Source organism: Shewanella sp. 125m-1 (assembly GCF_052977065.1).
On the sequence record NZ_JBRILT010000005.1, the window covers coordinates 57,672 to 115,342 of the forward strand.

Here is a 57,671-nt window from a genome sequence, read left to right on the forward strand (position 1 = left end):
TCTTTCGATAAATTTGTGATTTTAGAGGCTTTAATCCCAGGAGCGAGTTCAAGCTCAAAACGAGTTACAACCGGGCCAGGATAAACACCTACTACGTTTGCAGTAATATTGAAGTCGGCGAGTTTAACCTCAACTAGCTTACCAATTTGCTCTAGCTCTTCTTGACTAATTGGATTGGTCTTACGATTTGGGACATCCAATAAAGAGATACTAGGTAACGGCGCCATAGGCTGGCGCTCTTGCTCAATGGCTTGACCGGGTAATACAACTATCCCATCAACAATCTTAGCCTTGTCATCCTCAATACGCTTAACTGCATTAACCGCACCCGACGAGGCGTTATTATTGAAATCGATTGATTCAATTTCATCACAGCTTTCATTCACCCATGGGGCTGAAATCCTTGGTTCATCAGCTAAAGTAGCATGGTGGCTATCAGCCTCGGTTAATTGAGGTTCATTGGCCTTAGGTGTATTGAATTGAGGTTCAATAACTTTAGGCTTTACTCTTGGTTGAGGTGTTAACTCTCGTCCGACAATCTTACTGTTACTGTTTTGGGCTTTTTGCTGTGAATCAAATTCATCATGCTCAATGCCGTCTTCATCGACGTCTTCGTATTCATGCGAGTCATCATCTGTTTGTCTATTACGTCGCTCTTTAAAGCGTTCAACCACAGACATAAAACCGCGTGTATCTTCGGTATCACCCAATTCAGGCTTAAATTTATTAGGTAGATCGCGCAGATTTTTAAATAGCCAAATCGTGGCATAGCCTGTTAGCTCTATCACGGTTAACCAGCTAATACCGGTCAGTAGTGTAAAACCGGCACCGACAAAACACAGTAGTAATAGCGTCGTCCCCAACTTGTTAAAGTAAGGCAGCATTGCTTGACCAATAACATCACCCGCTACGCCGCCGGCTGAAAAACCATATAGTCCGTTTGCATTCATACTCGCTAGCGCAGCAAGACTAAATACAATTAACAAGAAGCCAATTAAACGTAGACCAACAGAAAAATAGTCAATCTCTAACAGCTTATGAGTTCGTTTAAACAGTAACCAACCCGTTAATGCGATAATGATAGGAATGATGTATGCGCAGTAACCAAAGAAATAAAATAAAACATCCGCTAACCACGCGCCTACAGCGCCCGTTAGGTTATTAATTTCACCACTGAAATTTGATTGACTCCACCCTGGATCGGAAGAATGGAAACTGCTCAAAGCGATAAGAACGTAAGTTGCCAACATGCAACAAACAATGAGACTACCTTCTAATAGCCGTTGTACGCCTGAGAGCGTTTTAACACTATTTCCCTTAGACAATGGAAAACCTACACTAAAAAACGTTAATTAGGGATAACATACCAGAATTTAAGACTTTATGCAGCGTTTGCGACTTTCTAGCAATATTGAATAAATATGCACCCAAACAGTTTGCATCAATTTGTATCAATTTGGATTTTGTATAAAAAAAGGAGCCTTTTAGGCCCCTTTTTGTATTTAGTATATTATTTATGAGTCTGAAACAGTATTGATAGCAACACGATTAGTTTGCTTAACTTCTTCCATCACGACATAAGTACGAGTGTCTGAAACTGCTGGTAATTTAAGAAGTGTTTCACCCAATAAGCGACGATATGCAGACATATCAGAAACTCGGGTCTTCAATAGGTAGTCAAAGTCTCCAGAGACTAAGTGACACTCTTGGATATCATCGAGTAACTGAACCGCTTTATTAAACTTATCAAACACTTCTGCAGTATCACGGTTTAGAGTGATCTCTACAAACACTAACAAAGAGGCACCTAAATAATGAGGGTTCACTAATGCTGTGTAACCCTTTATATACCCTTGCTTTTCAAGTCGTTTCACTCTCTCTAGGCAAGGTGTTGGGCTTAACCCTACGCGCTTAGATAACTCGACATTAGAAATTCGGCCATCAATCTGTAATTCATTAAGTATATTTCTATCGATGCGATCTAAGTCTTTTATAGGACTCTTTTTATTATTAACCATATATATAACCCTGGTTGACGTCAAAGACGATATTATTATCTGCTATTAAAAAAACTTCAGCAGCATAAACTGCGGAATGAATACTATACTAGATTTCCCTGAAACATTCACGTTCAGGCAATACAAAATAACAATTACACCCATAGAAAATGGGTTTTTATGCAAATTTGAGGCTCGAAGATGATTATAGGTGTTCCAAAAGAAATCAAAAACCACGAATATCGTGTTGGCATGGTTCCATCAAGTGTTCGTGAATTGACGTCACGTGGTCATAAGGTTTTTATTGAAACAAATGCTGGCTCAGGCATTGGTTTTACAGATCAAGATTATATCGAAGTCGGTGCAAAAATACTGGACACTGCTGCAGAGGTGTTTGCTCAATCAGAGATGATTGTTAAAGTAAAAGAGCCTCAAGCTGTTGAACGCGCAATGTTACGTGAAGACCAGTTGCTATTCACCTACCTTCATTTAGCGCCAGACCTTCCACAAACAGAAGACCTAGTGAAAAGCGGTTCTGTTTGTATTGCATATGAAACAGTCACTGATGATCGCGGTACCCTTCCACTGCTTGCCCCTATGTCTGAAGTTGCAGGCCGTATGTCTATTCAAGCCGGTGCCATGGCTCTAGAGAAATCTATGGGTGGACGCGGTATGTTACTCGGTGGCGTGCCAGGTGTTGAGCCTGCTAAAGTTGTGATTATTGGCGGCGGCATGGTGGGTACAAACGCAGCGCAAATGGCTGTGGGTTTAGGTGCCGACGTTGTTATTTTAGATAGAAGCATTGATGCTCTTCGTCGCCTTAACGCTCAATTTGACAATAAAGTTAAAGCAATTTACTCAACTGCTGATGCAATTGAGAAACATGTACTTGAAGCTGATCTTGTGATTGGTGGTGTTCTTGTTCCAGGCGCTGCGGCTCCGAAACTTGTGACTAAAGAACATATCAAACGCATGAAGCCTGGCTCTGCAATCGTAGATGTTGCAATTGACCAGGGCGGTTGTATTGAAACATCCCATGCGACGACTCACCAAGATCCTACTTACATCGTTGATGATGTTGTTCATTACTGCGTTGCTAACATGCCAGGTGCTGTCGCTCGCACCTCGACATTTGCATTGAACAACGCAACACTGCCATACATCATTAAGCTGGCTCAACTCGGTTACAGAGAAGCACTTCTACAAGATAAGCACTTACTGAACGGTCTTAATGTTATGCACGGTAAGATCACTTGTGCTGAAGTTGCTGAAGCGCTTAATTTAGAATTTGTTGATCCAATGATTCTACTTAAGTAACACCTCAGAACCAGTCATTAAAAAAGGGAGCAAATCGCTCCCTTTTTTATGAACATATAAAACCTATCAACTTGGCTACGCAAAGCTATACCCTTTACCTCTCACTGTATTGATCAATGTCTTCGGGAGTTGATTTTCTGACAGTTTACGGCGTGTATTACTGATATGCATATCAAGGTTACGATCAAACTGCCCTAGCTCTTTTTGTAAGACCCTAAGCTGCAATTCCTGCTTTGTTACGACCAAACCTTTCCTTTCAAATAAATACTTAAACAGTTTAAACTCTGTTTGAGTGAACGATACTGATTGCTCAGAGGTTGAAATCATAAACTGGTTATCATCAAAGCTAATATCTTCAGAGAATTTAAGCTGACAATCAGCATTATTTTTAATGCAGTCTATTCGGCGCATCAATGCGTTAATCCGCACCACTAGCTCACGGTGACTAAATGGCTTACTCAGAAAGTCATCGGCACCTAACTCATATATTTTAATTCTGTCCTCTTCTGTATCTAAAGTTGAGATAACGATAGCCGGTGTTTTATCGAGTCGCAGTGTTAGCAACTCAAAGCCGCTTAACTCTAGCAAATTGATATCTAACAATATCAAATCCGGCCTAATGGACTTTAGTTTATCCAGTGCATCGGCGCCGCTATTTACAACGGTGACAATAAAGCCTTCTTGTTCCAAAACAGGTAATAAAGCTTTTAGGAATACAATATCATCATCTACCAATAGAAGGTGTTTCATCTCAAACAATCTTAATACGAATAATTTTCATTAAGATTACATTGAAAGGTAAGAATTTACCAGCATCTTTGATTAACTTGGATTGATTTAACGGGATTTATCGCGATTTTTCTGATAAGGATCTGGTATTGAAAGAAGCTGAGCCGCAAGTTTTTACTGGCGGCTCTGCACTTTGACTATGTAAGCAGGTTTAATGTTGACGTATTGACCGTAAACAACTTATTTATTCAGCATAAGCTCACGAATATATTTTACCGGTGCGCTGCCGTAACTTAAAAATTCTTCGTGGAATGCCTTTAAGTCAAAGTCATCACCTTTAAGCGTTTTATACTCTTCTCTTAAATCGTATATCTCACGGTAACCCGAATAGTAACTGGTTAACTGTACCTGACTCAGTGTTGCACGGCGCCATTTCCCTTCAGCTTCAGCTTGCTGCTGAAATGCCTCGTTAATCATAAGATCTAAAGCTTGCTCTTCAGTCATGCCGTTAACTTGAATACTGTAATCTAGGATAGTATTCGCGATGACTCGTAAGTTCCATTTGTAGTACATCAGCCACATTTCAGGCTCAAAATTGCCATAGCCCTCTTCAAGCATCATACGTTCGGTATACACAGCCCAGCCTTCTACCATCGCACCGTTGCCAAATAAACTTTTAATTAGGCTCGGCGATTCATTTGAATAAACCAATTGAGTGTAATGTCCAGGAATGGCCTCATGGATATTAAGTACCTGTAGTATCCAATGATTGTACTCTCTGAGGTAACTTTCAGCAGAGGGATCACTCATTCCATCAAGTGGTGTCACGTTATAATAGGTGTTACCTGACTTTTCATAGGGGCCAGGGGCACTAATTGAAGCGCCGGCATATCCACGCATGTATGCGGGGGTCTCACGAACCACCAAGGGCTTATTTGGATCTAGGGTGACTAGGTTCTTCTCGTTAACAAAATCAATCAGCTCTGGGATCTGCGCTCGAACTTCATCAACAAAATCTTCGCGTTTAACATGCTTGGCAGAAAGATTATTAATCAGTTGTTTAATTGCAACTTTGTCATCTGTTGGCATGGGAGTATCGAAGTATTTACTCCAAATTTTCTTGGTGATTTTGGCCATTTCGGCCTGAACTCGATTTTTGTCTTTGACAGCTTTTTCATAAAGCGCCTTACCTGACATACCCGCTTGTATATCGTAGGTAAACTTTTGTTCGTACAGTTTCTCACCAATACGGAAGCTTTTCGCGCCCTCGACCTCAAGTTTAGCCTCTAATGCAGTTAACCAATCAATGTGTTCATTAATTGCCATGGTCACTTTATTAAAACGATTAGCAAATAACGCCTTTTCAGCGTTGGATAAACTCGACGCTAAAACTTGATTCAGTAGATCATTAGAAAAAACAGAGAATGCGCCTTGGTTTTGCATTATCGCGAGTTGCGTGTGTTCAATCGTTGGGTTTTGAATGTTTTCTCTTGCTGCAGCGTAATAAGCTGGCACATTTTCCATTCTTGCTAACACTGAACGCAAACGCTCACTAAGCGGGGCAAAGTCTTCATTAATAATCTGGGCAAATCCACCAGAGACGTTATAACTGGCAGGGTTCCATTGCCATGACTTGAAGGTGTCAATGTTCCACTTCATTTCGGCAAGTAAGTTTTCGATAAGACGGTAATCGGTCAGTGTCGCTGGTGACATGAGTTTAGGGTCAAACTTAGCTAACGCTGCTTGTTGTGTTTGAATAAACGCTAAACTCGCTGCACGGGTTTCAGCATTAGGAACCTTTAACACACCATCATATTTATGAAAACCACTATAAAGTGCCCAAGTTGGAGACTCTATCCATAACGCATCAATAAAATTTTGACTGAACTGGGCAAATGCTAAGTTTTGATCGGTGATCTCAACCGCCACTTGCTCAGTTGTAGGCTGACTTTGACAGGCTGTTAAGCCCACAAGAGATAACGCAATGGCCAAAGGCAGTGCGGCTTTTTTCATGGTGTGGTCCCTTAATTTGTTAGAGCGTGGTCTACTGCCACTTTAAAATCCGCTCCAGTAAATCATGTTCTGTGCATATTTTCAGTAACTAAACTCAGTTTGACAACCTTTGTTACACAACAAAGGCTGTCAAAGCTCAGCACTAAAATTTGTCTTTTAGCGTTACATTCTCGCTAAGGGTTCACATCTTTATTCTGATTGCATTCGACCAGCTTCTAGGTTGGCTTCAACCCAGGCCAATACTTCTGCAAAACGGTAATGCTCAAACTGAGCAAAACCTTTAGCCTGCCGTAGCTTTATCTTGGTAAATATCGGCGTCGTCAAACCACATAAAAACCTGCTTAATAATACTGGAGATAGGTGTTTAGCCAACTTTTCAATTGCTTCACGGCAAATATCATTAAAATAGAAGTCGGTTAAAGGCTTAAGGGGTTGCGGTGCAGGTAAGCGCGCAAGATTACCTAGGCATACACTACAGTGACCACAAGGGGCTGTTAAGTGAGGATCGGCGAAATATTGTGCCAGCTGTAAACTTAAACAAACTTCGCTGTCGAAAAAGTCGACTAACTGATTAATTCGGCTTATTTCACTCTGCTCTTTAGTGCTAAATCGGTCGAATAAACGCGCCGCGAGCGAATCGTTGATATTAGCGCTATAGATGTCATAAACCTGAGTTAATTGCTTACTTTGTAATTCTATAAGTTGCTTTTGATGTAGGTAATCGAGTGCTTTAATGGCACGATCTCGGCTATTTGGGAGTGTTTGCTCCAGTGCACTGAAGTTGGCGCTGTACCAAAGTTTGGCTTTATCAGAACTGTCGATAACAGCATTGATAAACACTTGACGCTGCGGATCAAACTTTGACAAGAGCTCATCGATAGGACATAAAAGTTTAAAACGATAATCGGCAAAATAACTGTACTTAGGCTTAATCACCCGCAGCATTTCAAGGTACACCAGTAAGGTTTTTAAGCTTAATGTACGGATGTTTGAGGCCGTTGATAGTTGGTTAAGCATCAGCTCCCACTGCGTGCTTACGGTTGACGCTTGACGGATTTCATCTAGGACAAATTCAATGGCACTAGGCTCTGGCGTATCACCATACACAAAGTTTTCTAGCACGTTAAGATTGTCACGATTAGCCAGCACTAGGCAGTCAGAGCTTAAGCCGTCTCGTCCAGCTCGACCAATCTCCTGGGCATAATTTTCAATCGATTTGGGCAGGTCGTAATGCGCCACAAAACGGATATCACTTTTATCAATCCCCATGCCAAACGCGATCGTTGCGACAATAATGGGTACCTCACCCGCCATAAACTGATTTTGTATGGTTTTACGTTTATCGCTATCCATTCCTGCATGATAAGCAACAGCTGAAAAACCTCTATTAACTAACGCTTTAGCTACAGTCTCAGCTGTTTGCTGTAGGGTGACGTAGACAATGCCACTTTGATTCTGATCCTGTTTTTGAACCAACCAATCACTTAAGTAACGTATTTTATCCTGTGCGCTTATTCCTACCGCATATAAATTAAGGTTAGCGCGATAAAAACCCGTTAGGGTAATACATTGCGGCTCTATGCCAAACTTACTGCCCATATCCTCGATAACTTTCGGGGTTGCAGTGGCTGTTAACAGCAGGACTTGAGGGATATTAAGTTGTCTTTGATACGCTGGCAGTTTGAGATAATCAGGTCTAAAGTTATGGCCCCACTCAGAAATACAGTGCGCCTCGTCGATCACTAACAACGAGATGGGAACCGATGAAATAAAACGTCTAAAACGCTCATTGTTTAGACGCTCAACCGAGATCATTAAAATTTTAATCTGCCCGTCAGTCACACCTTGGATCACGGCACTGGACTGTTCATTTGTTTGTGTTGAATCGATTGATGCCGCGGGGATCCCTTTGCGATTAAGAAACTGTAATTGATCATCCATCAGCGCAAGTAACGGTGAAACCACTAAAGTAAGGTGAGGTAATGCAAGTGCTGGCAATTGATAGCATAAGGATTTACCCGAGCCTGTAGGGAAAATCGCCGCCGCGCTTTTTCCGCTCAACACGTTGTTAATAACATCGCCCTGCCCCAATCTGAACTCGCTAAAACCGAAATAGCGATTAAGTAACGCCAGTGCGTTATCCATATAAAATCCTGTATGATTTTTTGTAAATGTGATGATTATTTAGTTGTCGCGATGCCTTTAACGGGGCGTTTTTTCACTAGTCTAAAATAGGCTTTAACCGGGTTATGATCAGAACTTGAGGTGATGATTGATTCAGCTTTTACTAACTCTAGTCCTCGATAAAATATATGATCAAGCTGGTGACCAAGAATGGTTGTTCTAGAGTCAACCTCAGGAATAACTTCAGTTAAACCTGTGCGCTTTGCCAATTGTTTAACCGTATCCAATCGAGTATCGCTCCAGGTATTCATGTCACCAGCAAAAATGACAGGTCCTTGATGATCTTGCATCGCTTCTTCCACTACCCGTAACTGAGATAGGTACTCTTCTAGACCGATGGTGAAGTTAATACTATGGATATTGATCACTAACAGCTGGCTTTGATCTGACAGTAAATAATACGACACCAACATTGATTTTGGGAAATTTATATAAGGTTCAGCCTTCCTAAACACGCAACTACTCATTGCGGGTTCTCTCGTCAAATTCATCACTCCAACGGGTTCGCCATCAAAACTAAATGCCTGCGCCAGAATCATAGAAAGCTTTTGTGACTCCACAAAGCTCTTGAGCTCTTTGGTTAACTGCGCCTCTTGAAGTAACAACAGATCAGAACGTTCTACGAGTTGCTTTAAGGTATCATCCCAACCGTCGCTGTTTTGCTTATAAAGATTCCAAGTAGTGATATCGAGCTTGCCGAACCTATCGAGCGACGCTTTGGTTGGTTTTGTCATACACTGGGCCTGCACACCTGCAGGATTATCGTTACTAACGAGAATATCGTCAGAGGGAATAACCGATGCGTCGTAGACATAAATAACCACGGCTACAGCTGCGATAAGTGCTAATAAAATGAGTTTACGGATAATTTTCGCCATAATTGACTTATTCAGCTCTGTTTTTAGATTTAAAGTAATCTTTTCATTATAATAGCTTATTACGCTTAATCACATAATCATTCTAGACAGGGATTATTCGCTCAAGCCCCCTCCAACGCTCGCCCGCACTTGGCTTTGAGTGACTAAGGATAAATTTATCAAACACAATATGTATGAGTTTTATCAGCTACTAACCATAGCAGGCGTCTTTGTGTACTGGTTGATAATTGCTGGTATTAGTATTCGTGTCGTTGCCAAACGGCGAACGATTGGCGTATCACTCGCTTGGTTAATGATTATCTATATTGTCCCGTTAGGCGGTGCTTTTGCTTACTTACTTTTTGGTGAGCTCAATTTAGGCAAAAAAAGAGCGCTTCGAGCAGAGCTGATGTTCAAACCTTATGGAGAGTGGTTTAAAAAGCTCTATGAGTACCGAAAGTATCGCCCTCATGTTGCCAGCCTATATGGCCAATCAATCAGTGCCATTTGTGAAAAGCAAGTCGGGATCCCTGCATTGGCCGATAATAATTTAACCCTGTGCAGCGAAACCTATGAGATTTTAGATAATCTTATTGAAGACATAAACCAAGCGACTGAAACAATATTATTAGAGTTTTACATCTGGCACCCCGGCGGCAGAGCCGATGATGTTGCCCAGGCGCTCATACAAAGTGCGGCGCGAGGCGTGAAAGTACGCTTACTACTCGATGCGGCGGGAAGTCGACACTTCTTCAAAAGCCAATGGCCAAAACTCATGAAACAAAAGGGTGTTGAAGTCGTTAGCGCGCTAGAGGTATCACCTTTTCGTATGTTCTTTAGACGCTTAGATCTCAGATTACATCGAAAAATTGTTGTCGTAGATAATCAAATCGCCTATACAGGCTCAATGAATTTGGTCGACCCTAAGTTTTTTAATCAAGACGCGGGCGTCGGACAATGGATTGATGTCATGGTTAGGATCACTGGCACGTCTGTCCCCGTACTCAATAGTATTCACGCCTGGGACTGGGAAGTTGAAACCAACGAACGTTTTCTTCCAGAGCAACCCAAGTGCTTGTCTCATGAAGACAGTGAAATTACCGATTTAGTGCAAGTTATTCCTTCAGGGCCTGGCATGCGCGAAGAAGTGATCCACCGTGTGCTACTCCAAAGTATATATCAGGCTCAAAAAAGTATTGTTATAACAACGCCCTACTTCGTTCCCAGCGATAACTTACACATGGCATTGATTATTGCCGCACAGCGTAATGTTCAAGTTGATATTATTGTCCCAGATAAAAATGACTCATTGATGGTTGAATGGGCAAGTCGCGCATTTTTCAGCGAGCTCTTAGAGGCTGGGGTCAACATACATAGATTTAAAGGTGGCTTACTGCATACCAAGTCAGTTGTTATCGACAGTAATCACTGCTTAATCGGCACAGTTAACTGGGATATGCGCAGTTTATGGCTTAACTTCGAGGTGACACTCGCTGTCGATAACCTTGTTTTCACTCAAAAGCTTGAACAGGTTCAACAGGATTACCTTAAAGATTCAAATAAGATTTCACCTCAGGAATGGGCAAAGCGCTCTATTGCTAGCCGCACCGCTGAGCGAATATTTTATCTTTTTAGTCCGTTACTCTAACCATCAGGGTAGTTTTCGCTGAACTTTTGAACAAAACTTTAGCCAGTACTCTTACTCAGAGCCCTTGCTCATTACCCTCACCCTGAGGCCTAGCCTAGAAAGCTAGGCCTGATAGTAGTTATCGCTTGAATGCGATATTTGGCAACATTATGAATAAAGTTTTTATTATTGGCCTTCCGCGAACTGGCACTACAAGTATCAGTGTTGCTATGCTCGATTATGGTTTTAAAGTCGCCCATACCGCATATACTAAACAGGCATTTCATTTAGCCGACATCATTTCAGACTCTCCCTGTTTTTGTGATTATCAACAACTGGATGGGCTCTTTCCCAACTCCAAATTTGTTTACCTTGAGCGTGATTTGTCGCAATGGGTTCCCTCTATGCAGATGCTTATCAATAAAATGAAGGCACAGCTGGATCTGAAAACGGGTACGTTTAACCCGATCCTTAAACGGACCTTTAACAATACGTTCGATCTTGCTATTGCAGAAGAACCTGATGATGCAGAGCACCTAAAAGCCTGTTACTTACGTCATCAACAACAAGTCATTCATTATTTCGATGGCCGTGATGATTTCATTCGTATTAATGTTAGCCATCAAGATAGCTTAACCCGCATGCTGAGTTTTCTCGGTATCGGATTCGAAGGCACGCCAAAGTTCCCCCACTTAAATATCGGAAAAAAAGTGGCTTGCTGGGCGGAGCATAAGCATCCGAATAAAGTGAATTCAAATAGTGCGGGGATCGAAAATAGAAAGTTTTTTGATTATGCAGCTAAACGATAAGCCCTTAACTAAACTGATTAAAAGCCCTGTTATCAAACTATTAGTAACAGAGTGAAAGTAACAGATAATTCGTAGCACAAAGAGTTACCGGTAGGTATATAGATAGACAGCTAAGTAACAGACAGCAAAAAGCCCGTTATCTTGCGATAACGGGCTTTTCTAATATGGCGGTGAGCGAGAGATTCGAACTCTCGTTAGGGATTAACCTAAACACACTTTCCAGGCGTGCGCCTTCAGCCACTCAGCCAGCTCACCGATGCATTATCTTTTACGTGTTTAAGCACCACGATTGCTACCAAAAATCTTTTACAATAATTGCTTAGCTACGGAGCGCTACTTTACTGAAAAGGCCTTATTGCGTCAAGCCAAATAGCGCTATTACTCTTCGTTTGCACAATTGATGGTCAATTAAAAGATTTACTCGACGAATAAAAATAAAATAGCCTGCTTTGCAGGCTATTTTATTTAAAATCAATTGCTAAAGTTTAAGCATTACCTTTAACTTTCATATTTAAAGAAGCCGCAAAATCCAGCATTCTATCCAGTGGTTTGAGTGCATCGAGGCGCAATTCATCGTCGACAAAGATCTCATGCGCACTCGCGTCTTTATTCTCTAACGCACTTTCAATTGCTTTGAGGCCATTCATCGCCATCCAAGGGCAATGTGCACAGCTCTTACAAGTCGCGCCATTTCCACCTGTCGGTGCAGCAATTAGCTCCTTGTTAGGGGCTGCCTGCTGCATCTTATAGAAGATCCCTTTATCGGTAGCCACGATAAACATATCGTTATCCATGGTTTGGGCTGCTTTAATCAACTGACTAGTTGAGCCAACTGCATCAGCGAGTTCTACTACGCTAGCGGGAGATTCTGGATGCACTAAAACAGCGGCATTGGGATGTAACTTCTTCAGTTCACGCAATGCTTTGGCTTGAAACTCATCGTGGACAATGCACTCGCCCTGCCACATCAACATTTCAGCACCGGTTTGTTTTGCAATATAACTACCTAAGTGGCGATCTGGGCCCCAGATAATCTTCTTACCTTCGCTATCGAGATGCTCAACAATTTCAAGTGCAATGCTCGATGTCACAACCCAGTCTGCACGAGCTTTTACTGCTGCGGAGGTATTAGCATAAACCACTACAGTATGATCTGGGTGAGCATCACAAAACTCGCTAAAGGTCTCAATTGGGCAACCAAGATCGAGCGAGCAAGTGGCTTCCAGTGTTGGCATTAACACCGTTTTGTCTGGACTTAGGATCTTAGAGGTTTCACCCATAAACTTAACGCCAGCAACAATTAATGTTTTAGCGGGATGATCACGGCCAAAACGGGCCATCTCTAATGAGTCAGAAACACAACCGCCGGTCTCTTCCGCTAAAGCTTGAATTTCTGGGTCGGTATAATAGTGCGCAACCAAAACCGCATCTTTTTCTTTTAAAAGCTGCTTAATTCTGGCTGTTGATTCAGCTTTCTCACGATCGGATAAAGGAGCAGGCTTGGGTGGAAAAGGATAGTCAATATTTTCGATAATTGGGGCGAATGCGCTCATAGTAAAACCAATGGGCAATAACAGATTAGCGGAATTATACGGAATAGTTAACAAATTTAAAACTACTACAGGGCTAATAGAGATAAAAAAGGCGCTATCACTAGCGCCATTTTATCACGTTGTTGATAGCTATCGCATAGCTAGCAACATTTCTTGTGGCTGTTCTAAATAGTGTTTCCACAAGTTACAAAAACGAGCAATGGTACCACCATCAATTACCCGGTGATCGCCAGACCAACTCACCTGCATGATCTTACGCGCTTCAACTTCGCCTTTCTCATTAAAGCGCGGTAGCATTTGCAGTTTACCTAAGGCGACTATCGCTACTTCAGGCTTATTAATGATTGGTGTTGCCACCGTACCACCCAATGCACCGATGTTTGAAATTGAAATACTGCCACCTTTAAGATCCGCTGGAGATACCCTGCCACTTCGTGCAGCATGAGTTAAACGCGTGATCTCAGTAGCGATTTCAAGAATCGTTTTATCTTGTACATCTTTTACATTAGGCACAAGTAGACCCACTTTAGAATCAACTGCCATGCCTATGTTATGGCTTGCAAGATAAGTCTGCTCAGTGCAGTCAGCATTAACTCGGCTGTTCATATCTGGAAATTGAGCCAGTGCCAGTGACATAGACTTCATAAAGAAAGGCATCATGGTGAGCTTGAGCTCGTCTGATGAATACTTTTTCTTCATGCTTTCACGTAGTGCAACTAAATCGGTTAAATCAAACTCTTCGCAATAGGTAAAATGTGGGATCGTTGATACAGAGTCCATCATCATTTTCGCCATCACGGCGCGTACACCTTTTATCGGCTCAACTCTATCGGCGTGGTTTTTAACCTGCAAGTTTTCAACCTGTGCGTGTTGAGCAACTGCCACAGTTTGCGCCGTTGCCTTAGCCGTGCTGACTGCGTCAGTGATACCTGACTGCATTGCCGCGCCGCCAAGGTGGTGACGCTCAATATCTTCCTTGTACACCCGGCCATTTTTACCAGAGCCACTCACCGTTGAGATATCAATATCTAGACTGCGAGCCAAACGTCGCACCGCAGGGCTTGCTAGCGCTTTGCCTTGTGGCACTATTTCATTTGTTGTTACTGATGCATTAGCAAGTGTATCGACGGTGCTAGTCTTGCTTGCATCAGTGACATTTACACTGTTTGCATCTGATACAACTTCAATGGCAAATAGCGGCTCATGCACACGTGCCAGCTGGCCTTTACGGTAATGTAATTTACTAATTTTACCGTTTTTTATGGCGGGTATTTGCACTAAGGCTTTATCGGTCATCACATCGGCAATAGGCTGATCTTCAACGACCATATCACCTTCGTTAACGAGCCATTCGACAAGTTCACACTCAACAATACCTTCACCGATATCGGGCAGTAAAAACTCTTCAATAGTCACACCTGCAGTGATCGCTACGGAAGGACTTGTTTGTACGGAGGCAGTTTCGACAAAGTTTGTGTCACTTATCGAGCTCTCGCCTGAAGCAGCGCTTGGCGTCACTTGCAGCTCTTCTGTTACATCGACAGAATAAAGCGGTGCGTGTACCAAAGCGATTTCACCTTTGGCGTAATGAAGCTTAGTAATAACACCGGCATTGGGCGCAGGAATTTGCACTAATGCTTTATCGGTCATCACATCGGCAATAGGTTGATCTTCAACAACACTATCACCCTCTGCTACCAACCATTCAACCAGCTCACATTCGACAACGCCTTCGCCGATATCCGGAAGGATAAAATCTTTAATCATGGCGGGCTCCTAAAATTTAACCGAAGCTTTGATTGCTTCAAACGTCTTTAACGCATCTGGCATATATTCTTTTTCATGGATCAAAGGATACGGTGTATCTAGACCACAAACACGGGCAATTGGCGACTCAAGGTACAAGAAACACTCTTCTTGAATTGTTGCTGCGATTTCACCTGCGAACCCACCCGTTAATGGTGCTTCGTGGTTAATCAGTAAGCGACCAGTCTTTTTTACTGATGCCGCGACAGTATCGACATCCCAAGGAGACAAGGTTCTTAAATCGATTATTTCACAAGAAATACCTTTTTTAGCCGCCATTTCAGCCGATTTTTCAAGGATCTCCATCTGAGCTCCCCAGCCTAGAAGCGTGATATCAGTCCCCACTTTCACGACTTCCGCTTTACCGAGTTCGATAACGTAGTCACCTTCGGGTACATCACCAACTGAGGCGCGATATAAGCGTTTAGGCTCGAAGAATATCACCGGGTTTTTATCACGAATAGAGGCGATTAATAAGCCCTTCGCTTGCTCTGGATTACGCGGCACAACCACTTTAAGCCCTGGTGTTTGAGTAAAATAAGCTTCTGGTGATTGCGAGTGATAGTGACCGCCTGCAATTCCGCCACCATATGGAGTTCTAAAGGTCAGCCCGCCCACATCAAACTCGTTACCACTGCGGTATCTAAATTTGGCACTTTCATTAACGATTTGATCAATTGCAGGAAAAATATAATCGGCAAATTGGATCTCAGCGACAGCCGTCATGCCATTTGATGCTAAACCATTGGCAAAGCCTGCTATGCCTTGTTCAGTTAACGGCGTATTAAAACAACGGTCGCGTCCAAACTTTTCTTGTAGGCCAGAGGTTGCTCTAAAGACCCCTCCAAAGTGACCGACATCTTCGCCAAACACTGTCATTGTTTCATCTGATTCCATTTCCGAGCTCAGCGCTTGGTTAATGGCTTGCAACATATTCATTTGAGCCACAGCTTATACTCTCCCTGCGCTTTTTGGATAGGATTCTGGATATTTTTTAACGTGTTCTTTCAGCTGTGCTAACTGTTTTTTAAGTAAAGGAGTTGGCGTATCGTAAACATCTTCGATGATGCTATCGAGATGAGGCGTGGGTATTTTTTCTGCCACTTTGAGTTCAGATAATACCTCTTCACGGTATTTCACATACAGATCGGCATCTTCTTGCTCATTCATCCAGCCTTTATTGATCATCCAAAGTTTGAAGCGTTTTACTGGATCGTGTTGTTGCCACTTTGCTTCTTCATCTTTAGAGCGGTAACCCGATGGATCATCTGAAGAAGAGTGTGCTCCCAAGCGATAGGTCATAGCTTCAATAAGTACTGGCGCGTTATGCTCTAATGCATAGGCACGAGCTTGTTGCGTTGCCGCAAGTACGGCCAACATATCGTTACCATCAACACGGATAGTATGCATACCGTAACCCACGCCACGACTGGCGATACCGTTACCTTTGAACTGCTCTTCTGTAGGTGTAGAAATTGCGTAACCATTGTTACGGCAAAAGAAAATAACCGGAGAATTTAACACTGCAGCCATGTTGAGGCCCGCATGGAAATCACCTTCAGAAGCCGCACCTTCACCAAAGTAACAGATAGCAATATTACGCTTACCTTGTCTTTTAAGGCTATAAGCCACACCTGTTGCCTGGGGGATTTGAGTTGCTAGCGGCGAAGAAATCGTTTGATAGTTAAGTGCTTGGCTGCCGTAATGGATTGGCATTTGACGGCCTTTACCAAAGTCTTTCTCATTACTGAACATTTGGTTCATAAATTGTTCAGTCGTAAAACCTCGGTAACGCAGCGCTGCATGTTCACGATATTGCGCTAAGATAACGTCGCCATCATCGAGGGCGGCTGTGCTACCAATAATAGAAGCCTCTTCACCAGTACAAGTCATATAGAAGCTAATTCTACCTTGACGTTGTGCGCCCAACATACGCTCGTCTAATACTCGGGTAAATACGCAAGTATCATGGATCTGTTTGGCTAGCTTTTCGTCTATTACAGGCAATACGGCGCCTTCATAGGCGGTACCATCTGCTTGTAACACTTTTAAAATCGGGATCGACAGTGAGTCTTTATCAAGAAAGCTCACGCGATGGACTGTTTCTGCATTCGTTGTTGCGTTGCTCATAATGTGCTCTTGTTATTGTTGGTGCCGCTAAACGACTAAATACGGCGCCTTGCTATTCTAATACGCGGGAAGAACATTACGTTAACGTAAACTAACTCTCAACACTTCCCATCATTGAAACCACAACTAAGCATGTCTGTGCATGTATATATTGGTTTACATGCACAGTTATTCAGTTTGAATTTAGTCCAATTGACTTTCATCGGCAGGCTTTAAACACAAAACCGTCCGCTGCCCTACAGGTACTTTTGCATTTGGAAAAACAATCGATTCAAACTCTTGTTCGATTTTGACTTCTTTGCCGCCCTCTTTCGCTAAGGTGTATCCTCGTGGAAAAGCAGTAAAGTTTTCAACATCGTTAGCGAAGCTAAATTCAAAATCATCAAAATGTTTATTTACCGAACGGCAAACTTGATACAGATTTAAGCGTTTCATATCAAAGTCGGGTAACTGTAGATCTTTGCCCGTCATTAATAGTGTTAGCATCTCTTTCATCGCAATAAAGCGCGTCATATCATTTTGCCCCATAGGAAACACCTTACCCAGTTCAATGGTAAATGCGTCGGCATGATAATTTTCAGAGGAGAAATAACTGAACGTTGTCGTTGGTTCGTGGTGTAATAAAATAGTATTTACACCGCAAGATTCGAGAAACATGATCTGTTGCTTACTGTATTTACGGTTGGCGCGATAAGGGTAAATAGCAAACTTTTCATGTTTAGAGGGGCGAATTGCAGTATGGAGGTCATAATGTATTCTGTGGCGTTCGCCTGATTGAGAAGCAAAAAACTTATCGATATAATGCTCAAGTTTTTGCGCTCTTACCCGCTCAGGATTACACAAGCCCTCACCACGAGAGTACGCGCCATTAAATAATCGATTGAGATTTTCATCGATAAAGCGCGTGCCGTTATGGATAGCCGGTGGATTACCAATAAGAAATAGTATTCGCTGTTTTAGCGCGATGTTCTCACCCAGTAGTTGTGTCATGAGATCATTACACAGTTCTATCGGAGCTGTTTCGTTGCCGTGAACCGCACAAGATAAGACAATATCTTTGGTGTGCTTAGCATTAATCGGCTCAAACATGATAACACCCGTGTCCCACACTTCTACTCGGATCTGATTATCAAGCTCAAACTCGAACGTTTCTGGTAAATATTGTGGATGTGCCAGGGTAAGCGCTAAAAAGTCCTTAGACTGTTTCAATTCGTGAAACACAAACTACTCCTTATTTGTTGGTACGTCAGCTTTATATTCCGAGAAATCATTAAGCAACAAGCATTTGTTTCTACGGCATTCTGAACTGATTCTGCCAAGGATAATAGCATATTTGCCCCTCTATTCGGGTACAGATTTTATCGAGATAGTATAACTAATAATCAACGAGTCTAATTTCTGCTTGCATAAGCCAAAAAAATAAAACAAGATAAAGACATCTAGCCATCCAAACGGCTACTAGGCAAAGTCATCAACATTCGAGAGCAGCACTAAGGGGTAAACTATGGCATTGGCAACATTCGGCGCAGGTTGTTTTTGGGGAGTTGAATATTTCTTTAGAGAAGTCGAAGGTGTCATTGATTGTACTTGCGGTTATATGGGCGGTAAGGATCAATACACTCGCTACCAGCAAGTAAAAACCGGCACAACCGGTCATGCAGAAGTCGTACAAGTTAAATACGATCCTGCCATTGTGTCGTTTGATGATTTGCTCAATGTTTTCTGGCAAAACCATAACCCAACTAGCCTTAATCAACAAGGTGGAGACATAGGAACGCAGTATCGAAGTACTGTTTTTTTCCACGATAAGCAGCAGAAACAACTGGCTGAGATCTCAAAACTGGCTTTGATTAAAAGCCAAAAATGGGGTGCGAGACACGTGGTAACTGAAATCGTCCCTTGCCAGCAGTTTCATCACGCCGAAGAGTACCATCAGAATTACCTCGCTAAGAACGAATTACCGAGCTGCCACATCAGCTACTAGTCATCGCCCCAACGCCAAATGAAGCAAAGGCGTTAACCCCAACATGCTCACTAATGCTTATAAACAGTAAAAGGCACCCGAAAGGTGCCTTTTTTAGTCATTACTGATGAGTATATTTTTTGCTGTATTTGTTACTTTAATGCTTGAGCGACAATCTGCTGCGCATCGTCTAACAGCTTAGCCAGATGGGCTTGGCTAACAAAACTTTCACCATAAAGCTTAAATAAGGCTTCGGTACCCGATGGGCGAGCGGCAAACCAGCCTTTTTCAGTGACAACTTTAATACCACCAATAGCAGCGCCGTTGCCCGGTGCATGGGTCAACTTTTGTAAGATAACGTCTCCGGCAAGGGTATTCGCCGCAATCGTATCTGCTGAAATCTTCGAAAACTTAGCTTTGTCTTCAAGGCTCACAGGGCTATCGATGCGTTGATAAAAACTCTTACCAAACTGCGCTTCTAGTTCATCGTATCGTTGTTGTGGTGTTTTACCGGTCACAGCCAAAATTTCAGCCGCTAACAAGCATAAAATAAAGCCATCTTTATCGGTACACCAGGTGTTGCCATCTGTTCTTAAAAACGCTGCGCCAGCACTTTCTTCACCGCCAAAAGCAAAATCACTATTGGCTAAGCCTTCAACGAACCACTTAAACCCTACTGGTACTTCAGACATCTGTTTATTGTGCATTTGACAAACTTTATCAATCATCGCACTAGATACTAAAGTCTTACCTATCACCATCTGTTCGGTCCAATGAGGTCGATGGGTCACTAGGTAATCAATCGCAACCGCAAGGAAATGATTGGGATTCATTAATCCACTGCCAGGGCAGACAATGCCATGACGGTCAAAGTCAGGGTCATTACCTAAACAAAGATCAAAATTATCTTTATGCTCTAAAAGACCGGCCATTGCATAAGGTGATGAGCAGTCCATGCGGATCTTGCCGTCTTTATCCAGAGGCATGAAGCTAAAACTTGGATCGACTTTGTCGTTAAGCACTGTGATGTCGATACCATAATACTTTGCTATCGGTGACCAATAGTGAACCCCAGAGCCACCGAGAGGGTCGACGCCCAAGCGGAGTTTCGCATCTGCAATCGCCTGCATATCAACGACCTGACTTAAGTCTTCAACATAAGGTGAAATAAGGTCGGCTTCTATTATATATCCACTATCAAGCGCGGCGCTGTATGGAGTACGCTTAACGCCCGCTAAATGCTTAGCAAGATATTCGTTGGCTCTGCCTTCAATCCAGGTGGTGATTTCGCCTTCAGCGGGTCCACCATGGGGAGGATTGTATTTAATACCACCATCTTGAGGCGGATTATGGGAAGGCGTTACAATGAGGCCATCGACTAAACCGTCTACTGGATTATTGTTGGCACAAATAATCGCATGAGACACCACTGGAGTCGGTGTGAAACCATCATTTTTATGAACCACAACGCTAACTTCGTTAGCCACTAACACTTCAACAACCGACATGGCTGCGGGTTGTGACAAGGCATGTGTATCAATACCTAATATCAACTTACCCGTGATATTGGCTTGCTTTCGATAATCAGCAACTGCTTGAGCAATGGCAACAATATGTGCTTCATTAAAGCTTTTTTGCATCGCACTTCCACGATGACCCGAGGTACCAAATGTCACTTTTTGAGTTACATCTCTCACATCGGGCGTTAAGCTATAATATAGGCTAACGAGTTTGGGGATATTGACCAAATCCTTTTGCTCAGCAATCAATCCTGCTCTCTTGTGTGTAGCCAATTACCCTCTCCTTTATTTACCGTGTTTTTAATGTCGTCACAGCAAGCTTATACATTTTACGTTAACGCTTTATGTCGTTAAATTTTTTCTATAATTTGAGCCACTTGCTCTTCATTCGTACCGAACTGCAGCAAAACTTCAGAAAGAATTGTGCGCTTTTTAGCGGTATTGTTGTTTGTCGTGACCCAGAAACCACTTTGGCCTATCTCTTTTGGATTTGCTGATTTACTGGCTTTTAACAGTGCATCTTTTGACGTCGCAAAGTATAAGCGGTCACGCCCTTGAATTTGTAACACCTGCTCAAATTGTGTCGTTGATGCTCTATAAACCGTATCTAGAATAAATAGAAAACGCCCTACCGCGCCCTTTTGGGCTGCCAACGCATCGACATCGATCAAACGGGTAAAATCAGAAACGGCCTTAGTTGCTACTTTAGCGACCTTTACTGGCTTAGGTGAAGAGTGCTCAAGACTCGGATGACTGATCTTTTCAGGTGCTTCTTGAACCACTGATTCAACTTGTAATCCCAATATACGGCGCAAAATATCCGAAGCGCTCTCGCCAATATGTTCAGTCTTGCTGGCGATGTGTCGATAAAGCTCTTCATCAACTTCGATATATTTCATAACGGTTATCTTCCTTAAGTAGAAAAGCGGATCGGTGTTCTAAAATGCAAAAAGATCGCATAACTGTCCCGAATTATCCGCCCAGTGTAGCGAGGTTTAGAGCCTTGATAAAGCGTCATTAAATGAAAACTGCGATCCAGAGGAGAAAGATCCTATTTACTAAACAAACAATGTTTACTTTTTAAGCGTTAATCACGGGTATGTGCGCTCTTTGTTGGATTTTAGCGTAAACCAAGGCACAATCTGCGCCATTCGATTCAAGTAAGTGGAAAGACAATGCATTATGTGACAAGCGGTCAAGGCCCCGTAGTTATCCTTATTCATGGTTTATTTGGTGATCTTGATAACCTTAAGGCTTTGGGCAAAGAGCTCGAGGCAAACTTTACCGTTGTTCGCATTGATGTACTCAATCACGGCAGTAGCCCCCAAGTAGCCAATATGAGTTATCAATCACTAGCCGATAGCATGGTTAACTTGATTGATGAGCTTAACTGCAAGGATGCGATTCTTATTGGACATTCTATGGGGGGGAAAATAGCCATGGCAACCGCACTCAGTTACCCAGAGCGTGTTAGCCAGCTAGTCGTTGCAGATATCGCGCCGGTAGCTTACCAAAGTCGCCATGACAAAGTCTTTACTGCATTAGCATCCATGCCATTATCAGAGATTAAAGATAGACGCCAAGCGCTCGCCTATATGCAATCTTGTGATATTGACGAGGGTACCGCGCAGTTTTTATTAAAATCTCTTGCTCGCACAGAGCAAGGTTTTATATGGAAAATGAACCTAGACGGCTTAAAAGCCAGTTACGCCGATATTATTGATTGGCCAACCTTTAATCACTCCTACCAAGGCCCTTGTCTATTTATACGTGGAGGGGATTCAGATTATGTGACGGCTGAACACAGACAAGCAATACTGTCACAATTTCCAACGGTTAAAGCCAAAACAATCGAAGGCACGGGTCATTGGTTACACGCTCAAAAAGCCAGCATTTTTAACCGTATAGTCAAAGATTTTATTACACAATGTTAAGCTGTTTTTCACCACAGAAAGCGGTAAAGCATATAGCCGCTTGAAAACTTATATGGTATATTCGCGCAACTTTTTTTAGCCTAGAAAGGAATGGCGAATGTTGATGCAGTATATGGAACAGATTGAAGCTCTCGGCTTAAACCTGTTTTTTGCAGCCATTTTCTTTTTTATTGGTATGGCCATTAGAGATGTACTCAAGCAAGGCAATGTGCCGACGTTTGGGCGAAACATTGTTTGGCTAGTTTTATTTCTCGGCTGCGCCGGGTTTATTGCAAAAGGGATTATACAGATGACCTGGGAAAGCTCAGGCATCGGGTAAATACGAACTCAATGGCAAAAGAAACATCAGATAGAACCACCATTGATCTGTTTGCAACAGAAAAGCGACGTGGTAGGCCTCGAAGCAATCCTTTGCCTCGGGACCAACAGCTTAAAATTAATAAAAGAAACCAAATTCAGCGTGATCGAGCAAACGGATTAAAACGAATAGAGTTAAAGGTGTCACAAGATTTGTACGACGCCTTGAATGAACAAGCTATGGCCAGTAATATCAGCCGTAGCCAACTAATCGAATCTATACTTCAAAAGCAGGTTAGTGACTAACCCACTTTTAAATGCACGCATACCATTAATAGTTAACTAGATATTAAAGGAACAACAATGGCAACTGTAGGTCTTTTTTTCGGGTCTGATACAGGCAACACCGAAGCCGTAGCCAAGATTATCCAAAAGAAACTGGGTAAAAAAATGGTTGAGGTAAAAGATATTGCCAAAAGTACCAAGGAACAAATTGCAGATTACGATCTGCTCATTTTCGGCATTCCAACTTGGTACTATGGTGAAGCACAATGTGACTGGGACGACTTTTTCCCTGAACTTGAGCAAATCAACTTCGAAGACAAATTAGTCGCAATCTTTGGTTGTGGCGATCAGGAAGATTACGCAGAGTACTTCCTTGATGCTATGGGCATGGTTAACGAAATCGTTGAAGCTCGTGGCGCGGTCGTTATTGGCCATTGGCCAACTGAAGGCTATGATTTCGAAGAATCAAAAGGTTTAGCAGACGACAAGCACTTTGTAGGTCTAGGTATCGACGAAGATCGTCAGCCTGAACTAACAGAAGAGCGCGTTGATGCATGGGTTAAGCAGATCTATGAAGAGATGTGTTTAGCTGAGCTTGAAGACTAAAGAATCACACCTTAAAGGTAATCATTTACTTTTAGCGTAATTCTATAAAAGCGGCATATTATTATGCCGCTTTTTTGTCTCATTAATAAGGCTCAATAGCCGATTTAACCGTCTCGCATTGAGCAGATAGAGTGAGTTTTGTAATATGACAAGTCAAAATAGCCCAGAACGTTGGGATATCTTTTGTGCGGTCGTTGATAATTATGGTGACATTGGCGTCACATGGCGACTTGCAAAACAATTGTCTGCAGAGCAACCTATTGCTATCACCTTATGGGTCGATGATTTAAAAAGCTTCTCACACATATTGCCCGCACTCGATCCTAACTTGATAAGCCAGGTTCATTTTGGTGTCACCATCAATCAGTGGTCTGAGCCATTAGCGATTTCTTATCAAGCCGGTACTGTGCTTATTGAGGCCTTTGCGTGTGAATTGCCTGAGTCTGTTAAAAACAACTTAATCGCCATCCATCAGGTATACAAACTCGATTCAAGTGCAGCAAAACCGCCTTTATGGCTTAATCTTGAATACCTGAGTGCAGAGTCTTGGGTAGAAGGCTGTCACGGACTTCCTTCGATGCAAGCCAGTGGATTGAAGAAATACTTTTATTTCCCCGGATTCACAGCTAAAACTGGTGGGCTCATTTGCGAAAATAAACTGTTTGAACAGCGCGATGCTTGGCAGCAAGACTCACAAAATCGGCACAATTTATTTGCAAGCCTCGGGCTTAGGGGCATAAGCCCTGAAGATAATGTCGTTAGCGTTTTTAGCTATGAGTCTGATGCGTTACTCGCTTTATGTGAAACATGGCAAGATAGCCAACAAACGATTCATGCTTTGTTTCCTAAGGGGCGGAGCCTTAATAGCTTACAAACAATACTCCCCTGCTCTATTGCAGAGCTCAGTGCAGGAATGCAGATAAAGCTTGGGAATTTAGTAATCCATATTTTGCCAATGACAGATCAAGAAGGTTACGATAAGTTACTTTGGAGCTGTGATTTTAATATTGTGCGCGGTGAAGATTCATTCTTAAGAGCCCAATGGGCCGCAAAACCCTTCATTTGGCACATATATGCACAAGAAGATGACTATCATCTAATAAAATTAGATGCCTTTATGCAGCTTTACTGTAATAATCTGCCGCCAGAATTAGCGATAAGCTGGAAAGCATTAAATCTTGCCTTTAATAAAGAACAGCAAGAACAAACAGCTAGCTACTGGCAAAAAATAAATTTAGTCGGTTTGCCACTGTTGCAGCACGCTAAACAATGGCCAATTGATGCAATAAATGATGTAGATCTTGTTTCTCGACTAGTTCAATTTGTCAAAAATAGCTAAGATACTACGTTTAAATAGAAAAACCTAAAATAGGAAATAGTGTAATGAAAACTGCTCATGAACTCCGTCCTGGTAACGTGATCATGTTAGATGGCAGCCCATGGGTTGTTCAAAAAACTGAAACAACTCGTTCTGGCCGTAACGCTGCAATCGTTAAATTAAAGCTTAAGCATGTTCTACAAGACTCTTCTACTGAAAGCACCTTCAAAGGTGAAGACAAGATGGAAGACATCATTCTAGAGCGTCTAGATTGTACATATTCATACTTTGCTGACCCTATGTTTGTATTCATGGATGCTGAATACAACCAGTACGACGTTGAAGCAGAAAACCTTGGCGATGCAGCAGCATACATCGTTGACGGTATGGAAGAAAATTGCCAAGTTACTTTCTACGAAGGCAAAGCAATTTCAGTTGAACTACCAACTTCAGTGGTACGTGAAGTGACTTACACTGAGCCATCTGCTCGTGGTGATACTTCAGGTAAAGTAATGAAGCCAGCGACCATCACTGGCGGCGGTACATTAAGTGTTGCTGATTTCGTGAAAACTGGTGACATGATTGAAATTGATACTCGTACTAACGAGTTCAAAAAGCGCGTTTAAGTTTTTAAACATTGCTTTAAAAAAGCCAGCGTATATACGCTGGCTTTTTTATTGGCTGTGTCTTGTCCTGAAATGAGTTTGCTCATACTGAAGTCCGATCAAGTTAACAAATTAATCAATTAGTTTTTATATGGTGTTAGTAGTAGAACAGACCAAACTTAGCACTGCCAGATTGGTACCGGAACAGTGTAAAAATCTAAATATGAATATCCGGCAGCTGATAATTGAGATCATATACTTTTTAACGCCGTCAAATTAGTGATTTAATCCTTTATTTGTCGATTGAAATTAGCTATTGTGCCTGCAACTAAGTCAAAGGTATGTTTGGCTAAAATTTTCAGCATTTTCGAGGTGTAGATGCGCCCTATTATCAAATCCAATAAATTAGATTCTGTTTGTTATGACATTCGCGGTCCGGTGCATAAAGAAGCCCGTCGACTAGAAGATGAAGGTCATCGAATTCTAAAGCTTAACATCGGCAACCCTGCCCCATTTGGATTTGAAGCGCCTGAAGAGATCGTTCGTGATGTTATTCTGAACCTACCAAGTGCGCAAGGATACTGCGAGTCCAAAGGACTATTCTCAGCACGTAAAGCGATTGTGCAGCATTATCAGTCTCAAGGTATTTTCGGTGTTGATATCGAAGACATCTATATCGGTAATGGCGTATCAGAACTGATCGTTATGGCGATGCAAGGCCTACTTAATAGTGGCGATGAAATACTGGTTCCGTCACCTGATTACCCTCTATGGACCGCTGCTGTACACCTTTCTGGTGGTAAAGCGCAGCATTATCGCTGTGATGAAGAGTCTGACTGGTTCCCTGATCTTGAAGATATCAAGAGTAAAATTACGCCTAGAACCCGTGGTATCGTTCTTATCAACCCGAACAACCCAACGGGCGCCGTTTATTCAAGAGAACTGATCCTTGAAGTGATTGAACTATGCCGCCAAAACGATATGATTTTGTTTGCTGACGAGATCTACGACAAAATTCTATATGATGAAGCTGAACATATTCCTGCAGCAAGTCTCTCTGACGACATCTTAACGGTCACTTTTAACGGTTTATCTAAAGTTTATCGTGCTGCAGGTTTCCGCGTAGGCTGGATGATGCTTACAGGCAACTTAAAATCGGCTAAGAGCTATATCGAAGGCTTGGATATGCTTGCATCTATGCGCCTATGCGCAAACGTACCAAGTCAGCACGCGATTCAAACAGCATTAGGTGGTTATCAGAGCATCCAGGAGTTAGTACAACCTGGCGGACGCTTGCGTGTACAACGTGACGCCTGTGTTGAAATGCTTAACTCGATTCCGGGTGTGAGTGTAAAAACGCCTAAAGGCGCATTGTATGCCTTTGCAAAGCTGGATCAAAAGAAGTTTAATTTACGTGATGATGAGCGTTTGGTTCTCGACCTGTTAAAAGACCGCAAGATCTTACTCGTACAAGGTTCAGCCTTTAACTATCCAGAGCCTGATCATGTTCGCGTCGTTTTTCTGCCTCATAAAGAAGAGTTAACTAAGGCGCTGTCGGAATTTGGCGACTTTTTAGGAAACTATAAGCAATAGCACTTAAGCTAAGTGAACTAAGTGGACTAAGTGAACTAAGTGAACTAAGTGAACTAAGTGGACTAAGTGGCTAATCAAATTATTATTTATAATAACTAGATAGATAAAACGACCCTCGGGTCGTTTTTTTGTATAACAACTATGCTAATCTGAATTCATTGAAGTATACATGCCTACAAGGAATGCGATGAGCCACTTATTTGCCCACCTAGCTAGAATGAAATTAATTCAACGCTGGCCACTCATGTACAATATTAGAACTGAAAATGTTCAAGAACACTCTCTTCAGGTCGCAATGGTAGCGCATTCACTTGCTTTAATTAGCAACAAAAAATTTGATGGGAAGTTTGACCCATACCAAGCTGCAACCATCGCCATATTCCATGATGCCAGCGAAATATTAACTGGCGATCTGCCAACTCCCGTTAAGTATTTCAATAAAGAAATAGAAGCTGAATATAAAAAGATTGAAGCGATTGCTGAGCACCGTTTGCTTGAAATGGTGCCAGATGAGTTTAAAAGTGATTATCAGGCCTTGCTCACCAGTGAGTATGCCGATCCGCAATATAAAGCACTGGTGAAGTCTGCTGATACCTTGTGTGCCTACCTTAAATGCCTTGAAGAAAAGCGCGCTGGAAATACCGAGTTCAACACCGCGCAAAAGAGACTTGAACACAGTATTAATAATGATCCTAACCCTGCAGTCAGATACTTTGTTGAATGTTTTATTCCTAGCTTCACTCTCGATCTCGACGATATTAATAAACTGCTTTAACACCTTTTGAGGTTCGACTATGACACACTCGGTTTGGAATGAAAGACGTTTAGGGGAAGATAAACTTAGACGCAATGATCATCGTAGTCCTTATCAGCGTGATCGTGCCCGGATCTTGCACTCTGCCGCTTTTAGGCGACTTCAAGCTAAAACTCAAGTACTTGGTGTGGGCATGAACGATTTTTATCGTACTCGGCTGACACATTCGTTAGAGGTGTCTCAAATAGGTACTGGCATTAGGGCACAGCTTAAGCAAAAACAGCCTGAGTTCAATCCTCTACTCGATTCTATGAGTTTAATCGAATCCTTATGTTTAGCTCACGATATTGGCCACCCTCCTTTTGGACACGGAGGTGAAGTCGCCCTCAACTATATGATGCGCGCCCACGGTGGCTTCGAAGGGAATGGACAAACTTTTAGAATATTAACCCGCCTAGAACCCTATACCGAATTTTACGGCATGAACCTTTGTAGGCGAACCTTACTTGGGATCTTAAAATATCCCGCGCCTTATTCACAACTTTGTCGAGCACAATCAATTGAATCTGTCCAACATTTTAGGCAACTAAAGCCATCTCAGTGGCCGCCCGTAAAAGGTATTTTTGATGATGACCTAGAGATCTTAGATTGGGTATTAGCACCGCTTTCTAAAGAGGACAAACAGTTATTTCTGTCTAGCTATACTGTCAGCGAGGGTCAGCACAAACGAACCCGATATAAATCACTTGATTGCTCAATCATGGAGCTAGCCGACGATATTGCCTACGCGGTGCACGATTTAGAAGATGCTATAGTCATGGGCATTGTCAGCGAACATCAGTGGAACAACGACGTCACTCAAGTGCTGTGTAATAGCGAAGATGCATGGCTAAAAAATGAGTTTGCCACAATAAGCCAACGCTTATTCTCTGCTAAACATCATCAACGTAAAGATGCAATTGGCACCTTAGTCAATGGTTTTGTCACCGCAATAGCAATCAATGAAATCGAAGGATTTACTGAGCCTTTATTAAAATATAATGCAGCATTAGAGCCAGCATTTGATGCTGCGCTTAACGTGCTAAAACAGTTTGTATTTAAGTATGTGATTAGAAAGCCTGAGATCCAGATGCTTGAATATAAAGGACAGCAGATTGTGATGGAGCTCTTTGAAGCCTTTATTTCAGATCCAGAGCGCTTGTTGCCACTCAATACCCAAGAACGTTGGCTTGCCAGTGAAAAACAAGGAGAAAACAGTCATAGAGTGATAGCTGACTATATTTCAGGCATGACAGACGAGTTTGCCGCCAGATTGCATCAGCACCTATTTAGTCCAAAATCGGGTTCTATGATGGAGCTTAATTGCGAGTTTTAGTCCTAGCTTATGCTCTTACTAATTACGACCATAACCTGCTATTTTGTTGTTGATTAGCTCATTGATTAAAACTTACAAGAAAGGCACTCATCGAGTGCCTTTCATTTAGTATACCTATGCAACTTTAGCTATCTATTAGCTCGTTATTAGCCAGGATAAAAACCTTTAACGCCTGCGGCTATCACTTCAATACCAATAGACAACATTATCAAGCCCATTAAACGGGTGATCACGTTAATGCCAGTATTACCGAGTAATTTAAAAATTATCGGCGCCATTCTAAACAGCAAAAAGCTCAATATACCAAACACTATGATGGAAATTGACATGCCGATAAGGTTTTCTATGCTGCTATGCTCAGCAGAAGAAACAATCACAGAACTGATCGCACCAGGGCCAGCCATTAATGGCAGCGCTAATGGAACGACGGCGACCGAGTCCATAGCCGAGGCTTCTCGTCCCTCTTCCTTGTTCCGTTTCACTTCACCCAATTTACCTTGAAGCATCGACATCGCAATGATGGCAATCAGCGTACCGCCTGCGATCCTAAACGCTGACAACGAAATACTAAACAGATTTAGTATGTGTTGCCCTGCAAATATCGTTACCAGTAAAATCACCACAACAGCGAAGTTAGCAACCTTGGCCGTTTGATTACGTTCAACTTCAGTCTGATGACTGGTTAGGCTCACAAAAACCGGTAATAAACCAAATGGATTAATTATCGCGACTAAGCCGAGAAAAAATTTAACATAGAGTGTTAAATCCAACGTCTTATCCTCAACGCGCCCAAGGCGTTATCTGTTCTAAAAAATGTTGCGCTACTCTAACTCATGACCCTAAAAACAAAAAATGAGATTTTCTATCCTGAATCACAACTTTGAATAAAATTTTCTAATTAATTATTCAAAACTCTGACCCAAAACCGCAACAAGAGTTGGTTAAGTTAGTTGTAAAATTACAGATTGCCCCGAAACTGTGGCATTCATCACGGCATAGCCGTGCTTTTGCGTGTAATTTTTCTTCATCAAATGGATTTTAGAGCACCGGAGAATGTTTAGCCAAATACGGTTTGGCTAAATTTTTTCAGGATTGCGATTATGACTGTATCAAATGAGCAAGAACTCAACCTCCTAGTAGATAAAGTGCGAACGGCGCAACTGGCGTTCGCTAACTACTCTCAGGAACAAGTCGATAAGATTTTCAGAGCCGCCGCCCTTGCCGCTGCAGATGCGCGGATCTCCCTTGCCAAGATGGCTGCAAGTGAAACTCAAATGGGAGTCATTGAAGATAAAGTGATTAAAAACCACTTTGCCTCAGAATATATCTATAACAAATATAAAGATGAAAAGACCTGCGGGATCCTATCAGAAGATCCTACATTTGGAACCATCACCATTGCCGAGCCAGTCGGTATTATCTGCGGCATAGTGCCAACAACAAACCCAACTTCTACCGCCATTTTTAAGGCGCTGATCAGCCTTAAGACTAGAAACGGCATTATTTTCTCCCCGCATCCCAGAGCAAAAAATTCAACAACCACAGCTGCACGTATTGTATTAGACGCTGCGGTAGCTGCTGGTGCACCTAAAGATATTATTGGCTGGATAGATGAGCCATCCGTGGCATTATCTAATCAATTGATGACCCATAAAGAGATCAATCTTATTCTTGCGACAGGCGGACCAGGAATGGTAAAAGCCGCCTACTCTTCAGGTAAACCCGCTATTGGTGTCGGCGCAGGTAACACGCCAATTGTCATTGATGAGACAGCTGACATAAAACGTGCAGTCAGTTCTATTTTAATGTCCAAGACCTTCGATAACGGTGTAGTTTGTGCTTCAGAGCAAGCGGTTGTCATTGTAGATGAGGTTTACGAAGCGGTTAAAGAGCGTTTTGCAAGCCATGGCGGTTATATATTAAATGCCGAAGAAACTGCTGCTATGCAAGATGTTATTTTAAAAAATGGTGGGCTAAATGCCGATATCGTTGGTCAAAGCGCCGCGAGTATTGCCAAGATGGCTGCAATAGAGGTGCACCACACCACTAAGGTGCTCATTGGTGAGGTATCTGATATTGATGAAGCTGAAGCTTTTGCTCATGAAAAACTATCACCACTACTTGCTATGTACCGAGCAGCAGATTTTGACGATGCAATGGATAAAGCTGAAGCCTTAGTCACCCTTGGGGGCATTGGGCACACATCGGGTCTGTATACCGATCAAGATACACAAATCGAAAGAGTTAAGGCCTTCGGTTTTAGAATGAAAACCGCGCGCATTTTAATCAATACCCCAGCTTCACAGGGCGGGATTGGCGATCTATATAACTTCAAGCTCGCTCCATCGTTAACCTTAGGTTGTGGCTCTTGGGGTGGTAACTCCATTTCAGAAAATGTCGGCCCGAGCCACTTAATCAATAAGAAAATGGTCGCTAAGAGAGCTGAAAATATGTTGTGGCACAAACTTCCCTCTTCTATTTATTTCCGCCGTGGTAGCTTACCTATCGCTCTAGAAGAGCTCAGCGATAACAAACGTGCGCTTATTGTAACGGATAAATACCTGTTCAATAACGGTTACTGTGATGAGACCATCAAGATTTTAAAAAGCCAAGGGGTTGAAACTGAAGTCTTCTACGAGGTAGAGGCCGACCCAACCATGCAGATTGTTAAACAAGGTGCCAAAGTTGCTCAAAGCTTCCAACCTGACGTCATTATCGCCTTAGGCGGTGGTTCGCCAATGGACGCCGCTAAAATTATTTGGGTAATGTATGAACATCCTGATGTTGATTTTGCCGACTTAGCACTGCGCTTTATGGATATTAGAAAACGTATTTATAAATTTCCTAAATTGGGTAAGAAAGCTAAAATGGTTGCTATACCAACAACATCTGGAACAGGCTCTGAGGTGACTCCTTTTGCCGTAGTAACAGATGAAAAAACGGGTATGAAGTATCCGATTGCCGATTATGAGTTAACCCCAAACATGGCAATCGTTGATCCGAATCTGGTAATGGATATGCCAAAGTCACTCACGGCCTTTGGTGGCATAGATGCGGTGACCCATGCATTAGAGGCATACGTGAGTGTAATGGCTAACGAATATAGCGATGGTCAAGCATTACAAGCACTAGACTTACTGTTTAAGTATCTGCCTGATGCCTATGAACATGGTGCAAATGCGCCAGTGGCTCGCGAAAAAGTACATAATGGTGCAACCATTGCCGGAATTGCGTTTGCCAATGCCTTTTTAGGTATTTGCCACTCTATGGCTCACAAGCTAGGTGCAGAGTTCCATTTAGCCCATGGCTTAGCCAATGCGTTACTTATCACCAATGTGATCCGCTTTAACGCAACAGATTTACCCACGAAACAGGCAGCGTTTAGTCAATACGACAGACCTAAAGCACTCTGTCGTTATGCAAAAATTGCAGAATATTTAAAACTTGAAGGCGCTACAGGCGAAGGCATTAGTGATGAGGAAAAAGTCGAGGCACTGCTTAAAAAAATTGATGAGCTCAAGGAGACGATTGGCATTCCACGCTCGATCCAAGCAGCTGGCGTCAACGAAGCCGATTTTATCGCAAAACTTGACGAGTTAGCAGAAGATGCCTTTGATGACCAATGCACCGGCGCAAACCCGCGCTACCCATTGATTGCCGAACTTAAGCAAGTATTGCTCGCTAGTTATTATGGTACTGATTACACAGACGATTAAACTAAGCTATCAAGTTAGCTTAAGCGCTTAATAACTCATCATAAAAGCCCTCAATCAGGATTGAGGGCTTTTTAGTTACAACTATTTATTAAGCTCACTTATAAAGTGGCCAACATCTGCTTAAATAGGTTAATTTTTTGCTGACTTATTTGCTACTTTTTAGAGCTAACTTAGCCTGCTTACGATAGGCATGCAGTAACGGCTCTGTGTATCCTGACGGCTGTTCAGTACCTTTAAATATTAGGTCACAAGCTGCTTTAAAGGCAATGCCATCAAAATTGGGTGCCATATTGATATACGCAAGATCATTAGCATTTTGCTTATCAACAACCAGCGCCATCTTTTTAAGCGATGCCATCACTTCTTCTTCAGTACACACGCCATGGTGTAGCCAGTTAGCAAGGTACTGTGATGAAATTCGTAAAGTAGCCCTATCTTCCATCAAACCTACATTATTGATATCAGGCACCTTTGAGCACCCCACTCCCTGATCAATCCAGCGCACAACATAACCTAGAATACCCTGGGCATTATTATCCAGTTCGAATTGCTTTTGCTCAGCACTTAATGCTGTGCCGGGAGCCATTAAGGGAATCGTTAACAAATCGTCTAGGCTCGCGCGCGAGCGTTGTTTTAACTGCTCTTGAACCTCGGCCACATTCACTTGATGGTAATGAGTTGAGTGCAATACCGCGCCATTTGGCGAGGGAACCCATGCAGTGTTCGCCCCCGCCTTTGGGTGACCTATTTTTTGATCTAACATCGCCGCCATTTCATCTGGCATTGGCCACATACCTTTGCCAATCTGCGACCGACCTTGCAAGCCACATTCAAGCCCAATATCAACATTCCAATCCTCATAGGCTGTGATCCAAGCTTGCTGCTTCATAACGGATTTAGCAACGAATGGCCCTGCCAGCATCGATGTGTGAATTTCATCGCCGGTTCTATCTAAAAAGCCTGTATTAATAAACACCACTCGCTCAGATGCTGCTCGTATGCATTCTTTAAGGTTGACAGTTGTTCGGCGCTCTTCGTCCATAATTCCCACTTTAATGGTATTACGAGAAAGCTTGAGTGCATCTTCTATTCGTGTAAATAGCTCACAGGTAAACTGCACCTCTTCTGGGCCGTGCATTTTGGGTTTAACGATATTTACCGATCCCTTACGGCTATTACTTCGCTGGTTGTTATTGCCTTGAAGATCGTGCATCGCTGCAAGTACTGTCACCATGCCGTCTAAAAAGCCTTCTGGCACTTCATCGCCGTTCTTATCTAACACAGCATCTATTGTCATAAGATGACCGACGTTACGAACAAACAACAGACTACGTCCAGGAAGTGTAAGGCGCTCACCGCTGGCGGAGGTATAAACTCTGTCATCATTTAATTGACGAACCATTTCACGGCCATTTTTATTCAGTGTAGCCGTAAGGTTACCTTGCATTAGACCTAGCCAATTACGGTATATTTCAACCTTATCCTCAGCATCAACGGCAGCGACTGAATCTTCACAGTCCATAATGGTCGTCACAGCGGCTTCGACTAAAAGATCTTTTACCCCTGCTAAATCAGTTTTTCCAACCTGATGGTTACTGTCTATTTGGATCTCGATATGCAGGCCATTATTCACAATGAGTACAGCCGTTGGCTTGTCTTCATTTCCTTGGAAACCCGCAAATCGTTCAGGGTTAGCAAGCCCTGTTTGCGTTCCATTCTCAAGCCTGGCTTGTAGACTGTTATTTTCAATAAAATATTGAGTCACAAGGCTATGGGAGCTAACGGCCAAAGGTGCAGCGTTATCTAAGTGGGCCTTAGCAAATGAAATGACCTTAGCGCCACGCACAGGATTATAGTCCTTTGATAGCTCAGCCCCTGCGGTCTGGGGAATGGCATCAGTGCCATAAAGTGCATCATATAAGCTTCCCCAACGAGCATTGGCCGCATTTAACGCAAAACGTGCATTTTTAACCGGCACAACTAACTGTGGTCCAGCTTGTTTTGCGATCTCATGATCTACATTTTCAGTACTAATTTTAAAAGGGCAGCCTTCTTCGACCAAATAACCAATGTCAAAGAGAAAGCTTTTATATTCAGCGAATATTTGTGCTGTATTGGGATTAGAGATCGTAGAGCTTGTTTGTTGAAGTGTGTCTGCATGCTCGTGATGACAGTGACCGCGATGCCATTCATCAATCTGTAACTGTAACTGCTCTCGCTTAGCCAATAATGCACGATTAATCGGGCCAAGATCATTGACGAGCTCTTCAAATTTATTCCAGAAGTTGGTTGAGTTGATCCCTGTTCCGGGGCAGATCTCTTTGTCTACGAGCTCCCAAAGTTCTTTCGCTACTTGTAGGCCGCCAACTTGAATACGTGCTGTCATAATTTGCCCTTTTTCTCTGATTTATCAGGCCATCTATCCCTGTATATGAGTTATTGTCAGTTCAATATGGCCAGTTCAATGCTTCCTTTATCCGTGTCTGCGGATTGTTATTCCTACTCAAAACCTTGTCAGGGCATTAAGAAACACGCTCTATGATTACTCACCCTATACTAGAACAGCTTAATTTATCTAATTTATCGTTTCTATTCTGACTATTCACCAAAGTTATTTAAAATGCACTTTTGGAGTAATAAAACATCAGTAAAGTACTTTAGTGTCTTAAAGCAAATTGCCTCGCCCAAAGCTGTCTGCCGTCTGTGTGATAAGTTTGCGCATCCACTTATGTGCAGGGTTGTGCTGTAATAAAGGACTCCAGGCCATAGTTAACGCTATAGGCTGAATAATAAAGGGCGGTGGCACGATGCAAACACGGTCATTATTCTCATGTTGCTTTGCCATTTTACTTGGTATGGTTGCGATCAAATCTTGTTGTTCTGCCAACAAACAGGCCGCTTGATAGTGACGAGTAAATACGGTGATCCTTCTCTGTACCCCTATCCGAGTTAATGCTTCATCAACCCAACCTAAGCGCTGCACATCACCGGGATCCATTCCTACACCAACCCCCATACCCGTTTTACTGACCCAGACATGATTAGCTTTTAAGTAACTGTCTAGCGAAAACTTTTCGAGTACTGGATTTGTTTTACTAATCAGGCAACTAAAGTCATCACTCCAGAGCACTTTTTGATGAAATGACTGAGGAATACTGTCAAACCGGTTAATCACCATATCGACTCGACCTTGTTCAACATCGGGAAAGCTGACGTCACTAGGAGTCATAATATCTAAGATAACATTTGGCGCTTCGGTTCGAAGCCGAGCAATAAGTGGCGGGATCAGTGTCGCTTCTGCGTAGTCACTTGCCATCACACGAAAGACTTGCTCACTTTCTGCAGCATTAAATTCAGCTCTAGGTTGAACTGCTTTTTCTAAGCCAATAATCAGCTCACTAATTGTCGGTTGTAACTCCTGTGCTCGCTCAGTTGGCGTCATGCCTTGGCTTGTACGTATGAGCAACGGATCATCAAATAGCGTTCGTAACCTTTTTAGTCCATTACTCATAGCTGGTTGGCTTATTCCTAGCTGATCCGCCGCCCTTGTAACATTTCGTTCACGTAGTAAAACATCCAAATAAACTAATAAATTCAAATCAATACGAGATATATTCATAAGGTAAATACCGAAAATAGAAACTATAAATTAGACTTATTTAAACAAATCTAACTAATATTTTCAACGTAATCAATCGCCGCTAATCATATTGTTAAAGGAATAGACACATGACAAATTACAGATCAAACATCGATGAAGCTGCTACCTTGATTAATGCTGAAGGTAGTACTTGGAACGCAATTAACCCTGAGTCTGTAGCCCGTATGCGTCTACAAAATCGTTTTCAAACTGGTTTAGATATTGCGAAGTACACAGCAAAAATAATGCGTGAAGACATGGAAAACTACGACAAGGACTCATCGCAGTACACTCAGTCGTTAGGTTGTTGGCACGGATTTATTGCTCAGCAGAAAATGATCTCTATTAAAAAACATCTACTGACGACAAAGCGTCGTTACCTTTACCTTTCTGGCTGGATGGTTGCAGCGCTTCGCAGCGAGTTTGGTCCATTGCCAGATCAGTCTATGCACGAAAAGACCTCTGTCGCTGCGTTAATTAAAGAGCTATACACTTTCCTTCGTCAAGCCGACGCTCGTGAACTAGGTGGCCTATTTCGTCAACTAGACGCCGCTAACGCAAGTGATAAAGCAGCAATTCAAGCTAAAATTGATAACTTTGAAACTCACGTTGTACCGATCATCGCCGATATTGATGCAGGTTTTGGTAACGAAGAAGCCACTTACCTGATGGCTAAGCAGATGATTGAGGCGGGTGCCTGCTGTATTCAGTTAGAAAACCAAGTATCAGACGTGAAGCAATGTGGCCACCAAGACGGCAAGGTAACCGTGCCTCATGTTGAATTTCTCGCTAAAATTAATGCCGTTCGTTACGCATTCCTTGAACTAGGTATCGATGATGGCGTGATCGTTGCTCGTACCGACTCTTTAGGTGCAGGTCTTACCCAGAAGATTGCCGTCACAAGTGAGGCTGGAGATTTAGGTGATAAGTACAACTCTTTCCTAGAAGTTGAAGCGGTTAATCCAGCTAATCTCGCCAACGGTGACGTTGTATTCCAGCAAAACGGTAAGCTTGTTAAGCCTGCACGTCTTCCTAACGGATTATTTAAATTCCGTGCAGGAACCGGTGAAGAGCGCTGTGTACTTGATTGTATTACCTCGCTACAAAATGGTGCCGATCTGCTATGGATTGAAACTGAGAAGCCTCATGTAGCTCAAATCGGTGCAATGGTTAATAAGATCCGCGAGACGGTGCCGAATGCAAAACTTGTTTATAACAACTCACCTTCGTTTAACTGGACGCTAAACTTCCGTCAGCAGGTATTCGATAGCATGAACGATGCAGGACAAGACGTATCAGCTTATGACCGTGACAAGCTAATGAGCGTTGATTACGACAATACTGAGCTTGCGGTACAAGCCGATGAGAAAATTCGTACCTTCCAGTCAGATGCTGCTCGCGAAGCGGGTATTTTCCATCACTTGATTACGCTACCGACTTACCATACTGCAGCGCTTTCAACTGACAACTTAGCCAAAGAGTACTTTGGTGACCAAGGAATGCTAGGTTATGTGGCGAACGTACAGCGTAAGGAGATCCGTCAAGGTATCGCCTGTGTTAGACACCAAAACATGGCCGGCTCTGATATGGGTGATGATCACAAAGAGTACTTCTCTGGCGACCAGGCACTGAAAGCATCGGGTAAAGATAACACCATGAACCAATTTAGCTAAGCTGTCATTATGGCAATCAGTTTTTGAAGTGGACTAGATTGCTAATATGAGCTAATTATGAAAGGCCTGCTGATAGCAGGCCTTTTTATTTTGACGCGATCCAAATCAAGGTTTTTGCTGTTATCAGGCACAACATCAGCAGTTCAATCAAAAATATAGAACCCTAATATCTTGTTATTTGATTAGTAATAGTTAAATATATGTGATAATTCTATTTGCCAATCAATTTATTTCACTCCTATTTATACTCAAGAATACGCTAGCAACATTCAGCACATACGGCGGCAAAAGAAAAACTAAAACACAGCTTGAACATATGTACAGTAACGGCATCCAGAACTGTGATGGCAACTCTTGTTAGCAGCTGACTCACATGCCTATCCACTCCAGTATTGCCAACTGAAAACGTGATCACATTAACACTTCAACGAACTTGTATCACAATGTATCGCTTGTAACTTGTTAGCCGCAGGTTTGATCGTTAACCTTGCGCGCTTTACATATATTGAGCTTTAAAAGATGCTTCAGACACGAAAATCCTGCCTTCCAGCAAAAGATTCTGGCTTTACCTTGATAGAGTTGGTGGTCGTCATCGTTATTATGGGGATTATCAGCGTTGTTGCTACCAGCAAATTTATCGATTTTAGCCGTGATGCTCAAGTTACACAGCTACAAGGTATTGCCGCAGAACTCAGTGCCCAAAATCAATTGGTTTACAGTAAAAGCACTATAGATAACATTGAACGACTTAAAGGCTGTAGTTACCAGTGTGGAGGCAATGAAAACTGGGACGTATTGGTGGGTGAATACTTTGTCGATGTTTCTGGGACTCGACTATATGTCAGTTTAGGTTATCCATTAGCCCCCTTATCCTCTAGCGACATCGTCAACCAAAACTATCGTATCGCCTTTGGCTTACCCGCATCAGAGTTTGTTTTCACCAGTTTACCGAGACACATATCGGCAACGGCTATTGTTCCAATAAAGTGGCAAGAAAAGCTCAGGGATATAACAGCTGGGAAGTTTGAATGCCATGTTGAATATAGCTCGCCAACCCTAATACGTGACTATAGCGTTCGAGTATATGATAAAGACTGCTAGAAACCGCTCTTAAGTTATTCTTTCAAACAAAAAGCCAGAATTAAATTCTGGCTTTTTGTTTATCAAAAATCAGCTAGAGGCTTACTTATTCTCTGTCCAGCGGTCCATCCAACCCAATACGTTGGCGTACCATTGCTCAAGGTTGTCAGGATTCAAAATCCAGTGGTTTTCATCAGGGTAAATTAATAGTTCTGATGGAATACCATTGCGCTGCATATAAGTGAAAGCAGCAAGACCTTGACCATACGGTACGCGGAAGTCTTTTTCACCGTGGATCACTAGCATTGGCGTCTTCCAGTTCTCGACATAGTTAACTGGGTTAAATTTCTCATACAGCTCTTTGTTCTTGTCATAAGTACCGCCAAACTCGAACTCAGGGAACCATAGCTCTTCGGTAACATAATACATAGAACGCATATCAAACAAACCAGCGTGGTTGACTAGACACTTAAAGCCGTCATTCCAGTTACCTTGGATCCAGTTCATCATGTAACCGCCATAAGAACCACCTAGCGCACAAGCGTTATCAGCATCTAACCATTTTTGCTGCTTAGTGACAGCTGCTAGGCCTTTTTGCAGATCTTCAAGCGGCTTGCCGCCCCAATCCTGAGTAATTGAATCGGTAAACGCTTGACCGTACCCCGTAGAACCATGGAAATCGATCATCACTACGCCATAACCAGCACCAGCCCATAACTGTGCATTCCAGCGACTGCTGAACGAGTTACCGAATGACCCTTGTGGACCACCGTGGACTAGGAAAGCGATAGGATATTTTTCACCCGCCTTGTAGTTTGAAGGCTTAATCCAGTAACCGTAAACCTCTTCGTTATTCCAGCCTTTAAAGCTAAATTGCTGGTATTCACCAAATTTAATCTCAGCGAGTTTGTCTTTATTGACATCTGTTAAACGATTAAGGTTTTGACCATCAAGGTTAATCGTATAAAGATCGCCTGGCTCTACGAGTGATTTATGACTAAAGATAATCTTGTCGTTATTCACGCCCACAATGCTGTTACTACCTTCATTGTAGATAGTTTTAACATCACCAAATTGGGTGTTCACTTCAAAGATTGATACCTGACCAAGATCTTGTGCGGTAACGTATAACGTCTTGTTGTCTTTACCAAATGCCAAAGAGCTTGGGCTACGATCCCAAAGTGGTGCAACTTCTTTTTCTTGGCCTGTTACCGTGTCGCGCAGCATGATGCGGTAACGGTCAGCTTCAAAACCCGGCTTTGTCATGGCGAAATACGCTAAATAACGACCATCAGCAGAATACGTAGGGTGTGCATCCCAGGCCTTATTCGCTTCAGTTAGGTTCTTAGCCTCACCACCAGCCACGCTCACTTGCCATAAATCGTAGTTAGTGATCCAAGCTTGATCTTTACCTGGTGCCTTTGCACTGTAAACCACGTGCTTACCATCAGGTGTAAATGTAACCTCTTCCATACCAGAGAACGGCTTCGGCGGTGTTTCAGTATCAAGGCCGGCAGTCACATCTACAGCTGTTGACACTTTCTCACCATTTACATTCTCACCATTTAACTGGGCCACAAACAGGTGGCTTCTTGAATGATCGCTCCACGTATCCCAGTGACGCACCATAAGCTGCTTATATTCACGCCCAGTAGTGTCACGCTCCGCTTCTGCTGTAAACTTATCTTTAGAACAAGCAAGATCCTTACACTCAGGGAACACACGCATGTTCACAACGGCTTGTTTGCCATCTTGCGATAATTTAAAGCCTTCAACATCGAGAGGAAAATCAGTTACCTGAACGGCTTCACCACCATCGAGTGCTAATTTATAGATCTGACTTGAACCATCACGTGCCGCTAAAAAGTAAATGCTGTTGTCATTTGGACCAAATGTAACGCTATGCTCGGTACCCGCTGCACTGGTTAACTGTTTTACTTGAGCAGTGGTAGAGCTTAAATCTTGCAGATAAAGGTCAGTCGTCGCCTCACCTTCTGCATCAATATTTTTCACGGCATAAACAATTTTAGTGCCGTCATTTGACAGTGCCGCCGAATGCAGCTTATTCATTTTAACTAAATCTTGAACGGTAAAAGGCGTAGGTGTTGCGGCTTGTGCGCTAAAAACCATGCCTGCAGACGCAAGCGCCATTATGATTGCAGTTTTTTTCATCATTATAATCTTATTTTTATAGTTAAAAGATGTAAGTGTTCAATTTGTGATTGATTTTGCCGACTAAAACTAGGCAGCATGTTTTGCTAGATGTTCGACACATTAGCCAAAATAAATGGCTTAAGCAATACGCCTAAGCCATTATTATTAAGGGGATATAAAAATTTACACTAGCATTATCACCACTAGAATAACCCGTCAGTAAACTATTAACCTGACTCAATTCGCTAGGTGGTTAACGAAACTTATGCCCTCTAGTTTGTCATCACGGACGAATGTTGAGTGTTAACTCAACATTCGCCTTCTAACTTGACCTTCCAGATAGCAGGCCCAGTTTCATGTGCATTTACGCCTTCAGAGTCAACAGCTACCGTTACAGGCATATCTTTAACGTCAAACTCATAAATCGCTTCCATACCTAAGTCTTCAAACGCCACAACACGCGCTTTCTTAATCGCCTTAGAAACAAGGTAAGCAGCGCCGCCTACAGCCATTAAGTAACATGATTTATGTTGTTTAATCGATTCAACGGTTGCAGAACCACGTTCAGCTTTACCAATCATGCCCATTAGGCCCGTTTTATCAAGCATCAGGTCAGTAAACTTATCCATACGTGTTGCAGTAGTTGGGCCAGCTGGACCCACAACTTCATCGCCAACAGGATCAACAGGGCCAACGTAATAAATAAACTTGCCTTTAAAATCGACGCCTTCTGGCAGACCTTCGCCGCTTTCAATTAAGCTTTGAATTCGTTTATGTGCCGCATCTCGACCGGTCAACATCTTACCGTTAAGCAATAAAGTATCACCGCTCTGCCACTGCTCCATTTCAGCTTGAGTGACAGTGTTTAAATCAACACGGCGTACACTCTCGCCCACTTCCCAGGTAATTTCAGGCCAATCAGCTAGTGACGGGGGAGTCAATTCAGCAGGACCTGTGCCATCTAAGTGGAAATGAACATGACGAGTTGCAGCGCAGTTTGGGATCATCACTACAGGTTTTGATGCCGCATGAGTTGGCGCAGATTTAATCTTAATATCGAGTACCGTCGTCACACCGCCAAGCCCTTGCGCGCCAATACCTAACTTGTTTGAGCGTTCAAAAATCTCTAAACGAAGTTTTTCATCTGTTGTTTCGGCGCCGCGCGCCTGTAGTTCATGAATATCAACAGGATCCATTAATGACTCTTTTGCCATAACCGCGGCTTTTTCTGCTGTACCACCGATACCGATACCCAGCATACCTGGTGGACACCAACCCGCTCCCATTGTTGGAAGGGTTTTCTCTACCCAAGCGGCAATATCATCAGACGGATTTAGCATCGCCATTTTGGACTTATTTTCAGAGCCACCGCCTTTGGCTGCAATGGCCACATCAACATGGTTACCAGGCACCATTTCAACGTGTACAACTGACGGTGTATTGTCTTTAGTGTTCTTACGGCCACCAGCAGGATCGGCAACAATTGATGCACGCAGCGGGTTATCAGGATTGGTATACGCGCGGCGTACGCCCTCATCAACCATTTCTTGAACAGTTAAGTCCGTTTTATCCCATTGCACACCCATACCGATTTTGACAAAACATGTCACAATACCGGTATCTTGGCAAAGCGGACGTTTACCTTCTGCAGACATACGAGAATTGATAAGAATTTGGGCGATTGCATCTTTAGCCGCTGCACTTTGCTCACGTTCGTAAGCATCGTTCATCGCATCGATAAAATCTTTTGGGTGATAATAAGAGATATATTGTAGGGCATCAGCAACGCTTTCAATGAGATCGGCTTGCTTGATTACAGGGACTTCTTTGCTCACAGACACTTCCTTTTTTATCAGACACTTATTTAATCGGCTGAAATCACATCAGCTTTTGTGATTTATGAATGACTCCAGTCACCATTAACGCTCACGTGTTTTGTTTTTATTACTTGTGTAAGCAATATGATACTCTTTCGCGACTTTGAGTTAAACATCACATTTTAGATAGGGTTAATAGATGAACACATTGGCGCAAAATGCAGTTTTTTCTAAGCGTCTTGATTGGAATTTAAGCACTACTGAATTATTTGAGTATTTTTCAGATTTACCTTGGGCTATTTTACTCGACTCCGCGAATGCCAATCACATTGATGCTAAATTCGATGTGATCTGCGCCGAGCCTGTAGCCACCATAGTAAACCATGGTCAATCAACTACTATTACTCGCTCAACGAACAGACAGCCGCTGTTTGCGTTTGATAAGCACCACGTAAGTGATGATACAAACCAGATAGCAATAAATCAGACAGCAATCAATGTAATGCAATCTGTATCGAGTCACGATCCTTTTGTGCTATTAAATGATTTATTAACAGAATACTATCCTACGCAAAAACGCAGCCCCTTCATCTTTAGTGGCGGGCTGATGGGCAGTTTTAGTTACGATCTTGCTCGGTGCATTGAAAACCTACCCGACATTGCGAAAAACGATACTTCGCTACCAGAGATGAATCTAGGGTGTTACGACTGGGCGCTGATTTTTGACTATAAAACCCAAAACTGGCAACTGGTTCATTATCAATCGCAACACGCTTTAGAAGCACTTGAACTGAGATTAAATCAGCTAATTGCAACCGGTTCATTAAATAAAGCCATTCAAAAGCATACAGGTCGTAAACTTAAAGGCCAGCAAGATAGCCCTATCATTAATGAGCCTTTTAAACTTAACGGCCAATGGTGTAATCAGCTTTCTGAACAGGCATATAAACAGAAATTCGCTCAGGTGCAGGCCTATCTACTTAGTGGCGATTGTTATCAAATTAACCTAACTCAACGTTTTAGTGCCTTGTATACGGGTAATGAATGGCAGGCTTATAAAGCATTGCGCGAGAGTAATAGTGCTCCCTTTTCAGCGTTTATTCGTTTAGAGAGCCACGCACTACTTTCCATCTCTCCAGAGCGTTTTATTCAGCACAAACAGGGTGAGGTTCAAACCAAGCCGATTAAAGGTACCTTGCCAAGAAGTGCTGATCCTCGCCGTGATAATGAGCTTGCCGCTCAACTACAGGCTTCAGAAAAAGATCGGGCTGAGAATGTAATGATTGTCGATCTTCTTCGTAATGACATTGGTAAAGTAGCAACCCCTGGCAGTGTTGCTGTACCTCACTTATTTGAGGTTGAAAGCTTTCCTGCAGTTCATCACCTTGTTAGCACCGTTACCGCGAGACTTAAACCCGAACTCAATCCTACCGATCTATTAAGGGCCTGTTTTCCTGGTGGTTCGATAACAGGTGCCCCAAAAATTAGAGCGATGTCTATTATTGAAGAGCTTGAACCCTCTAGGAGAAGTCTCTATTGTGGTTCTATAGGCTATATAAGCCAAGACGGTACTATGGATACCAGCATCACTATCCGCACTTTAGTTGCGCAAAGGGACAATGCCACGGCTCTGACTCCTCATAACGGGACTTATAACAGTGTTCAGGGAATAATGCATTGCTGGGCTGGAGGCGGTATCGTCGCTGATTCAGAGGTCGATGCTGAGTATCAGGAGAGTTTTGATAAAATCAGCCGTATATTGCCCGTTCTTGCTAACTTAAACCGTTAATAAGTCGGATATTAACACTCCGTTAAGGAGTCATCGTAAAGGACAAATTATGGATCTGGTGGAGTTTAGGCTCAGGTACACTCTTAATGCTTTACCAGATCTTGATTTAATAGAGTTAGATCACGACCTTCGTCAAGCCGCGGTACTAATCGCCTTGTATGAAGTCAATAATCGACTCGAGCTTATATTGACCCGTAGACCCACACACCTTCGCGCCCACCCAGGGCAGATTAGTTTTCCTGGCGGCAAAGTTGAGCAATCAGATGCAAGCTATCAAGCAACGGCATTACGAGAGGCCGAAGAGGAGATTGGTTTACTCAGCAACAATGTGGAGGTGATTGGTGCTCTCCCGCCCCATAAAACCTTTACGGGTTTTGAGATCACCCCCTTTGTCGGCATCGTTAAACAAACATTTACGCCTATTATTGATCCCGGGGAGGTTGATGAGTATTTCACTGTGCCGCTGACTTTTTTAATGCAGGCTTATAACCGCCATACACAAAGGTTTAGCCGTAAGGGTATTCTCTACCCTGTTCACTTTATTCCCTATAAGCAGCATTTTATTTGGGGAGCGACTGCTGCGATGATCGACCTCCTTTGTCGGCAACTTAGCACCAGAGCGGAACGTTAATTTTTATACAGAGGCTGCATCTATGCTTCAAAACCTAAGGCTCGCTACATTTATCTAGACTTCTCTAAGCTTCTCTACATGATAAACATTCTGAATCTTAAGCTCTTTATACCTAAAGCTTGCTAACATCTATAGCGCATTAAATCTAAATAGAACATAGCGACAACAGTTTAAAATGAAAGCCGTAACCTTCTACACGACAAAGCGAATGTATAAACCCGCCGCTAACGAGCACAAAAATAACAAAGGGATGTTTACCCACCAGCTAATATGGCTCTGACGTGAAATATACAAGTTAAACCCCATATTGATAAAACTCACTGCCGCACAGACCCAAATAATATGCTCAAGGAGCACCGTTTGTGTCGGGTCCCATTCAAATCGTACGGATGCACCATGACTTTGATAGTATCCAATTGCCGTATCAGGCCGAGCCTTATCAAAAATCATTAGTGCATAAATCGCCAATGACCAGCCGATAATCGATAGCGCCGACAGGATAAACTGAAACAATTTTGTTCTATTCATGCTTACTATCCTTAGTTTTTGTCATGATTGTCGTCAGAATAACAATTTAGGTACGAAGATACCCTACTTTCCACTTGAGAAAAGCGTTTATACAGGTAATATAAACCTCCAAATTATTTACAAAAACGTTTCGTTGGAGAACTAAGCAACAATGAGCATTACATCTGTCGCTTCTGTGTTTAAAGGTGACTTTGCGATCGGTTCGCAAATCACAGTGCGTGGTTGGGTAAGATCCCGCCGCGATTCTAAAGCTGGGATCTCATTTCTAGCTGTTTATGACGGTTCATGTTTCGACCCTATCCAGGGTGTTGTGCCGAATAATCTAGAAAATTACACCAACGAAGTGTTAAAGCTTACTGCTGGTTGCTCTGTCGTGATGACAGGTGAAGTTGTTGAGTCTCCAGGTAAAGGTCAAGCGTTTGAAATGCAAGTGACCAACATTGAGGTTGCTGGCTGGGTTGAAGATCCAGACACATACCCAATGGCTGCTAAGCGCCACTCAATTGAGCATTTACGTGAGCTTGCACACCTACGTCCGCGCACTAACATTATTGGTGCAGTTGCACGAGTACGTAACTGCTTATCACAAGCTATCCACCGCTTTTATAACGAGCAAGGCTATATCTGGGTATCAACGCCACTAATCACAGCTTCTGATACCGAAGGTGCTGGTGAGATGTTCCGTGTTTCTACTCTAGATCTTGAAAACCTACCTCGTAACGATAAAGGCACAGTTGATTACGGCGAAGATTTCTTTGGTAAAGAGTCGTTCCTAACGGTATCGGGTCAGCTTAATGCTGAAACTTACGCGTGTGCACTATCAAAGGTTTATACCTTTGGTCCTACATTCCGTGCTGAGAACTCAAATACTAGCCGTCACTTAGCTGAATTTTGGATGGTTGAACCTGAAGTGGCTTTCGCCAATCTAGATGACGCCGCTAAGCTTGCTGAAGATATGCTTAAGTATTGCTTTAAAGCCGTTCTTGAAGAGCGCCGTGATGATCTTGAGTTCTTCGCTCAACGTGTTGAGAAAACAGCTATTGAGCGCTTAGAAGCATTTGTAAGCAGCGACTTTGCTCAAATCGATTACACTGATGCGATCGAAATTCTTAAAGCGTGCGACAAAGACTTTGAGTATGACGTTGAATGGGGTATCGACTTACATTCAGAGCACGAACGCTACCTTGCTGAAGAGCACTTCAAAGCGCCTGTTGTTGTTAAAAACTACCCGAAAGACATTAAAGCCTTCTACATGCGCTTAAATGACGACGGTAAAACAGTTGCTGCAATGGACGTATTGGCGCCAGGTATTGGTGAAATCATCGGTGGTGCACAGCGTGAAGAACGTTTAGATGTACTTGATGCACGCCTTGCTGAAATGGAACTTAGCCAAGAAGACTACTGGTGGTATCGCGACCTACGTCGTTATGGCACAGTACCTCATGCTGGATTCGGCCTAGGTTTCGAGCGTTTGGTCTCTTATGTTACTGGTGTTTCTAACATCCGTGACGTGATCCCATTCCCACGCTCTCCAAAATCTGCAAACTTCTAAGCTAACTGCTTAGAAAAAATAGCGCAGATTTACGCTTAAAAAAAAGCCTCTCATTTGAGAGGCTTTTTTACGATGTAAATACCTGTTTATTTTTCATTCATTACTGTCAACTAAAATACCGCGGATACCCGACAAAACAAATCAAAGCCAACTAAAATATAGCCCACCGAAATAAAGTCGACTGAATCAAAGACCACTGGAATAAACTCTACTAGCGCACTGCCAACTAAAACATGTTCTACTAATAAATCGTCGACTTACACTGACACTTTACAGCCCTCAAATGCAACAATTCGTTGACAAACCTCCAGCAAAAACAAGCTCCCACAGATGAATCAATCACTTAAAATCAGCCAGATTGTTAATATCTTGTCAGATATTGCACCTAGAATAAGCGTGACATAGATCACACACCATGGCGTTACGGGTCATTTTGTCCCTATTAGTTATATTTTAATGATCTAGCTCAAGTGAGCCAAAACTGGTCTGTGTAGTATGGCTCAAAGGTCGGCAAAGTTTGACGCACATCAACAATAACTCGCTTTTTGTGGCCTAAACTGGTTTTCGTTGAACACATTCCTTATAAATTAAAAAGGTTTAACCATGGAAACACATGAAGCCCTTTATCAACAAGGTTTGGCGCGAATAGAGCAACTTCGTAAGCTAGAGCCTCGAAATGGTGAAACGCTACAGCAAAAAATGGAACAAAACGGCATCACTCGCCGTGACTTCATGAAATGGAGTGCAGCTGTAACAGCAATGCTCGCCCTGCCACTGCCTTTTAGTACCTTAGTAGCAGAAGCGGCAGAACTGGCAGATAGAGTGCCGCTCATTTGGTTACATATGGCTGAGTGTACTGGCTGTTCTGAATCTCTTATTCGAACCGATACCCCTAATTTAGATACATTAATCTTCGATTACGTTTCTCTTGAATACCACGAAACATTAATGGCTGCAGCCGGTTGGCAAGCAGAAGAGAATCTTGAGCATGCACTTGAGGCCTATAAAGGTAACTACTTACTGGCGGTTGAAGGTGCGATACCGACGGCAAATAATGGTGCTTATTTAACGGTTGGTTGTAAAGGCCACACTGGGATGCACATTGTTAAAGAAGCAGCAGAAGGCGCTGCCGCCATTATCTCTGTCGGCACCTGCGCAGCTTTTGGAGGCGTTCAAGCCGCAGCCCCTAATCCTACTGGGGCAAAAGGCGTTTATGAAGTGGTTGATAGAACCGTCATCAACTTAGGTGGTTGTCCACCAAGTGAAAAGAACATTGTCGGTACACTGATGTACTTCATTATGTTTGGCAAGCTGCCTGCACTTGATATGTTCAATCGTCCTAAGTGGGCATACGGCGCTCGAGTACATGATAACTGTGAACGTCGAGGTCGATTTGATGCTGGTGAGTTTGTTGAGGAGTTTGGCGATCAAGGCGCTAAAGATGGCTACTGCTTATATAAGGTTGGCTGTAAAGGCCCATACACCTATAACAACTGCCCGACAGAAAGATTTAATCACCATACGAGCTGGCCAGTGCTTGCAGGTCACGGCTGTATTGGTTGCTCTGAGCCCAACTTTTGGGACGAAATGGCTGACTTTGAACAACCCTTGGGAAGGCAAGAATTGCATAGCCTTGATGCCACTGCAGACACTGTAGGTGCGGTCATTTTAGGTGCAACTGTTGTCGGAATTGGCGCACATGCTGTAGCCAGTATTTTTGCCAAACCTGAAGAGGAATAATCATGAGCAAACGTGTAGTCATAGATCCAATCACTCGTATTGAAGGACACTTACGAGTCGAAGTCGAAGTCAACGAAAACAATGTTATTACCAAAGCGTGGTCATCATCTACATTATGGCGTGGTATTGAGGTGATCCTCAAAGGCCGCACGCCTATGGACGTCGGCTTAATCGTACAGAGAATTTGTGGTGTATGTACCTATTCACATTATCGCTGTGGTACTGAAGCCGTTGAAAATGCACTAGGCGTGCAGATCCCGCTAAATGCAAAGTATCTTCGTAGCTTAATGCAAACATCACTGTACATGCACGACCATATTGTCCATTTCTATCACCTTCATGGTTTAGATTGGGTCGATGTTGTCTCAGCACTGAGCGCAGACCCAGCATTGGCAGCTCAAGAAGCGTTAAAGTATACCGAGAATCCTATCGCAGCGGGCGAAGGTGATCTCAGAGCCGTACAAGAGCGAGTTGCTGGCCTTGTTGAAACAGGAAAATTGGGACCTTTTGCCAATGCATATTGGGGCAACGGCACCTATAGGTTTACACCAGAGCAGAATCTAATCGCCCTATCTCACTACCTTAAAGCGCTAGAAGTTCAACGTGTTGCCGCTGAGATGCTGGCCATATTTGGCGGGAAATCACCTCACCCACAATCTGTTGTCGTCGGTGGCGTCACCTCTGTACGTGACATGCTGAGCCCAGCTCGTTTACAAGAGTGGAAGCAGAAGCATGAGTTCGTTAATGATTTCATCATTCGTGCATACAAGGCGGACATTGTTATGGCCGCTGCGGCCTTTGGTACTGAACCTAGTGTGCTAGGTGGCGTTAATATAACAAACTTCCTCGCGACTGATGACTTCTTACTAGGTGACGGTCAATACCTGTTTAATCAGGGCGTTATCATGAACGGCGATCTTGCTAACGTGAGCGACTTAGACCCTCAGCAAATAGAAGAAGATGTTACCCATGCTTGGTACAAAGCCGATGCGCCGCAGCACCCATACGATGGGACTACAATTCCTGACTATACCGGCTTTGTTGAAAGAGAAACTGTCTATGGCAAATTGCCGACAATTGATGGCGATGGTAAATACTCCTGGGTTAAGTCTCCACGATATAACGGCGAGCCAGTTGAAGTCGGACCGTTAGCCTGTTTATTAGTGAGTTATGCTCGAGGTAATCCCGTTGTCGTCGATGCAGTAAATGATTTACTAGAAACAACGGGCTTGCCTGTTGAAGCGTTATTCACAACGCTCGGCCGCACCGCAGCACGTATGTTGCAAACGGTAATCGTTGCACAAGAAGGCCTTAAAACCTTCGATGCCATGTTAACCAATATGCAGTCAGATGAAACGACTTACGTGAAACCGGAGATCGATTCAAGCAAAGAGTACGTGGGTCATGCCATGATCGAAGCGCCGCGAGGAATGCTCAGTCACTGGATCCGAATTAAAGATGGCAAAGTTGAAAACTATCAAGCGGTAGTACCAACGACTTGGAATGCAGGTCCCATTGATGCCGAAGGAAAAATGGGACCGTATGAAGCCTCGCTTATTGGCTTACAGCTTGAAGATCCAACCAAACCTTTAGAGGTTATCCGCATAATTCACTCATTTGATCCTTGTATGGCGTGCGCAGTGCATGTCATGGACTACAAAGGGCAAAACCTCGGTGAATTTAAAATTGATCCCAACGGATTCTAATCAAGGGGGATAACATGGCAACTCAATCTGCGCTCTACCAAAGGGAACTGATTTTTGGTGCTGCGATAAGAATATTCCACTGGCTAAGAGCCTTAGCCATTTTTGTACTCATTGTCACTGGTTTTTATATTTCCTGGCCATTTTTAGTCGCGCCAGAAAGTTCTGACATATTAGTGCAAGGGTATATTCGTGCTGCTCACCAGATCTTTGGCTTTTTGTTAGTCGCGATAACAATAGTGCGCGCTTACCTGTTCTTTTTTGGTAAGAGTGATATCGAGCGTCGTTCGTTTAAAGATGTCATGAGTGTAAAAAGCTGGATCACTCAGCTTAAGTCTTACCTTTGGATGGGACATTTAGACAAAGCTGGGGTTTATGGTCCGCTGCAGTTCGTGACTTACTTTGCAATATCAGTGGTTGCATTGCTGATCAGCATTACAGGCCTAGTCTTATATGCCAATGTATATCACGAAGGTCTAGGTGGTTTACTTGCGCCAATGGCTAATTGGTTAACGGCTTTGATAGGTGGATTAGCACCAGTACGAATTTGGCACCACTACCTTACCTGGGTATTTATCATCTTTGTGGTAATACACGTGTATATGGCAGTTTGGTCAGGCATTCGATTTAAGCATAACTCTGTCGACTCTATTGTCTCAGGCTACGATTACCATAAGAAAAAATAAAAGGAAAACATGAAGATATTGCTACTTGGTATTGGCAATGTCCTGTACGCCGATGAGGGCATCGGCGTACATTTCGTCAATTATATCCAAGAAAACTATCGTTTCCACCACCCCGTAGATCAACTCGACTTACTCGATGGTGGAACACTTGCCCAAGGACTCATTCCAACACTGTGTAAATATGACTATCTCATCGTCGTTGATACAGTAAACGCGAACGGTGTTGCCCCAGGAGAAGTCTATTTTTTCGATTTTGATAAAGCACCGCCTGAAATTGATTGGCAAGGCAGTGCCCATGAAGTTGAAATGCTACAAACCCTGATCATGATGGATATGGTTGGCGACAGACCAAAAACCTTTGTGTTAGGTGTAACACCCACAGTACTTGAACCTATGACTCTTGGATTGACGGCACAGATCCAGGCTGCGGTGCCTTTGATGGAACAAACCTTAATGCGTCATATGGACTCTCTAGGATTCACTCACCAACGCATTGCACACATTGATATCAACAGCCTTATTCCCGATTCCTACAAACGTGGCTTAACTTCAGATGAAGAATATTAGATTTGAGTTTAATTGTACCCGAGAAGTGCCCTTTTATGGGCACCTCTGTAATCAATACCTACAAAATGATCAATATGATGTAACCATAGGAAAACACGATAATCTTTACTATATTGAGGCGCAAGGTGAGCAGGCACAACTTGAACAACTAGCCGATGCCATCGCTCAAGACTTCTTGATTTCAGCGTGGCTTGTAAAGCCTCAAATCATTGTAATTGACAGCCCTGTTGGCACTAAAAAACTCCTTCCAGCGGCAAAACTTGAACTTGAGTATTGTCAGCATTGCCAACCTCAGTTTGGTGATAACCAAGCTGCACACTTTGGAAACATTGGATTTAATTGCCCCTGTTGTCAGGCTCACACCCGGATCTCTCCTGTCCAGCAAGCTGTTTCTTTAAGTGATGCTAAAGCCTTAGTGAAAAAACTTGATAGGCTAGGTGCAATAGCACTGCCCCACGCTAGCATGAGCGATAATATTAACAATAATGTTGGCGATAACATTAGCAAGAGTATTGGCGCTAGTATTATCGAAAGTATTGGTGCTGGCCCTATTATTAGTTTTAATCCTATCGCAAATGCGCCGTTAGACACTCGCCAACAATTGGTGATCTGCAACCCAAATAATCTACATGCACATTTTTGTGTTAACGATAGCCAAATACTTGCACTCTCAAGTATCGAAAAACCATTGATTAAAGCTCGACCTATCCACAACCACCCTCGACTAAACCAACCCTTATATGAAATCAGTTTTGCAAACTCACGCTTATTGTTGGTTATCTGCGAAATTCTTAGACAACAAGGTGTCGATTACCTTTATATCGCTAACAGCACTCATCCCAAGATTGCCATGGTTGAAGCAAAATGGTCGCTTATTCAAACACCAGCATCAAACCACGCACAAATTTTTGATGCAGTGCGTCAACCTTTACATGATGATGCCGTGGCTGGTCATTACAAAGCTCTTTGGCATGATAAACAGATTGAAATCAGCTCTAATCACCCCAGCATTAATCTAACCAACATTAATGAAGGCGAAACAAATAAAGACAATGCAATTACAGCGGTAAGTAGTGCAGCTAGTTGTGCACTTCATAGCGTGACCATCACTGAGAAAAAACCTAAGTGCGTGGCTGCTTTGTATTTTAGTCAAACAAGTACGAGTCAAATAGTCTCTTTAGATGGCAAACAACAGCTTGAATTATTTTTTGAATTTCCAAGCATGCCTGACAACGGCTACGACATCGTGCATCAGCTTGAGTTATCACCGCAAAAGCCCTTATTGGATAAATTTAAAACTCAATATCCTGATGATTACTTGAAACTGTTGTCGTTAAAACTTACCAAGCCTACCAACAATATTGAGTCTTTATGGGCCATTGCTGCCGTTTTTCTTGGCGCAGCAAGTCAAATACAAGCAACTCAGCCAAGTCACAGTGCGCCATTAAGCAAAACTGCTCTTTTAACTAAAACTGCACTTTGTGACTTTGTCGTTGCTCGCGCTATGTGCCACAAGGGAGCAAATGCGCCTAGAATTGATTTTCCTCTAACCAGAGGCGAAGCATTTAGGAGTTTAAACTGGTGCAAGACACTGGGCACGATTATCAGCTTTAGGCTCGCTGAAGCGGATAATATCGATAAACTCGCTTTTGGTATGCACGATTCTTTTGCTGATTATATTTGTAATTGGATTGAGCACTTAGATCAAAATATCAGCATTAAGTCAGTGGTGATCGCAGGCAGTAGTTTTGCCAATGAAGTTTTGGCCGAAAGGGTCGCTCTACGACTGGGTAAAAACTTTAATCTCAATACTAATACGCTAATGGATCTTGATGGACTAAACCTTGCTGCTGGTGCTTTGTACCTTAAACAGCGTAGACACTAAGTACACATATCATGACTGCAAAACAAGACTGAATAATAGCACTGGCTAACATGGATAATATTAGCCATTTATAATAAGTACTTATAGTGACGACTCATAAACAGTACTCATAAAAATACCTGTGACAGGATCTATGACCAAGAATCTGAGCAAAAATCGTTTACACATAAAGATCACCGGCATCGTTCAAGGCGTCGGTTTTCGCCCCTATGTTTACCGTTTAGCTCATGAACTGAACTTAACCGGTAGCGTGCTCAATAACAGTGAAGGCGTCACAATTGAAGCGCAGGGGCGCCCTATTGACCTGGTTAAGTTCGAAGCCGCCTTTCGAGATCAACCGCCCGCCCTCGCACGTATCGACAATATCCTTGTCACTTCAATGACAACTATCGATACATGTAATGACTTTAATATTGTCCATAGTGAAAAAGAGAGCTCAGCTGCCGTTGCCGTGCCAGCAGATATATGCACTTGCAAAGACTGCTTTGATGAAATCGCCGCTCCCAATAATCGCCATTATCGATACCCGTTCACCAATTGTACTAATTGTGGACCTAGATATTCACTGATCAACGCCTTGCCCTATGATAGACCCAATACGGCAATGGCAAATTTTTACATGTGCGAAGCGTGTAAACGTGCATATTTGGACCCTATGGACAGGCGCTACCATGCGCAGCCCGTCAGCTGCCCTCAGTGCGGACCACAGTTAAGTTTTAAAACAAACGATCTAACGGTGCAAAGCACTAAAGAACGCGCACTGGAAGATGCGATTAATGCACTGATTGCAGGCAAGATATTAGCCATTAAAGGGATCGGTGGGTTTCATCTGGTCTGCGATGCTACAAATCACAACAGTGTTAGCCTATTACGCCAGCGAAAGACTCGACCAGCGAAACCTTTTGCCGTTATGGTTGAAGATATTGAAGCTGCAGCCAAGCTAGTCACGGGGAGTGCAGCTGAATGGCAAACGCTATGCAGCGCTCAGCGCCCTATTACGCTGATGCGTAAAATCACGACTAATCCAGCTACTAATCCAGCTACTAATCAAAGTGCAGACCTAACGACTAAACTATCTACTAACAATCGTGTTCTGTCCGTTGCTGAGTCTACACAGCCATTCGACAAGTTAGCACTAGATAGACAACAATTAGATAAGCAATTAATAGATAGCCACCTAACAGCTAGTCGAACAATAGATAATCAATCATTCAATAGCCAAAACAGTCCTTGTACAGAACTTAGTGACCTAGTTGCACCAGATATAGACAGCCTCGGAATATTTCTACCCTATACCCCTGTACACCAATTATTACTCACTGGTGTTAGGCGGCCTTTAGTCATGACAAGTGCAAACCTTGCTGGTGAACCAATCATTACAGATAGCGAAGCCATTAAGAGTAAACTTGCCCATGTTGTGGATAATATTTTAGATCACAACAGGCCTATCTTAAATGGCTGTGACGATAGCGTGGTACAGTTGATAAATGACAAACAACAAGTGCTTCGCTTAGCAAGAGGCTATGCTCCACTTTCTTTTTATAGTGATCAACCTCTAACAGAAAGCATTCTTGCACTTGGAGCTCAGCAAAAAAACACGATTTGCTTTGGCTTTAATCACAACCTGTTTCTTAGCCCTCACATCGGCGATCTGGTATCGATAGAAGCTGAAGAATACTTTCACCACACCCTCGATACCTTCTCTCGATTATACGGATTTATTCCCAGCCAATTAGTCCACGATAGCCACCCTGATTACACCACCAGTCGATGGGCTTTGTCGCAATCCATAAACAAAACAAGCTCATTGCAACACCACTATGCTCACGTGTTAAGCGTAATGGCTGCCAATAAGCTCACAACGCCGGTGCTAGGCTTTAGCTTTGATGGAACAGGTTTAGGTGATGACAATACTTTATGGGGCGGAGAAGTGCTGCATTGTAATATTAATCAGTATCAACGTATCAACAGCGTTAAAAGCTTTGCGCTTATTGGAGGTGAACAGGCTATCAAGCAACCAGTAAGAGTTTTACTGGCAATCTTACTTGAAAAATATTCATCGCAAGAGATTATAAACCTCAATATTCCAGCAATAAATGCACTACCTCCTGCAACATTTAATAATTTAGTTAAGATATGGCAGACAAACAGCTGTATTAGGACCTCTTCAGTAGGACGGCTATTTGATGCAGTGGCCGTGGCACTCGGGCTAGTTACACATATACAGTATGAAGGCCAGGCTGGAATGCTAATCGAAACGGCTGCCAACAGTGTGACGACCAATACTGACTTGATTAATGCAGGCTCGAATTATACTGGCTTAAATACAGGGTTGAAAAATATTGAACAATCTACTTCACTCTGGGATAGCGCAGCTCTGTTGCAACAGATTGTTATCGCAGTGACACATTCGCCCCTTAATCAGCAGCGCATAGGGTTAATTGCAAAGACTTTCATGGACACCTTATGCCATTGGGTATGTACATACGCTAAAGGCTACCTCGATACTCCTATCGTACTTTGTGGCGGGGTATTTCAAAACCGTTATCTGCTTGAGCGTTGCGAGAAACGGTTAACCGCACAGGGAAACCTCCTACTTTCAAGCCACAACGTCCCAATTAATGATGGGGGGATCTCCCTCGGCCAGTTATGGCACGCTATTCACACCCCTAGAGAAAATGCTAGCAACATCACAAATAAATAGAAGCAAAGCTGATTTACATCAAGGTCGATTAGCCATGCGTAACCGACAATGAGACAACATACCAATAAACGGAGTTACCTATGTGCCAAGACTGTGGCTGTTCTATCACCCGTCACGATCACCTTTTAACATCGGATCATTCGCACTCTAAAGTTGACGATAATATCGCAAGTAATCCGCAACTTAATGACAAAACAACACTGTCTGTTATCCACAAAATCTTGGATAAGAATGATATTGAAGCTCAGCATAATCGCGATCACTTCGATGCCAAAGGAGTGGCAGCTTTTAACATAATGAGTAGCCCTGGAAGTGGAAAAACCACGCTTCTTGAACATTTACATGAACATACTTACCTTAAATATGCGGTCATTGAGGGTGATTTAGAAACATCTAGAGATGCCGATAGACTCAAAGCTAAAGGTATTGAGGCTTATCAGATCCAAACTGGCGCAGCCTGCCACCTAGACGCATTTATGGTCCATAGTGCCCTTCACCATATAAATTTAGACCCTCTGGATATCTGCTTTGTTG

45 protein-coding genes and 1 tRNA gene (2 of these 46 cut by a window edge) are annotated in these 57,671 nt (G+C 42.9%); 26 read left to right on the plus strand and 20 right to left on the minus strand.

The annotated features are described in order from the left end of the window. Positions 1–1,325, minus strand: partial view of a DNA translocase FtsK 4TM domain-containing protein gene (locus tag ACVBIK_RS04085; RefSeq protein WP_447162770.1) — the 5' portion only. Its footprint begins 1,276 nt before the window's first position; only the first 1,325 of its 2,601 coding nucleotides appear in the window; the start codon lies at positions 1,323–1,325; the stop codon falls past the left edge of the window. A 189-nt stretch (positions 1,326–1,514) separates the two neighbouring features. After that, the gene (gene lrp / locus ACVBIK_RS04090; protein ID WP_447159214.1) at positions 1,515–2,018 is read right to left on the minus strand and encodes a leucine-responsive transcriptional regulator Lrp; all 504 of its coding nucleotides are present in this window, start codon (positions 2,016–2,018) and stop codon (positions 1,515–1,517) included. Between the two features lie 180 nt (positions 2,019–2,198). Between lrp and ald the strand changes: the two genes are divergently transcribed. Continuing rightward, complete coding sequence (gene ald, locus ACVBIK_RS04095; protein ID WP_447159213.1) at positions 2,199–3,314, plus strand: alanine dehydrogenase; 1,116 nt, start codon at positions 2,199–2,201, stop codon at positions 3,312–3,314. Between the two features lie 75 nt (positions 3,315–3,389). Here the strand turns inward: ald and ACVBIK_RS04100 are convergent, their stop codons facing one another. The 4 genes from ACVBIK_RS04100 to ACVBIK_RS04115 all read right to left on the minus strand — a co-directional run bounded on the left by ACVBIK_RS04100 (position 3,390) and on the right by ACVBIK_RS04115 (position 9,118). Beyond that, positions 3,390–4,064, minus strand: coding sequence for a response regulator transcription factor (locus ACVBIK_RS04100; RefSeq protein ID WP_447162771.1), 675 nt, complete (start codon positions 4,062–4,064; stop codon positions 3,390–3,392). Between the two features lie 219 nt (positions 4,065–4,283). Next, a complete protein-coding gene (locus ACVBIK_RS04105) occupies positions 4,284–6,056 on the minus strand; it encodes a DUF885 domain-containing protein (protein ID WP_447169166.1) in 1,773 nt (590 codons plus the stop codon). A 189-nt stretch (positions 6,057–6,245) separates the two neighbouring features. Then, positions 6,246–8,201, minus strand: coding sequence for a RecQ family ATP-dependent DNA helicase (locus ACVBIK_RS04110; protein ID WP_447162773.1), 1,956 nt, complete (start codon positions 8,199–8,201; stop codon positions 6,246–6,248). Positions 8,202–8,236: 35 nt separating this feature from the next. After that, positions 8,237–9,118 carry an endonuclease/exonuclease/phosphatase family protein gene (locus tag ACVBIK_RS04115; protein ID WP_447162774.1) on the minus strand — a complete coding sequence of 294 codons (882 nt, stop codon included), beginning with the start codon at positions 9,116–9,118 and terminating at the stop codon, positions 8,237–8,239. A 169-nt stretch (positions 9,119–9,287) separates the two neighbouring features. On the opposite strand from ACVBIK_RS04115, the gene cls reads away from it, so the two are divergent. Both cls and ACVBIK_RS04125 read left to right on the plus strand, forming a co-directional pair. After that, positions 9,288–10,745, plus strand: a complete 1,458-nt coding sequence (gene cls / locus ACVBIK_RS04120; RefSeq protein ID WP_447159363.1) for a cardiolipin synthase — start codon at positions 9,288–9,290, stop codon at positions 10,743–10,745. A 149-nt stretch (positions 10,746–10,894) separates the two neighbouring features. Beyond that, complete coding sequence (locus ACVBIK_RS04125; RefSeq protein WP_447169167.1) at positions 10,895–11,533, plus strand: sulfotransferase; 639 nt, start codon at positions 10,895–10,897, stop codon at positions 11,531–11,533. A gap of 165 nt (positions 11,534–11,698) precedes the next feature. On the opposite strand, the gene ACVBIK_RS04130 is transcribed toward ACVBIK_RS04125, so the two are convergent. From ACVBIK_RS04130 to astE, 6 genes are all read right to left on the minus strand, one after another. Next, positions 11,699–11,788 (minus strand) — tRNA-Ser (locus ACVBIK_RS04130). 230 nt (positions 11,789–12,018) lie between these two features. Further along, positions 12,019–13,086: a quinolinate synthase NadA gene (gene nadA, locus ACVBIK_RS04135; protein WP_447159207.1), complete on the minus strand. Its 1,068-nt coding sequence runs from the start codon at positions 13,084–13,086 to the stop codon at positions 12,019–12,021. Positions 13,087–13,215: 129 nt separating this feature from the next. Further along, complete coding sequence (locus ACVBIK_RS04140; RefSeq protein WP_447162775.1) at positions 13,216–14,853, minus strand: dihydrolipoyllysine-residue acetyltransferase; 1,638 nt, start codon at positions 14,851–14,853, stop codon at positions 13,216–13,218. Positions 14,854–14,862: 9 nt separating this feature from the next. Then, positions 14,863–15,840 carry an alpha-ketoacid dehydrogenase subunit beta gene (locus ACVBIK_RS04145; protein ID WP_447159205.1) on the minus strand — a complete coding sequence of 326 codons (978 nt, stop codon included), beginning with the start codon at positions 15,838–15,840 and terminating at the stop codon, positions 14,863–14,865. A gap of 3 nt (positions 15,841–15,843) precedes the next feature. Then, positions 15,844–17,022, minus strand: coding sequence for a thiamine pyrophosphate-dependent dehydrogenase E1 component subunit alpha (locus tag ACVBIK_RS04150; RefSeq protein WP_447159204.1), 1,179 nt, complete (start codon positions 17,020–17,022; stop codon positions 15,844–15,846). Positions 17,023–17,205: 183 nt separating this feature from the next. Continuing rightward, positions 17,206–18,243: a succinylglutamate desuccinylase gene (astE, locus tag ACVBIK_RS04155; protein ID WP_447159203.1), complete on the minus strand. Its 1,038-nt coding sequence runs from the start codon at positions 18,241–18,243 to the stop codon at positions 17,206–17,208. A gap of 283 nt (positions 18,244–18,526) precedes the next feature. Here astE and msrA point away from each other — a divergent pair, with 283 nt between their 5' ends. After that, entirely contained in the window at positions 18,527–19,006 is a 480-nt protein-coding gene (gene msrA, locus ACVBIK_RS04160; RefSeq protein WP_447159202.1) for a peptide-methionine (S)-S-oxide reductase MsrA, read from the plus strand. A 131-nt stretch (positions 19,007–19,137) separates the two neighbouring features. On the opposite strand, the gene pgm is transcribed toward msrA, so the two are convergent. Together pgm and seqA are read right to left on the minus strand one after the other, a co-directional pair. Then, on the minus strand, positions 19,138–20,778 hold the full coding sequence (gene pgm / locus ACVBIK_RS04165; RefSeq protein ID WP_447169168.1) for a phosphoglucomutase (alpha-D-glucose-1,6-bisphosphate-dependent): 1,641 nt from the start codon (positions 20,776–20,778) through the stop codon (positions 19,138–19,140). A 77-nt stretch (positions 20,779–20,855) separates the two neighbouring features. Further along, on the minus strand, positions 20,856–21,404 hold the full coding sequence (seqA, locus tag ACVBIK_RS04170) for a replication initiation negative regulator SeqA (protein ID WP_447159200.1): 549 nt from the start codon (positions 21,402–21,404) through the stop codon (positions 20,856–20,858). Between the two features lie 276 nt (positions 21,405–21,680). Between seqA and ACVBIK_RS04175 the strand changes: the two genes are divergently transcribed. The 9 genes from ACVBIK_RS04175 to ACVBIK_RS04215 all read left to right on the plus strand — a co-directional run bounded on the left by ACVBIK_RS04175 (position 21,681) and on the right by ACVBIK_RS04215 (position 29,272). Beyond that, positions 21,681–22,439: an alpha/beta fold hydrolase gene (locus tag ACVBIK_RS04175; protein ID WP_447162777.1), complete on the plus strand. Its 759-nt coding sequence runs from the start codon at positions 21,681–21,683 to the stop codon at positions 22,437–22,439. A gap of 97 nt (positions 22,440–22,536) precedes the next feature. After that, the gene (locus tag ACVBIK_RS04180) at positions 22,537–22,758 is read left to right on the plus strand and encodes a DUF2788 domain-containing protein (protein WP_012277330.1); all 222 of its coding nucleotides are present in this window, start codon (positions 22,537–22,539) and stop codon (positions 22,756–22,758) included. 11 nt (positions 22,759–22,769) lie between these two features. Beyond that, complete coding sequence (gene ybfE / locus ACVBIK_RS04185) at positions 22,770–23,042, plus strand: LexA regulated protein (RefSeq protein WP_012277331.1); 273 nt, start codon at positions 22,770–22,772, stop codon at positions 23,040–23,042. A 57-nt stretch (positions 23,043–23,099) separates the two neighbouring features. Then, positions 23,100–23,627: a flavodoxin FldA gene (fldA, locus tag ACVBIK_RS04190; protein ID WP_447159198.1), complete on the plus strand. Its 528-nt coding sequence runs from the start codon at positions 23,100–23,102 to the stop codon at positions 23,625–23,627. A gap of 145 nt (positions 23,628–23,772) precedes the next feature. Then, entirely contained in the window at positions 23,773–24,966 is a 1,194-nt protein-coding gene (gene earP, locus ACVBIK_RS04195) for an elongation factor P maturation arginine rhamnosyltransferase EarP (protein ID WP_447159197.1), read from the plus strand. 44 nt (positions 24,967–25,010) lie between these two features. Continuing rightward, positions 25,011–25,571 carry an elongation factor P gene (gene efp, locus ACVBIK_RS04200; protein WP_447159196.1) on the plus strand — a complete coding sequence of 187 codons (561 nt, stop codon included), beginning with the start codon at positions 25,011–25,013 and terminating at the stop codon, positions 25,569–25,571. 357 nt (positions 25,572–25,928) lie between these two features. Beyond that, complete coding sequence (locus ACVBIK_RS04205) at positions 25,929–27,143, plus strand: pyridoxal phosphate-dependent aminotransferase (protein ID WP_447159195.1); 1,215 nt, start codon at positions 25,929–25,931, stop codon at positions 27,141–27,143. 187 nt (positions 27,144–27,330) lie between these two features. Continuing rightward, a complete protein-coding gene (yfbR, locus tag ACVBIK_RS04210) occupies positions 27,331–27,918 on the plus strand; it encodes a 5'-deoxynucleotidase (protein WP_447159362.1) in 588 nt (195 codons plus the stop codon). Positions 27,919–27,937: 19 nt separating this feature from the next. Further along, a complete protein-coding gene (locus tag ACVBIK_RS04215; RefSeq protein WP_447159194.1) occupies positions 27,938–29,272 on the plus strand; it encodes an anti-phage deoxyguanosine triphosphatase in 1,335 nt (444 codons plus the stop codon). A gap of 146 nt (positions 29,273–29,418) precedes the next feature. Here ACVBIK_RS04215 and ACVBIK_RS04220 read toward each other — a convergent pair whose 3' ends face one another. After that, entirely contained in the window at positions 29,419–30,042 is a 624-nt protein-coding gene (locus ACVBIK_RS04220) for a YchE family NAAT transporter (protein WP_447159193.1), read from the minus strand. A 330-nt stretch (positions 30,043–30,372) separates the two neighbouring features. Here ACVBIK_RS04220 and adhE point away from each other — a divergent pair, with 330 nt between their 5' ends. After that, positions 30,373–32,988, plus strand: coding sequence for a bifunctional acetaldehyde-CoA/alcohol dehydrogenase (adhE, locus tag ACVBIK_RS04225; protein WP_447169169.1), 2,616 nt, complete (start codon positions 30,373–30,375; stop codon positions 32,986–32,988). Positions 32,989–33,133: 145 nt separating this feature from the next. On the opposite strand, the gene ACVBIK_RS04230 is transcribed toward adhE, so the two are convergent. Continuing rightward, complete coding sequence (locus ACVBIK_RS04230; protein ID WP_447159191.1) at positions 33,134–35,374, minus strand: malate synthase G; 2,241 nt, start codon at positions 35,372–35,374, stop codon at positions 33,134–33,136. Positions 35,375–35,653: 279 nt separating this feature from the next. Beyond that, positions 35,654–36,607: a LysR family transcriptional regulator gene (locus ACVBIK_RS04235; protein WP_447162781.1), complete on the minus strand. Its 954-nt coding sequence runs from the start codon at positions 36,605–36,607 to the stop codon at positions 35,654–35,656. Between the two features lie 110 nt (positions 36,608–36,717). Between ACVBIK_RS04235 and ACVBIK_RS04240 the strand changes: the two genes are divergently transcribed. Further along, positions 36,718–38,301 (plus strand): isocitrate lyase, encoded by a 1,584-nt coding sequence (locus ACVBIK_RS04240; protein WP_447159189.1) that lies wholly within the window; start codon positions 36,718–36,720, stop codon positions 38,299–38,301. A 519-nt stretch (positions 38,302–38,820) separates the two neighbouring features. Next, complete coding sequence (locus ACVBIK_RS04245; protein WP_447169170.1) at positions 38,821–39,402, plus strand: prepilin-type N-terminal cleavage/methylation domain-containing protein; 582 nt, start codon at positions 38,821–38,823, stop codon at positions 39,400–39,402. Between the two features lie 81 nt (positions 39,403–39,483). Here ACVBIK_RS04245 and ACVBIK_RS04250 read toward each other — a convergent pair whose 3' ends face one another. Then, positions 39,484–41,553: a prolyl oligopeptidase family serine peptidase gene (locus ACVBIK_RS04250; RefSeq protein ID WP_447169171.1), complete on the minus strand. Its 2,070-nt coding sequence runs from the start codon at positions 41,551–41,553 to the stop codon at positions 39,484–39,486. Between the two features lie 290 nt (positions 41,554–41,843). Beyond that, positions 41,844–43,370 carry a fumarate hydratase gene (locus ACVBIK_RS04255; RefSeq protein ID WP_447169172.1) on the minus strand — a complete coding sequence of 509 codons (1,527 nt, stop codon included), beginning with the start codon at positions 43,368–43,370 and terminating at the stop codon, positions 41,844–41,846. A gap of 181 nt (positions 43,371–43,551) precedes the next feature. Here ACVBIK_RS04255 and pabB point away from each other — a divergent pair, with 181 nt between their 5' ends. Next, on the plus strand, positions 43,552–45,141 hold the full coding sequence (pabB, locus tag ACVBIK_RS04260) for an aminodeoxychorismate synthase component I (RefSeq protein WP_447169173.1): 1,590 nt from the start codon (positions 43,552–43,554) through the stop codon (positions 45,139–45,141). Between the two features lie 49 nt (positions 45,142–45,190). Further along, positions 45,191–45,772 (plus strand): CoA pyrophosphatase, encoded by a 582-nt coding sequence (locus tag ACVBIK_RS04265; protein WP_447162785.1) that lies wholly within the window; start codon positions 45,191–45,193, stop codon positions 45,770–45,772. 192 nt (positions 45,773–45,964) lie between these two features. Here the strand turns inward: ACVBIK_RS04265 and ACVBIK_RS04270 are convergent, their stop codons facing one another. After that, positions 45,965–46,300: a hypothetical protein gene (locus tag ACVBIK_RS04270; protein WP_447159184.1), complete on the minus strand. Its 336-nt coding sequence runs from the start codon at positions 46,298–46,300 to the stop codon at positions 45,965–45,967. Between the two features lie 151 nt (positions 46,301–46,451). Here ACVBIK_RS04270 and asnS point away from each other — a divergent pair, with 151 nt between their 5' ends. The 8 genes from asnS to hypB form a co-directional block, all read left to right on the plus strand. After that, positions 46,452–47,852: an asparagine--tRNA ligase gene (asnS, locus tag ACVBIK_RS04275; protein WP_447162786.1), complete on the plus strand. Its 1,401-nt coding sequence runs from the start codon at positions 46,452–46,454 to the stop codon at positions 47,850–47,852. Between the two features lie 603 nt (positions 47,853–48,455). After that, positions 48,456–49,592: a nickel-dependent hydrogenase small subunit gene (gene hyaA, locus ACVBIK_RS04280; RefSeq protein ID WP_447159182.1), complete on the plus strand. Its 1,137-nt coding sequence runs from the start codon at positions 48,456–48,458 to the stop codon at positions 49,590–49,592. A 2-nt stretch (positions 49,593–49,594) separates the two neighbouring features. Next, positions 49,595–51,298: a nickel-dependent hydrogenase large subunit gene (hyaB, locus tag ACVBIK_RS04285; protein ID WP_447169174.1), complete on the plus strand. Its 1,704-nt coding sequence runs from the start codon at positions 49,595–49,597 to the stop codon at positions 51,296–51,298. A 14-nt stretch (positions 51,299–51,312) separates the two neighbouring features. Next, on the plus strand, positions 51,313–51,981 hold the full coding sequence (cybH, locus tag ACVBIK_RS04290; protein ID WP_447169175.1) for a Ni/Fe-hydrogenase, b-type cytochrome subunit: 669 nt from the start codon (positions 51,313–51,315) through the stop codon (positions 51,979–51,981). Positions 51,982–51,990: 9 nt separating this feature from the next. Next, positions 51,991–52,548, plus strand: a complete 558-nt coding sequence (locus tag ACVBIK_RS04295; protein WP_447159179.1) for a HyaD/HybD family hydrogenase maturation endopeptidase — start codon at positions 51,991–51,993, stop codon at positions 52,546–52,548. Further along, positions 52,535–54,433 carry a Kae1-like domain-containing protein gene (locus ACVBIK_RS04300; protein ID WP_447169176.1) on the plus strand — a complete coding sequence of 633 codons (1,899 nt, stop codon included), beginning with the start codon at positions 52,535–52,537 and terminating at the stop codon, positions 54,431–54,433. The genes ACVBIK_RS04295 and ACVBIK_RS04300 overlap by 14 nt, the downstream gene beginning before the upstream one ends. A gap of 133 nt (positions 54,434–54,566) precedes the next feature. Continuing rightward, positions 54,567–57,137, plus strand: a complete 2,571-nt coding sequence (locus tag ACVBIK_RS04305; protein WP_447169177.1) for a carbamoyltransferase HypF — start codon at positions 54,567–54,569, stop codon at positions 57,135–57,137. An 80-nt stretch (positions 57,138–57,217) separates the two neighbouring features. Continuing rightward, positions 57,218–57,671, plus strand: the 5' portion of a protein-coding gene (gene hypB, locus ACVBIK_RS04310) for a hydrogenase nickel incorporation protein HypB (protein ID WP_447169178.1). It continues 308 nt past the right edge of the window; 454 of the gene's 762 nt are visible here — the first part of the coding sequence; its start codon is at positions 57,218–57,220; the stop codon falls past the right edge of the window.

Excerpts from the sequence above, each read along its gene's own strand:
- ACVBIK_RS04300 (WP_447169176.1), top strand. The coding sequence starts at position 52,535 with ATGAAGAATATTAGATTTGAGTTTAATTGTACCCGAGAAGTGCCCTTT.
- ald (WP_447159213.1), top strand. The coding sequence starts at position 2,199 with ATGATTATAGGTGTTCCAAAAGAAATCAAAAACCACGAATATCGTGTT.
- ACVBIK_RS04125 (WP_447169167.1), top strand. The coding sequence starts at position 10,895 with ATGAATAAAGTTTTTATTATTGGCCTTCCGCGAACTGGCACTACAAGT.
- ACVBIK_RS04150 (WP_447159204.1), bottom strand. The coding sequence starts at position 17,022 with ATGAGCAACGCAACAACGAATGCAGAAACAGTCCATCGCGTGAGCTTT.
- ACVBIK_RS04175 (WP_447162777.1), top strand. The coding sequence starts at position 21,681 with ATGCATTATGTGACAAGCGGTCAAGGCCCCGTAGTTATCCTTATTCAT.
- ACVBIK_RS04215 (WP_447159194.1), top strand. The coding sequence starts at position 27,938 with ATGACACACTCGGTTTGGAATGAAAGACGTTTAGGGGAAGATAAACTT.
- nadA (WP_447159207.1), bottom strand. The coding sequence starts at position 13,086 with ATGAGCGCATTCGCCCCAATTATCGAAAATATTGACTATCCTTTTCCA.
- ACVBIK_RS04110 (WP_447162773.1), bottom strand. The coding sequence starts at position 8,201 with ATGGATAACGCACTGGCGTTACTTAATCGCTATTTCGGTTTTAGCGAG.
- seqA (WP_447159200.1), bottom strand. The coding sequence starts at position 21,404 with ATGAAATATATCGAAGTTGATGAAGAGCTTTATCGACACATCGCCAGC.
- ACVBIK_RS04115 (WP_447162774.1), bottom strand. The coding sequence starts at position 9,118 with ATGGCGAAAATTATCCGTAAACTCATTTTATTAGCACTTATCGCAGCT.
- ACVBIK_RS04105 (WP_447169166.1), bottom strand. The coding sequence starts at position 6,056 with ATGAAAAAAGCCGCACTGCCTTTGGCCATTGCGTTATCTCTTGTGGGC.
- fldA (WP_447159198.1), top strand. The coding sequence starts at position 23,100 with ATGGCAACTGTAGGTCTTTTTTTCGGGTCTGATACAGGCAACACCGAA.
- yfbR (WP_447159362.1), top strand. The coding sequence starts at position 27,331 with ATGAGCCACTTATTTGCCCACCTAGCTAGAATGAAATTAATTCAACGC.
- ACVBIK_RS04270 (WP_447159184.1), bottom strand. The coding sequence starts at position 46,300 with ATGAATAGAACAAAATTGTTTCAGTTTATCCTGTCGGCGCTATCGATT.
- ACVBIK_RS04205 (WP_447159195.1), top strand. The coding sequence starts at position 25,929 with ATGCGCCCTATTATCAAATCCAATAAATTAGATTCTGTTTGTTATGAC.
- adhE (WP_447169169.1), top strand. The coding sequence starts at position 30,373 with ATGACTGTATCAAATGAGCAAGAACTCAACCTCCTAGTAGATAAAGTG.
- msrA (WP_447159202.1), top strand. The coding sequence starts at position 18,527 with ATGGCATTGGCAACATTCGGCGCAGGTTGTTTTTGGGGAGTTGAATAT.
- efp (WP_447159196.1), top strand. The coding sequence starts at position 25,011 with ATGAAAACTGCTCATGAACTCCGTCCTGGTAACGTGATCATGTTAGAT.
- ACVBIK_RS04240 (WP_447159189.1), top strand. The coding sequence starts at position 36,718 with ATGACAAATTACAGATCAAACATCGATGAAGCTGCTACCTTGATTAAT.
- cybH (WP_447169175.1), top strand. The coding sequence starts at position 51,313 with ATGGCAACTCAATCTGCGCTCTACCAAAGGGAACTGATTTTTGGTGCT.
- ACVBIK_RS04230 (WP_447159191.1), bottom strand. The coding sequence starts at position 35,374 with ATGACAGCACGTATTCAAGTTGGCGGCCTACAAGTAGCGAAAGAACTT.
- cls (WP_447159363.1), top strand. The coding sequence starts at position 9,288 with ATGTATGAGTTTTATCAGCTACTAACCATAGCAGGCGTCTTTGTGTAC.
- ACVBIK_RS04245 (WP_447169170.1), top strand. The coding sequence starts at position 38,821 with ATGCTTCAGACACGAAAATCCTGCCTTCCAGCAAAAGATTCTGGCTTT.
- earP (WP_447159197.1), top strand. The coding sequence starts at position 23,773 with ATGACAAGTCAAAATAGCCCAGAACGTTGGGATATCTTTTGTGCGGTC.
- ACVBIK_RS04265 (WP_447162785.1), top strand. The coding sequence starts at position 45,191 with ATGGATCTGGTGGAGTTTAGGCTCAGGTACACTCTTAATGCTTTACCA.
- pabB (WP_447169173.1), top strand. The coding sequence starts at position 43,552 with ATGAACACATTGGCGCAAAATGCAGTTTTTTCTAAGCGTCTTGATTGG.
- ACVBIK_RS04140 (WP_447162775.1), bottom strand. The coding sequence starts at position 14,853 with ATGATTAAAGATTTTATCCTTCCGGATATCGGCGAAGGCGTTGTCGAA.
- ybfE (WP_012277331.1), top strand. The coding sequence starts at position 22,770 with ATGGCAAAAGAAACATCAGATAGAACCACCATTGATCTGTTTGCAACA.
- hyaB (WP_447169174.1), top strand. The coding sequence starts at position 49,595 with ATGAGCAAACGTGTAGTCATAGATCCAATCACTCGTATTGAAGGACAC.
- ACVBIK_RS04305 (WP_447169177.1), top strand. The coding sequence starts at position 54,567 with ATGACCAAGAATCTGAGCAAAAATCGTTTACACATAAAGATCACCGGC.
- ACVBIK_RS04250 (WP_447169171.1), bottom strand. The coding sequence starts at position 41,553 with ATGAAAAAAACTGCAATCATAATGGCGCTTGCGTCTGCAGGCATGGTT.
- ACVBIK_RS04180 (WP_012277330.1), top strand. The coding sequence starts at position 22,537 with ATGTTGATGCAGTATATGGAACAGATTGAAGCTCTCGGCTTAAACCTG.
- asnS (WP_447162786.1), top strand. The coding sequence starts at position 46,452 with ATGAGCATTACATCTGTCGCTTCTGTGTTTAAAGGTGACTTTGCGATC.
- hyaA (WP_447159182.1), top strand. The coding sequence starts at position 48,456 with ATGGAAACACATGAAGCCCTTTATCAACAAGGTTTGGCGCGAATAGAG.
- ACVBIK_RS04295 (WP_447159179.1), top strand. The coding sequence starts at position 51,991 with ATGAAGATATTGCTACTTGGTATTGGCAATGTCCTGTACGCCGATGAG.
- lrp (WP_447159214.1), bottom strand. The coding sequence starts at position 2,018 with ATGGTTAATAATAAAAAGAGTCCTATAAAAGACTTAGATCGCATCGAT.
- ACVBIK_RS04100 (WP_447162771.1), bottom strand. The coding sequence starts at position 4,064 with ATGAAACACCTTCTATTGGTAGATGATGATATTGTATTCCTAAAAGCT.
- ACVBIK_RS04235 (WP_447162781.1), bottom strand. The coding sequence starts at position 36,607 with ATGAATATATCTCGTATTGATTTGAATTTATTAGTTTATTTGGATGTT.